The sequence below is a fragment of the Rhizobium sp. RHZ01 genome (genome assembly GCF_014851595.1).
Classification (GTDB): Bacteria; Pseudomonadota; Alphaproteobacteria; order Rhizobiales; family Rhizobiaceae; genus Rhizobium; species Rhizobium altiplani.
The window spans coordinates 280763-337903 of record NZ_JACUZZ010000002.1 but is presented as its reverse complement, the minus strand read 5'-3'; the positions used below and the strand labels follow the sequence as shown (position 1 = coordinate 337903).

Below are 57141 nucleotides of genomic sequence, written 5' to 3'. Positions count from 1 at the left end.
GTGTCGAGCGTATCTGTGTCCAGGTGCTCGGCGGCAAATCCGGCATCATGGCGGACGCGCTTGCCTGGAGCGGAACCTTTCACGGCATCGGGGCACGGCTGTTGCGCGATTACGCGGAACAGATCGGCATCGACCCCGCCTTTACGATCCATGACCGGGAAGACAGCGCCGATCTGATGAATCTCATCCGGCACGAGCTCGGCTTCTCGAAAATGGAGAGCCGATTTCCGACAAAGGGCACCTGCCTTGCGATCTATTCGCGCGTGGTCAATTCGGAAAGCGAACTCGGCCTCGTTCTGCGCGACGCGTTCCCCTGGTGCTCGGCCTGGGAAAACCAGTTGCGAGACCTCTTCGGCGCCTATGTCGAGGCCAAGCAGAGCCAGAACATTCTCGATTATGACGATCTGCTCCTCTACTGGGCGCAGATGGTCAGCGAACCGATCATCGCCGACGATATCGGCAGCCGCTTCGACCACGTGCTTGTCGACGAATACCAGGATACGAACCGGCTGCAGGCCTCGATCCTGCTCGCTTTGAAGCCTGGCGGACAAGGCTTGACCGTCGTCGGCGACGATGCGCAGTCGATCTATTCGTTTCGCGCGGCCACCGTGCGCAACATTCTCGACTTTCCCGCCGCGTTCAGCCCCTCGGCAAACATCATCACGCTCGATCGCAACTACCGTTCGACGCAGACGATCCTCGCGGCGGCGAACGCCGTCATCGACCTCGCCTCGGAGCGCTTCACCAAGAACCTCTGGACCGAGCGCCAATCGGCCCAACGTCCAAGGCTCGTCACCGTGCGCGACGAAGCCTACCAGGCGCGATACGTGGCGGACAAGGTGCTGGAGAACCGCGAAGAAGGCGTGAAGCTCAAGCAGCAGTCGGTGCTTTTCCGCGCCTCGCATCATAGCGGAGCGCTGGAGGTCGAGCTGACCCGGCGCAACATTCCGTTCGTGAAGTTCGGCGGGCTGAAGTTCCTCGACAGCGCGCACGTGAAGGACATGCTCGCGGCTCTCCGCTTTGCTCAGAACCCGCGCGACCGCGTCGCCGGCTTCCGGTTGATGCAGCTGCTCCCGGGTGTCGGGCCGTCGACGGCGCAGCGCGTCATCGACCAGATGGCCGCGGATGCCAGCCCGATGCAGGCCCTTGCCGACCTGCCGGCCCCTCCCCGCTCGGGCGAGGATTGGACGGCCTTCGTTGCGATGCTGCAGGAGGTGAAGACCGGCAAGGCCGGCTGGCCGGCAGAAATCGGCCTCGTCCGCGAATGGTATTCGCCGCATCTCGAGCGCCTGCACGAGGATGCATCGACGCGCCAAGCCGACCTTCTGCAACTCGAGCAGATCGCCAGCGGCTATCCTTCCCGTGAGCGTTTCCTGACGGAGTTGACGCTCGACCCGCCGGATGCGACCAGCGACCAGGCCGGTGTGCCGCTGCTCGACGAGGATTATCTGATCCTCTCCACGATCCATTCCGCCAAGGGGCAGGAATGGACGCGGGTGTTCATGCTGAACGTCGTCGACGGCTGCATCCCGTCCGACCTCGCCGTCGGCACCAGCGCCGAGATCGAGGAGGAACGGCGACTGCTCTACGTCGCGATGACCCGCGCCAAGGACAATCTCGACCTCGTCGTGCCGCAACGCTTCTTCACGCACGGCCAGAACGCGCAGGGCGACCGGCACGTCTATGCGTCGCGCACGCGCTTCATTCCGGCAACCTTGCTGCAGTTCTTCGAGGTGGTCGGCTGGCCGCAATCCAGAGCCGATGGCGGCGCGTCGCATCAGGCGCGACAGGTGCGCGTCGATGTCGGAGCACGCATGCGCGGGATGTGGCGCTAGAGCGCCAGCGGCGGCTCCGCGGGCTTGAAGAAGGCGTCGATGGCCGCCTGGTCGACCGCCTCTGGTGTCGCCGGCATCCACTGCGGATTGCGATCCTTGTCGATAATGGCGGCGCGGATGCCCTCGTAGAAATCCGGGCTTTTCAATATCTGCTGGCAGGCGCCGAGTTCGCGGTTCAGGCATTCGGCAAGGTTCCTGCTTTGCCGGCCCTGGCGCAGCAGACGAAGCGCAAGTTTCAGGCTGGTCGGGGAGCGGGTCCGGATGATCCGCAGAGTTTCGGCGGCAAAATCGCCGGGCTCCTTCCCAAGCGCATCGATGACTTCCTCGACGGTGCCGAAATGAAAGCAACGTTCGATCAGGTCGCGGTTGCTTTTGACGGCGCTCGTCCCCGGATCGCTGGAGAGATTCTTCAACACCACCTCGACGTCACGGGGCGTCGCGTTTCGCGGCAGTTCCGCCAGCGTATCGACGATGTCAGGCAGCCGGAAGGAAGCGATGTGGTGATCGGCCAGTCCGGCATAGACGATGTCGGCCGCGTCGACGGTCAGTCCCGTCAGCCCCATCCAGGTGCCGGCCTCGCCGGGCGCGCGCGGCAGCAGCCAGGTCGCCCCGACATCCGGAAAATAGCCGATCCCCGTTTCCGGCATGGCAAGCTTGGTTCGCTCCGTTACGACGCGGTGGCGGCCGTGCGATGACAGGCCGACGCCGCCGCCCATGGTGATGCCGTCCATCAGCGCCACATAGGGCTTTGGGTAGGTCGCGATCCGGTGATTCAGGCGGAATTCTTCGCGCCAGAAGGTCGTGGCTAGGTCGGTGCCGGCGCGGCCGCTCTCGTGCAGCGCGCGAATGTCGCCGCCGGCGCAGAAGCCGCGCTCCCCCTCGCCCGAAACGATCACCATGGCGATGCTGGCGTCTGCCGCGAAGTCGCCCATTGCGGCGGCAAAGGCGCGGACCATATCGAGTGTCAGGCTGTTCAGCGCACGCGGTCGATTGAGGCGGATGATGCCGGCCGAGCCGCGCCGTTCGACAATCACCTCACTCTGGTGAACCTCGTCTCGCATGCTGACCTCCTCGCTCGTTGCATCCTTCGCGTCGCAATCCGGCGTCAAGCGAACCGGTGCCATCAACCGTCATGCCACCTTAGCGCACTCGACGGCATAGTCGATGGCCGGGCTGGGATTGATTTCGTTTCTCAGAACGAGGCGGCGGCGAGCGCTCGATGGAGGCTCTGAAGATCGTCGACGTTGCGATCCATCAGGAACTGTTCCCAGTCGAGCGCGCTTTGGACGATTGTCTCCAATGAATCGTGTGTCGGCTTCCAATCCAGAACGCGTTGGGCAAGGCTTGAGTCCGCAACAACACTTGCGGCATCGCCCGGACGCCTCGGCGCCATGTGGATCTTGAAGGAGTGTCCGTGCAGGCGCGTGACCATGTTGAGCACGTCGAGCACCGAATAGCCGGCGCCGTAGCCGCAATTGGCAACCAGCGAGCCGCTCCCACGACGCAGATGCTGCAGCGCCTTCAGGTGAACCGCGGCGAGATCGCTGACATGGATGTAATCGCGCACGCCGGTACCGTCATGAGTCGGGTAATCGATGCCGTAGACATGAACGCCGGTGCGTTTGCCGAGTGCCGCCTCGCAGGCGACCTTGATCAGGTGGGTGGCGCCTGATGTCGATTGACCGCTGCGCCCCAACGGGTCGGCGCCGGCGACGTTGAAGTAGCGCAGCGCGACATAGTTGAAGTCGTAGGCTGCCGCCGCGTCCCGCAGCATGAATTCCGTCATCAGCTTGGACTGGCCGTAAGGATTCTCAGGATTGAGCGGCGCGGTCTCCCTGACCGGCTCGGACGTCTTCTGCGGCCCGTAGACGGCGGCGGTGGAGGAAAAGACGAAATGGCGGATGTTGGCATTGATCGCAGCGCTCAACAGCGCCCGCGTCTTGCCGGAATTGTTGTCGTAATAGGCAAGCGGATCGGCGACGGATGCAGGCACGATCGCGGAGCCGGCAAAATGGATAATGGCGTCGACGTCGTTCTCGATGAAGATCGTCTTCAGAAGCTGGGCATCGGCGACATCGCCGAGATAGAAGCGCGCACGCGGAGAGACCGCCCAGCGAAAGCCGGTCGAAAGATTGTCCAGGACAACGACGTCTTCGCCCGCATCCAGCAATGTCCAGACCATGTGGCTGCCGATGTAGCCCGCGCCACCCGTGACCAAAATTGCCATATCCCGCATCCCCGCTTCATTCACGCGGGGGCATCTGACGCTGCTTTCCTTTCAGAATTTCCTATCGAAAGCGCGCTGCGGGGCTTCCTCGCGGGTAAGTTTGATGGCGTGGTTAGAGGCCGATTTCGGGCTCCGCTACAATTTTATCGATGTACTATTTCGAGGGCTCTTTTCTGCGGCAGCTCACAGGTCCTGACTTTCAATGCCGCCGAAGGAATTTGGTAAGATCTTCCCACAGGATCACTATCCCAATGACGAACAGCCCGCCGGGCACCAGATAATACAGGGTCCTGACGGGATAAACGGTGAAATACAGCAGGTACAGGACGCCATAGATTCCGGAGATGACGAGCACCGTTCCCAATAAGAGAGAAATTATCTTCCTCACCACGGTCCCACTCTCCCCGCTAAACCTCTAAGGGAATTGCTACACCAAACATGCCCAAGCTGTATAGCTGGCATGCCAGTCGTAAAGACAACTGGACTGGCAGGAGCAACAATGCCAGCCCTACTGGACACGGAACCGACATAGGCTGAGAGCGAATATTTTCAATCCATTGTCGGAGTGACAAAGATAGGTTCGTCCTCGGGCATTCCCATGCTGCATTCAAAGGAGGATCATCATGCCCAACACGATACGTCTTCACCGCGTCCTGGCGGCCAGCCCTGAGAAAGTCTATCGCGCATTCCTGGAGGCGGATGCGCTAGCCAAATGGCTTCCGCCAAATGGGTTTACCTGCACAGTGCATCATCTGGAGCCAGCGGTCGGCGGAACACACAGGATGTCCTTCCGGAACTTTACGACTGGAAATAGCCACTCCTTTGGAGGCAGCTATCTGGAATTGGTTCCGAACGAGAAGCTCCGTTACACGGACAAGTTCGACGACCCGAACCTTCCCGGTGAAATGGAGGTCACGGTAACCTTGAAGAAGGTCTCTGTCGGCACCGAACTGAATGTTGTCCAGGCGGGCGTACCGGACCTTATTCCCCCGGAGGCATGCTATCTCGGTTGGCAGGAATCGCTGCGCAATCTGGCAAAGCAAGTCGAGCCCGAAATCAACGATTGAGGAGCTAGGCAATCCTAAGCGAAAGTGGAGCTTGGCGGTTGAAGCCGCCTCGCTCCTCCAGGCTATTGCCGTGAGGGAGCCGCAGGCGCACCTTCGTCTGTCAGCTTTTGATCCCATTAAAGCTTGAGGATGTTGTCGCAGCACCGTTGGGCAGCGAACTCGATCTGCGCCGGGTCGCGCACGAAGCGCCAATCGACTAGTGACAACGATAAATAGTTTCCTTCGAGCGCCAGTCTAACCCCTGCGGTTGCAATGCCTCTAACCATCGGGCCGCGAAGATGTTATAGTCCCCACGCTTTAGCATCCGTGGGCAGGCATCCGGAGGGGGATCCATGAGGATGACGAGGAAGCAGTCCGGCCTTGGAAAGAGCGCTGAGGAGTGGGGACGGGCGCGGGAGCAACGACCGAACCCTCCGCCGGAGAGGCGCAAGGCCTTGCGCACCAAACGACCAATCTGCCGACAACGCCGTTGGCCGCCCATCAGACAACCTATTTCTTCAAGAACGCCGCCTTCGAATTCGTCCTCCTGGCGAGCCTCGGTCGCGCCTACTACCAGGGCGCAAACATCGGCAAGGTCCTGTTCACCATCCGGCAGATCGAAGACGGCAACTTCGACAGCGCGTACCAGGCGATGATCGCCGCTTGCGATGAAGCCCGCCTCCTGGCCGAAAACTCGGCAGATGGCGGTCACACGGAAAGCGCGCGGCAGGCCTATCTCTGGACGCAGAGTTTCTATGACAGCGCCATCTACTTCGCGGACGGCACCGGTGATCCAATGCGGGTTGCGGCAGCCTGGCAGATGATGGACGATTGCTGGCTGAAGTAGATCGATCTATTCGATCCCCCAGTTGAACAGATCAGCATTCCTTATGAGGGCGTAGGCCTGCGTGGCTTCTATTTCCGGGGCAAGAGCGCCCGGGAAAAGCGCCCCCTGCTGATCCTCGTCAACGGCAGCGACGGCTCAGCGCTCGACATGTGGATGCTTGGCGCAGCCGGAGCAACGGCGCGAGGTTACGACTGCCTGACGTTCGACGGGCCCGGACAAGGTTACGCCCTGTGGAAGCAGCAACTCACCTTCAGGCCGGATTGGGAGCATGTTGTCACGCCGGTGGTCGACTTTGCCCTGGGCCGTCCCGGTGTCGATCCGAAGAGGATCGCGATCCAGGGCATCAGCCAGGCCGGATACTGGGTTCCGCGCGCGGTTGCGTTTGAGAAGCGGATCGCCGCCGCCATCGTTGATCCCGGTGTCTGCGATGTTTCCAAATCATGGACGGCCACGCTGCCGCCTCCGATGATCGAACTCCTGAAGGCAGGCCGCAAGGATGAGTTCGACGGCAATCTGAACAAGATGCTGGACCCGGCCACCAAGAAATCCGTGGCCTTCCGGATGAGACCTTATGGCGTGACGTCGTATTTCGACGCCTTCAAAGCGACGATGGCGTACAACCTCATGGACGTTGCCGGGAAGATCGAGTGCCCGATGCTGATTACCGAGCCGGCCAACGAAGCATTCTGGCCAGGGCAGTCGCGCCAGCTATACGACCTCTTGAGCTGTCCCAAGACGCTGATCCCCTTCTCGGCATCCGACGGCGCGGACCTGCACTGCGAGCCGGCGGCATATGGGCTGAGGGACCTGCGCGTGTTCAACTGGCTCGACGAGACGCTCGGAGCAATCTAGCTATGGTCTGGGAAGGATAATCGCCCGGGTCGAGCCGGCTCCACACTCCTAGAGCTTGAGGATGTAGTCGCACAGCCTGTCGGCCGCCATCTGGATCTGGGCCGGGTCGCGCAGGAAGCAGGCGCGCAGAAAGAGCTCGCCGCCAGCGCCGAACGCCGCGCCGGGTGCCAGCCCGACACCCGTCTTGTCGACGATGTCGATCGCTGCCTTGCGGCTGTCGGTCACGCCGTCGATCTTCAGGAATGCATAGAGGGCGCCGTCCGGCTTCAGCGTCTCGACGCGGTTCGTTGCAATCAGCGCGTCGCACAGGATGTCGCGGGAGCGTCTGGCCTTGTCGATGTTCGACTGCACGAAGCTGTCGCCCTCATTCAGGGCCGCGACCGCACCACGCTGCATGAACTGCGCCACGCCCGAGGTCGAATACTGGATGAGGTTCTCGATCACCTGGCCGGTTTGCGGCGGGGCAACGATCCAGCCGACACGCCAGCCGGTCATCGACCAGTTCTTGGAGAAGGAGTTGACGAACATCACCTTGTCGTCGGGCTCCATCACATCGAGGAAGGACGGCGCGCGACCGCGGGCAAAGTAATAGCGCGCGTAGATCTCGTCGGCCATGATCCAGAGATCGTGCTTGCGCGCGAGCGCCAGGATGGCTGCGAGATCATGCTTGGTTGCGGTCCAGCCGGTCGGATTGGACGGCGTGTTGATGAACAGCCCCCTGGTCTTCGGGGTGATGGCCGCCGCGATGCGGTCGAGATCGACCGCCCACTTGCCGCCCTCGAAGGTCAGCTGCACGCCGACCGATCGGGCGCCGGCAATTTCCAGGGCGGCGGCGATGTTCGGCCAGGCAGGCGTCAGGTAGACAAGCTCGTCGCCCGGCGAGGTCAGCGCCTGCACGGCGATCTGGATCGCCTGCATGCCGGAACCAGTGACATAGAAATGCTCGACCGGCAGAGAGACGTCGAAATGTCTGGCATAGTAGTCGGAAAGCGCCTGACGCAGTTCCGGGATGCCGCGCTGATAGGTATAGAAGGTCTCGCCGCCCGACAGCGCTTCGATCGCCGCCTTGTTGATGAAATCCGGCGTCGACAGATCTCCCTCGCCGACCCAAAGCGGTAGGAGGCCGTCACGGCCACGGGCATAGTTGACGACTTCGACGATCCCGCTTTCTGGCGCCAGGAGGGCGCGCGGGCTAAGACTGCTGACTATCGACATGCATTACTCCGGTTTGCGCCCATATAAAGCAAATAAGGCGGCAAATCCCATGACATTCGGTGATGCGATATCGATTTTCGTGATGGATGAGCCCCGCGCCCGTCGGCGAAGGCTCATAATCTCATCAGACGGCCGGACGCTTGGCCAGCAGGTCGCGAATTTCCGTCAGCAGCGCCACATCGGCCGGCGGCGCGGCGGCCTCGTCCTTGGCCTCCTTGATCTTCATCTGCTTGTCCACCTGCTTCTGGAGCGTATTCACGCCCTTGACCATCAGGAAGATAATCCATGCGAGAATCATGAAGTTGATCAAAACCGTGATGAAGCTGCCATAGGCCAGGACCGCGCCCTGCTGGCGGGCAGCAGTCAGTGTCGGCGCGTTCACGTTGGACGACAGGCCGATGAAATAGTTCGAAAAGTCGAAGCCGCCGAAAATGGCACCGACGATCGGCATGATGATATCGTCCACCAGCGACCTGACGATCCCCCCGAAAGCGCCGCCGATGATAACACCGACAGCAAGGTCCATGACATTGCCGCGGGCGATAAATGCTTTGAACTCATTGAGCATCCGATCCGTCTCCCTCTGATGCAGTCGCACTGACAGGTCATTGTTTTTATTAGCTACATGTTCAATGCAATTATTCAATTGCCAATTACAAATTATTGGGCCGGCGTGCGGTCTTTGACTTAAGACCTATACACCCCCTGATGTTCAAGGACGCCAAATTCCCGTAATCTCCAATAGTCCGGGAGAACCGGTGCATGGTGCATCGGTGGAGGTTCAATGCTGCCAGGCTGGGTCATACTTGCATCTGCTTTCGGCTATCTGCTGCTGCTCTTTGCGGTCGCGAGCCATGGCGACCGCAGGCGTCGGATGTTCGGAACGCCCGTGGGCGGCCGCCCGGCGGTCTATGCGCTCAGCCTCGCGATCTACTGCACCTCCTGGACGTATTTCGGTGGTGTCGGACTGGCATCGCAACGCGGGCTGGAATTCCTCGGCATCTATATCGGCCCAATCCTCGTCTTCACGCTCGGGATGCCGGTGCTGCGGCGGATCATCGAGCTCGCGAAGGCCGAGAAGCTGACATCCGTCGCCGATTTCATCTCCGCGCGCTACGGCAAGAATCCGGCGGTCGCGACAATCGTGGCATTGATCTCCCTCGTCGGCGCTATCCCCTATATCGCCCTGCAGCTCAAATCGGTGTCGAGCACCGTGACGGCTATGCTCAACCCGTCGGATTACGGCATCGGCAGCGGCAACCTCTATTTTCTCGACCTGCCACTGCTCGTAACGCTAGTGCTCGCCTGCTTCGCGATCATGTTCGGCACGCGCCACACGGATGCGACCGAGCACCAGGACGGGTTGATCCTTGCCGTCGCCATGGAGTCGGTGGTCAAGCTGTTTGCCTTCCTCACCGCCGGCGTCTGCGTGGTCTGGTTCCTTTTCGACGGTCCATCCGATCTCTGGCAGAAGGCCAGCGAAAACCAGCTCGTGCTCTCGGCCCTGAACTACCAGACACCGATCAGCCGCTGGATCACGCTGACGCTGTTGTCCGCGTTTGCGATCATCATGCTGCCGCGACAATTCCACGTCACCGTTGTCGAGAACAGGACCGCCCGGGAGCTTCGGCTGGCCGGCTTCCTCTTCCCTCTCTATCTCGTTGCCATCAATTTCTTCGTGCTGCCGGTGGCGATCGGTGGCCTGCTGACGTTTGGCGGCAGCGGCAATGCCGATCTCTACGTGCTTTCGCTACCGCTTACCGGGCAGATGCCCTTTGTCTCGCTGATTACCTTCATCGGCGGCTTTTCCGCCGCCACCGCCATGGTGATCGTCGCTTCGGTGGCGCTGTCGATCATGGTGTCGAACGACATCATCATGCCGATCTTCCTGCACCGGAAGCTCGTCGACCGCTCGGGTCAGCGCAGCGATTTCGCCAAGACGCTGCTCAACATAAGGCGCAGCGCGATCTTCGCCGTACTGCTGCTCGGCTACGCCTATTATCGTTCAACCGACAGCACGACGGGGCTGGCCTCGATCGGCCTCCTCTCCTTCGCCGCGATTGCGCAGATGGCCCCTTCCTTGTTCGGTGGCCTTGTCTGGCGGCGAGCCAATGCGCGCGGTGCCATTCTTGGGCTGACGTCGGGCTTCGTGATCTGGGTCTACCTGCTGTTCCTGCCTTCGCTTGGCGGACCGGACTATTCGGGTGTCGCAAGCGCAGTCCTCGGTTTCATCTTTCCCGGCACGACGATCTTTTCGGCACCCGATGCCGATCCGCTGGTCAATGCCACGGTCATGAGCCTGCTCGTCAACACCGCCTTCTTCGTCGTCGGATCGGTTACCCGCAATGCGCGGCCGCTCGAACGCATCCAGGCCGGCATCTTCGTCAAGCGGCAGTCCCGCTCGCAGTTTGCCACGCGCGGCTGGAAGACCCGCATCAGTATCGCCGATCTCAAGGCGACGGTCTCGCGTTATCTCGGCGAGGAGCGCATGGAGCGTTCGTTCCAGACCTACCAGCAGAATTCGGGCCGCAAGCTGGAGGACGACCAACCAGCCGACATGGCGCTCATTCATTTTACGGAACAGCTGCTCGGCAGCGCCATCGGCTCTTCCTCCGCTCGACTTGTGCTGTCGCTGATCCTTCAGAAAGTGGAGGACGCCTCGGCCGACACCGCCTGGCTGCTCGACCAGGCGAGCGAGGCCCTGCAATATAACCAGGACATGCTGCAGACGGCGCTGTCTCAGATGGACCAGGGCATCGCTGTCTTCGACAGCTCGAACAACCTGACGATCTGGAACCGCCGTTTCCGGCAGTTGCTGGACCTTCCGGAGAATACCGGACAGGTGGGCTTCCCGCTCGCCGACATCGTGGCGATCCTCAGCCAGCGCGGCGATGTGCCAGCCGGCGACGTCAACCAGACCGTCCGGCACTTCCTGACGCTGGACAAACCCTTCGCGCTGGTGCTCGGCGGCGGCGAACGCATCATCGAAGTGCGCTCCAACGCGATGCCGGACAAGGGCATCGTCGCAACCTTTACCGACATCACCCAACGCGTCGCCGCCGACCGAGCGCTCAAGCAGGCGAACGAAACGCTGGAACAGCGCGTTGCCGAGCGGACGGCGGAACTGACCCGTGTCAATCGCGAACTCGGCGAAGCGAGAGCCGCCGCCGACGAAGCCAATCTAGGAAAGACACGCTTCTTCGCCGCTGCCGGGCACGACATCCTGCAGCCGCTCAATGCGGCCCGGCTCTATTCCTCGGCGCTTGTCGAGCGCATGGGAAAGTCCGAAAGCAGTGCGATCGTTCGCAACATCGATTCCGCGCTGGAATCGGTCGAAACCATCCTTGGCGCGGTTCTCGATATTTCGCGGCTGGACACCGGGGCGATGCGGCCGCGCCTCGCCTCCGTGCCACTTTCCGACCTGCTGGAGCGGATCCAAACGGACTTCGAGCCGATCGCCCGTGAGAAAAACCTGAAGCTGGTGGTGATGCCAACCTCGCTTCGGGTCCGCTCCGATCCCAACCTGCTTCGCCGCCTCGTGCAGAATCTTGTTTCCAACGCGATCAAATACACGATCGACGGAAAGGTGCTGGTTGGTGCGCGTCGGCGCGGACATCAGGTCGTCATCCAGGTGATGGATTCCGGGATCGGCATTCCGCCTTCGAAGTTCCGGACGGTCTTCAAGGAATTCGCCCGTCTCGACGAAGGCGCCAGGACGGCTTCCGGACTGGGCCTCGGCCTCTCGATCGTCGATCGCATCGCGCGTGTCCTCAATCACCCGGTGGAACTCCACTCGACACACGGCAAGGGCACGGATTTCCGCATCGTCATGCCGCGCGACGCGTCGCGACTACTCGAGCGCTTGGGCGCAGCCCAGCCGGTGGAGCATTCGGCGCAGAGCCTGCAGGGATTGAAGGTCCTCTGCGTCGACAACGAGCCGCATATTCTGGAAGGCATGCAGCTGCTGATCAGCGGCTGGGGCTGCGAGGTGCGATGCCTGGGTTCGCTGGCCGATGTCGGCGCGCTCGATACACGCCAGCCGCCGCCGGATCTCGTGATCGCGGACTATCACCTCGGCGACGGCACCGGCGTTTCCGCCATCCTGACGCTCAGGGAGCGTTTCATGGCGTTCATTCCGGCGCTGATCGTCACGGCCGACCGCACGCCGGAGGTCCGCGCCGAAGTCGAGCGGCACGGCATTGGGCTCCAACACAAACCGGTGCGCCCGGCAGCGTTGAGGGCCTACATTACGCAGATTTCCGCTCAGAAGCGGGCGGCGGCGGAGTGACCGCCGCATCCTTCGCCATCACGCCGGACACGAGGCCGCGCACACGCTCGGCGGTTGGCTCGTCGCCGAAAAGTATGCGGTAGATGATCGGCGCAACGACCTGATCCATCACGCTATCGACCAGCGGAAAGCTCTCGCCGCGCGCGAGCGCCCGATCGCTCAGCAGCTCCACCTGCTCGCGGGTGAAGGCGCAGCACTTGGCGGCATTGGCATTGTCCTGCGCGGCCAGCACGTCGCGGATAATCTCGCGCCCAACGCCGGAGGACATCTCCTCGGCATACTGTTCCGCCCAGGCTTCAAGATCGCTTCGGCCGCTGCCGGTGTCGATCGGCTGCATGTCCGGGCGCAGGCGCTCGACGGCGACGTCGGCCAGCAATTCCTGCAGGTCGCCCCAGCGACGGTAGATGGTCGACGGGGTAACGCCGGCCTTTGTTGCAATCAGCGGGATTGTCACGTCTGCCCGGTCCATGTCGGCCAGCAGTTCGCGGACTGCCTGATGCACTGAAGCCTGCACCCTGGCGCTGCGGCCGCCCGGCCGGGGATTTTCTTTTGCTGCCATTTCTAACGTCCTGTTTCCTGCGCCGGCGCATGGTTCAACATCTTTGATCGAGCTGTTAACGCAAATTATTTGCTTTTAGTGGCAGGTCGACCTACATGGCTAACGCAACAAATTAGCTTTAAGAGGCTTATATATGTTCGGCGCCGCCAAATCCACACCGACCTCCCGTAATCCGATCCCCTTCCATGCAATTACGCTGGCAACCTTCTTCGGCGCTTCCGCAGCGCCGACGCCACTCTATCGAATCTATCAGGAAAGCTTTGCGGTCTCGCCGGTGCTGATCACCGTGATCTTCGCGGTTTATGCCTTCGCGCTCCTGACTGCACTGCTGATAGCGGGCTCGATCTCCGACCACCTCGGCCGCAAGCCGGTGATCTTCACCGCCCTGATGTTGGAGATCGTCGCCATGGCGTTGTTCGTCGTGGCAAGCGGCCCAGACTGGCTGATCGCGGCGCGGATCGTGCAAGGCCTGGCAACCGGAATTGCCGGCGCCTCGATTGGGGCAGCATTGGTCGACGTCGACCGGGCGAAGGGCCAGATCGTCAACTCCATCGCACCGCTGTCAGGCATGGCGGTCGGTGCAGTCGGCACGAGCGCCCTGATCCAGTATGGTCCCTTCCCGCTCCACCTCGTCTATGCCATCCTGCTCGCGGCTTTCGCCGGGCAAGCCGGCGCCATCTGGGCGACCCGGGAGACTGGCGGCCGTCGGCCGGGTTTCTGGAATTCGTTGAAGCCGACAATTTCGATTCCGCCGCAGGTCAAACGGCCGCTCGCCTTGGTGACGCCGATCAACATCGCCAATTGGACGCTTGGCGGCTTCTACCTCTCGCTGGTTCCGTCATTGGTCGCCAGCACGACGGGCAGCCGGGCGCCGCTCACGGGCGGGTTGATCGTGACGGCGCTGATGGTGTCGGGGGCGGTTGTGGTCTATCTCAGGCGCGCCAAGTCCGGCGCGGCCAATCTCGGCTTCGGCACGGCGGCGACCACGCTTGGAATTCTGACTGTTGTCGCCGGCGTCCACCTCGGCAACGTGCCGCTGCTGCTCGTCGGCACCTTCTTTACCGGCGCCGGATTCGGCACAAACTTCCTCGGGTCGATCGGCACGATCATGCCGCTCGCCAAGGCCGACGAGCGCGCCGGCCTGTTGTCGGCCTTCTATATCCAGAGCTATCTGGCGTTTAGCCTTCCGGCCATTCTCGCCGGCTTCCTCGCCAAGTCTCTCGGCTACCAGCTGACCACCGATCTCTACGCAACGGCGATCATTCTGGTAACCGGCGCCGGGCTTCTCGGCCTGCGCGCCGAGCGCAGCAGGGCTGCCAGGCTGCCTGCCTGAGACTAGAACCCTGAAAGGGCCTAGAGGTAACTCGTCACCGCCGGCTCATTCCACCAGTTGTCGTGGCGCCCATCCATGTAGCGGATGGGCAGCGCGGCGAGCTCCTCCGGCGTTATGTCGTCGAGGCAGGCGATATTGATCGAAACGTAGTCGCCGCCGATCTCGGGAATATGGCCATGCCCGTAGGCATGCAGGCCGCAGATCCGGCAGAAGCGGTGATGGCCGCTCATCGATGCGAACTGGTAGTCGCCCGCCGCTGTCTCCTCGCACAGCAGGCGGAAATCCTCAGGCTTGACGATCGCGCCCCAATAGCGCCGCTTGCCGCAGACCGAGCAATTGCAGCGACCGGTGCCGGCCTGGAGATCGGCATCGACCTCATAGCGGATTTTGCCGCAATGGCAGCTGCCCGTGTAGGTTCTCTTCATGGGGTTCCTCCTCCGCCCTTTGCAACGGCCGGAGTCGCCGAGTTCAGTCGATGGCCACCGCGTCCAGGCAAGACAAAATCAGGCTTCCTGCCACGCCTGCAGTCTATTGGAATTGATCGAGGCTGCATGCGCTTCAAGAATGGCGGCGGCGATAACTTTCTGAAGCTCGTATACCAGCGTACGCGACCGCTTGCGATCCAGATCTTGCGCCGCCTTCGCAAGATTCAATCCCTCGTTCAGGACAATATGATGAGCTCGCGTCAGCGCCCAACTCTCAATATCCAGACCTATCATTCGGAATCTCCGCCAAGTCATTCAGCATCAAAGATATTCACGAATCACGATACGCAGAGCACTTACGCAGCAAGAAGAATCATAGTTGCAATATTTTGCAAATAGCATTTGCCAAAGAAATACACGTCGAATGCGAAATTACTCCGCCTGAGCCACGATAAAATACAATCGTGCCATTCGCGGGTCGATCAACTGCATCAAGGCCTGTGCTCATAGGTATTCCGCGAAGCTTGCACGGACCTGCACGCCAAGCGCGCATACGTGCCGATCTCTCATGCGCGGCCTGGGAGATCGGGCGAACGTTTGGTCAGACCTTGGTGGCAGGACCCTTGTTGCGCGCCAGCAGGGCCTTCACCGTATCGTCGTTGATCTTCCCGCTCGGCTCCTGGCCGATCGATTTCTGGAAGTTCTTGATCGCCGCAACCGTCTTCGCGCCCATCTCGCCGTCCGGCTGGCCAGCGTCGAAGCCGTTGTTGTTGAGGATCGCCTGGATGTTGCGGATCGCCTTCTTCATATCGACGGTCGAGGTCTTGGTGGCATTGCCGACCCACTCGTCGGGAAGGTCCACGCCATTCGCCTTGCTGTCGAGCGGCACGGCCTTCCACTGGTCAACCTTGGCACGCGCCTTCTCAAGCTGGTCCGGCTTCATGGCTTTCGCAACTTCCTCGCGCTTCTGTGCCGCGTCCTTGTCACCGCCCTTGGCGGCAATCGCAAACCACTTGTAGGACTCGGTCAGATCCTGCGTGATCCCATTGCCGCGGGCACAGAGGATCGCCAGGTTGAACTGGCTGTCGGTGGTGCCGAGGTCAGCTGCCTTGACGAACCAGTCCGCGGCTGCCTTGTAATCCTGCTGGCCGAGCGCGCCGGAGGCATAGAGCACGGCGAGATTGTGCATCGCGCTGGCGTTGCCGCGGTTTGCCGCCTGCTCGTAATACTGCTTCGCCTTGGCGATGTCGCGGTCGACGCCTGTGCCCTTCTCGTAGATGTTTCCGAGGCGATACTCCGCCGGGCCGAAGCCCTTGTCGGCGGCGAGCTGATACCAGCTTATCGCTTCCTTCGGATCGGCGGCGACGCCGGCCCGGCCCTCGCTGTAGCGGGCGCCGATTTCAAACAGCGCCAGCGGATCGCCGCTCCTGGCGGCATCCGCGAGCGACTTCGGCTGTACCGTGTCGGGAATGGCAATGCCGGCTGTTTCCGCCACCGGAGCGGCAGGCGTCGTCGCCATGCCGGCAGCAGCCGGCGTCGTTTCCTTGGCAACGAAACCGGAGGCGTCCTGGGGAGCGCCGGAGGGCGCGAGCGGGGCAACCGCGTCGCCGGTCAGCGGTGCGGCGGCCGTCAGATGGTCGGGTGCTGCCGGCGCCGGTGCCGTATCGCTGCTCGCAAGCGGCGCGGCCAGTGCGTCCACGGCCGGGGCTTCAGTGGCCGGAACCTCCGGAGCGGCTACCACGGCCTGGTCGGGCGCCGTCTCGCTGTCCACCGGCAGGGCATTGCTGGATGAATCGGTCAGCACCGCCACTTCGGCGGACGGCGCCGACTGGCCGGTCGTCAGCGTGCGGGCAAGCGGGAACGCCATGATGGCCAGCAATACGGCACCGACGGCCAGCAGGATCGGACGGCGGAAGCGCGAGAAGGTGCTCCCCTTCACCGCATCCTTGTCCTTTGCCTTCCTGTCGGCCTTGGCTGGCTGTGGCTTGGCGCTCGGCTCTGTCTCCATCGCAGCAGCCTGCGCGGCGCGGCGGGCTGCGGCGATGTAGTCCGCGCGCTCGTTTTCCGTTGCCGGCTTCGCATTCACGCGGGCGGCGTTCTGGCTGGCGCGCACGCGCTCGAGGATCTTCTTGACGTCAGGCGCGCCGGAGCCGGGCTCCAGTGGCTCATTGGCAGCTTCCGGCGGCATCACATCGACCGGATCGATGGAAGGAACCGGGTCGATGAGCGTGCGTTCAGCGGTGGCGGCCTCAGCCTTGGCCTTCTTGCCGGGCAGCAGGCGCTTGCCGAGGCCAGCAAGCAGGCTACCCTTGGAGGGAGCTGCGGATGATACGGGCTTCATTGCCGCTTCGATCGCGACCACACTGGTGTCGGTCGTCGCCATGACCGGTAGGGCGGGCGCTTCGTCGGCGACCTCGGGCTGACTGCTTGCCGAGGCGCGGGTTCCGAAAACCACCGGCTTCTGTGCTTCCTCGGCGCCGGCCTGCATCATCGTAAAAGTATCGACGGCAAAATCGACATCGGCCGCCGGCATTCTCGCTGCCGGCCTTGCGACCGCGCGGTCTTCCATGGTGTCCAGTCGCTCGGCGATCTGGACCAGCGTTTCGTGCAGGGCCTGGAAGGTCTTGTGCGTGCGCTCTTCGCTGCTGCGGCTCAGGTCTTCGAGCTGACGCAAGTCTTCGGCAAGCGCATGGAGCGCCGACATATCAGCCGCAGCCGGCGCGCCACCTTGCAGGGCACCGTTTCTTGCATAGGCTTCGACCACCGCTTCCGCCGCCTGGCGGGCAGCCTCGATGATGTATTCGTCGCTGGTCGCCATGTAGTCTTCGATCGCGCCCATGCGGCGGTCGAATTCCGCCGGCAGTTCGGCAGCCGGCCGCGGCTCGCTCATAAGCGCCGAAAGGTTTGCGATCTGGTCCTCGAGGTTGCGTAGCGCATGCGTATCAGCCGCCGGTGCCGCGGTGCTTTCCTCCAGGCGTGCGACGATATCGCCGAGCCGCCCTTCGATGCGCCTGATAGCACTGTCGTCCACGGAAGCAACGACGGGCTGAAGCGGCTGGAAGTCCATCTCGTCGATGCGGCGCGCGAGATAGTCGAGGCGCTGCGCAAGCGCATCGTTGACCGAGCCGACTTCGAGTGCGTCGATCTTGCGCGAGATATCTGCGAGTGCGCCGGTCAGTTCCGGCTGTGGCGCAGCCTTGTGGCTCCGCTCGAGCAGGTAGGACAGATGCTCCAGGCGCTCGTCGAGGCGCGAGGTCGCCTCGGCGTTGGCGAGTTCCTCGACGCGCAACGTCAGGGTTTCCAACCGATCCGCCAGGGCATCGGTCGGGGCCGCGCGGCTCGCGACGCTATGACCCATTAGATCGATCTGCTCGCCCAGGGCGTTCAGGCGGCCTTCGAGACGATGCATCATGGCCGGATCGCCGCTGGCGGCAGCGCGGCCGGTTGCCGCGATAGCACGGCTGATTTCGTCGAGACGGCTATCCATTGCCGCAAACTGCTCGGCCATCGCCCGATCGTGCGGCTGGATCATGCTGCCGAACTGCTCCATCGCCGTGGCGATGGAAATAAGCTTGTCCTCCAGCGCGCGAACGGCCGGGCTTTCCCCCATGCCGCCGATATGGCGCTTGATATCGTCGAGCCGGTAGGCAAGCGCCACAAGCTCCTCCTGCAGGCCGGCGGTGTCGAGCGCATGCAGCTGGTTCTCGACGCCGTCCCAGCGGGTCTCCATGTGGCGAATGGAATCCTCGCGGGCGAGCCCGTCCATCAACGAGCGGAGCTCTTCGAACTCGCCACGCAGCCCTTGCGCCTCAGGCGCGCTGGAGCGGCTGGCAAGCTGATCGATGCTGCTTGCGAGGCGGGTCATATCGGCACGGATGTCATCGGCGAACCGGTTGTCTTCCGCGCCGACCTTGATGCTGCGGATCTCTTCTCGCAATGCGTTCATTTCGCGCGTCACGCCATCGGAGATGTCACGCTTCAGGTCCTGGCGAAGATTGACGAGCGCTTGCGCGATCTCGGTCATCGTGTCTTCCGCCGGACGATAGGCCGGCTGTGCCGAGGCCGGTTGCGGAGCGGCGGGACGCGGCGCGCGTTCGGCAACAGGGAGCGGCGCACGCGACGGAGCTGGCTGCTCGCGCGTGTAGGCGGCGGGTTCGCGCGCAGCAGGACGTTCCCGGCTTGCTTCCAGGATGCGCTGGCGCTGGCGAATTTCTGCGAAAGGATCCGGCCGCGCCTCGGCGGCATGGGGTGCGCGGGCGGCGTAAGGATCAGAGTAGACGTCGCGCTCCGGCGCCGGAGCGCGTTGGCGCTGGTCGCGAGCACCCGCACCCATCAGACCCTCGATCCTCGCCTCCAGGCCTTCGATGGTGCGGTTCAGCGCATCGAGCGAAGCCCTGTCGGAATGCCGTGGGGAATTTGATCGCGATCCGTTCATCTTCTTGCTCGCTTCATCTGTCCGAACCCTCGTCAGGGCCGATCATTGGCTTCCGTCACCGCCGCATCGGAATGCGGGCGTGAGCACCGTTCATGAAGGGATAATCAATTAGACTTTCCTCAACCTGTACGGCGTAGCGGCATTCCCATGAAACGCGAGACTGAAAAAAGGAATGCAAGTCGCCAATGCTCAAACAGCACCTTTCACGAAACGTGGTAAATAACCCGTTAACCGACGTGAGATTTTTTTAACTTTTCAGGATTTTCAGCACTTTGCGTGCTGAAATCGGCCAGTCCCCTGAAAGGCTCAAGACGGAGATCAGAACGATTCCGTCCATGGCCGAACCTCGATTTCCTGTGACCAGGCGCTTCGGTGCTGCAGTAAGACATCGATGTAGGTCTGCGCGATGGCATCCGGGTCGAGCGTCGCATCCGGCTTGGCCGGGTCTTCCCGGCGCACCTCCGATCGGATTCCGCCATCGATGATGAAATGGGCGACGTGAATTCCCTTCGGCCCCAATTCACGGGCAGCGCTCTGGGCAAGGCCGCGAAGGGCGAACTTGCCCATGGCAAACGCGGCCGACTGGGCATATCCCTTCACGCTCGCCGTCGCCCCGGTAAACAGGATCGCTCCGCGCCCTTGGGGGATCATGCGCCTTGCAGCCTGCTGGCAAACGAGAAAGCCGCCATAGGCGCTGACCGCAATTGCCTGTTCGACCGCTGCCGGATCGAGTTCGGTCAACGGTCCGCGCAGGCGCCCGCTGGCGTTATAGACTACAACCTCCGGATCCCCGATTTCCGCCGCGACCTCGTCGAAAAGGGCGGCGACGGACGCCGGCTGGGCGGCATCCGCCGCAAACATCAGCGCGCCGGTTTCGCCAGCGAGTTTGCTCAGCTTGTCGGTGTTGCGCGCCGCCAGCGCGACCCTGACGCCGCGCCCGGTCAGTTGACGCGCAAGCGACGCGCTGAGGCCCGGGCCTGCACCGACGATGAGAGCGGAACTGTAAGGAAACTCGGTCATAGCTGTCCTCCGGTCGTTGTCGACGAAACCTGCGGCGCAGGTGAGCATCAAGCTTGCCTGCGGATACTACACCCACCGCGCCTGGATGGTATTCATCTCAAAGCTGGTCTCGATCGTATCGACGCATTTCAGGCGGGCGATCTTTCCATGATAAACCGCCGCTCCTCGAGGCCGGCCTAGACCACTCCACCATTGTGCTAATGCCCCACGCGCATGGTTTTGGCCTCGCTCTCGTGATATCTTCTACCAGAAGTAAACGAACCGCTTGGAATGAAAGGGAGTTCGATTTTGGGCTAGTTGGAGGGAACCGTCATGAAACTGACGAGACTGATGTCACTGGCTTCCGCCGTAGCAACATTGGCTCTTGCTACAGGAGCGGCATATGCACAACAAGTCACCGGAACACTGGGTGCGCCGGGTGCTACGACAACCATCGATGGCAGGCAGCTGCCGGCGCCGGACCCGAGTTTCGGCGGTACCATCACCAACGATGCTCTCAGTTCGAAACCCTGGTGGGCGCCCCGTATCGTGCCGCCGAAAGGAGCGCCGAACATCCTGCTGGTCATCACGGATGACGCAGGCTTCGGTGTGCCGAGCACGTTCGGCGGCGTTATTCCGACACCAACCATGGATCGCGTCGCCGCCAATGGCCTTCGGTACAACAATGTCCACTCGACTGCCTTGTGCTCGCCGACCCGCGCGGCTCTCATCACCGGACGGAACCATCATTCGGTCGGGTTCGGCGTGATCTCCGAGCAGTCGACGGGTTTCCCCGGCTATAATAGTATCATCCCCGAGGACAAGGCCACCATCGGCCGGATCCTGCGCGACAATGGTTACGCCACCTCCTGGTTCGGCAAGGACCATAACACCCCGGCCTTCGCCGCCAGCTCGATCGGGCCGTTCGACAAATGGCCGACTGGCATGGGATTCGAATATTTCTACGGTTTCGTCGGCGGCGACGCGAACCAGTGGCAGCCGAACCTGTTCCGCAACACCACCCAGATCTATCCCTTCGAGGGCAAGCCAGGCTGGAACCTCGTGACCGGCATGGCCGATGACGCCATTGATTATCTCACTCGCCTCAACCAGACGGCGCCTGACAAGCCTTTCTTCATGAAATACGCGCCCGGCGCAACACACGCGCCTCATCACCCGACGAAGGAGTGGGTAGAGAAGATCAGCGCCATGCATCTCTTCGACCAAGGCTGGGACAAGCTGCGCGAGCAGATCTTCGAGAACCAGAAGACGCTGGGCGTGATCCCGCAGGACACGCAGCTGGAGCCCTGGCCCTCCAGTATCCTCAAGAACTGGGACGATCTGAAACCAGAGGACCAGAAACTCTTCATCAGGCAGGCGGAAATCTATGCCGCCTACGCCGCCTACAGCGACCACGAGATCGGGCGCGTCGTCCAGGCGATCGAGGACATGGGCAAGCTCGACAACACGCTCGTCATCTACATCAACGGCGACAACGGTACGAGCGCGGAAGGCGGCCCTCTCGGCACACCCAATGAGGTGGCGTTCTTCAACGGCATCAATGAAATGCCGACCGATGTACAGATGAAATGGTATGACGTCTGGGGTACCGAACAGACCTACAACCACATGTCGGCGGGCTGGTCCTGGGCCTTCGATACGCCCTTCTCCTGGTTCAAGCAGAACGCCTCGCGGCTCGGCGGCGTCGGGCAGAACATGGCAGTCTCCTGGCCGGCACGGATTACCGACAAGGGTGGCTTGCGCGAGCAATTCATGCACGTGATCGATGTCGTCCCGACGCTGCTTGAGGTAACAGGCATTCCGGCGCCGGACATGGTGGACGGCATCAAGCAGGCGCCGATCGAGGGAACGAGTTTCGCCTATACTTTCGACAACGTGAATGCCAAGGCGCCGACTCGCCACAAGACGCAGTATTTCGAGATGTTCGGCCAATGGGCCCTTTACAATGACGGCTGGCTGCTCAGCACCAAGGTAAACCGTGCGCCCTGGGAAGCCTTCGGCACCGCCAACCCGGACCCGCTAAACAACCAGGTCCTTCAGCTCTATGATCTGAGCAAGGATTTCAGCCAGTCGCAGGACGTCGCCGCTGAGAATCCCGACAAGGTCAAGGCGATGAAGGATCTCTTCCTCGCCGAGGCGAAGAAATACCAGGTCTTCCCGATGGACGCCTCGGTCGCCGCACGCATCGTCGCCCCGCGCCCGAACATCACGGCCGGCCGCACCGAGTTCACCTACACGCATCCGATGACGGGCCTGCCGCAGGGCGACTCGCCGTCCCTGCTCAACAGCTCCTACACGATCACCGCCGACATCGACGTGCCACAGGGGGACGCTGAAGGCATGATCCTGACTTCGGGAGGCCGCTTCGCCGGTTACGGCTTCTATCTTCTCAAGGGCAAGCCGGTGTTCCTCTGGAACCTGGTCGATCTGAAGCGGGTGAAATGGCAAGGCCCGGATGCGCTCACTGCCGGCAAGCATATGCTCGAATTCGACTTCCAGTATGATGGCCTCGGCGTCGGAACGCTCGCCTTCAACAACATGAGCGGCGTCGGCCGATCGGGCACCGGCACACTCATGGTGGACGGCAAGGTCGTGGATACCCAGAAGATGGAACACACCCTTCCCATGATCCTGCAGTGGGATGAGGCTTTCGACGTCGGTTCCGACACGCTAACGGGCGTCAACGATGCCGACTACTCGCCGCCCTTCGCGCTGACTGCCAAGCTCAACAAGCTGACGATCAAGGTGGATCGCCCGACCTTGAGCGAGGACGACATCAAGAAACTCGAGGATGCGCAGGCGGTGGCTGTGGACGGCAGCCCGATCCACCACATGCAGCCTGCGCCGCAATGATCGCGTTGAAGCACGTCGGCACTGCGGGCACCGATGTCAGCCATCCGCCCGCAACATGCGACGTCTAACGAAATAGATGCCCGGATCGTGACAAGTCGACTAGGGGCTGCGCGCGCTTCGCCCCTAGGGCGGCGTGCCCAAGCTTACGGATACTACACCCGCCGCGCCTTGATCGTATTCATCACGAAGCTGGTCTCGATCGTATCGACGCATTTCAGGCGGGCGATCTTTTCCTTGATGAACCGCTCGTAGTCGTCGAGGCCCGAACTCATCACCTTCAGCACGTAGTCGCGCGATCCGGTGACCAGATGGCACTCCAGTACCTCGTCCCACCCGCGAACCGCGCTCTCGAACATCTGGATTTCGTCCTCGTGCTGGCGGCTGAGCCGAACCGACGCCAGCGCCGTCATCGTCCAGCCGTCAATGGCGGGATCGACGAGCGTCGTGTAGCCCTGAATGATGTCAGCATCCTCCAGCCGGCGCAGGCGGCGCAGGCAGGCTGATGCGGAAAGGCCGACGCGCTCGGCAAGCTCGTTGTTGGGAAGGCGAGCGTCGCTCATCAGTTCCTTGAGGATTTTCCGATCCATATCGTCAGCAATTTTCTGCGTCACAATTCGCCATTCTCCGCACTAAGTTGCTTTAGAGAGCATTGCCGCGCGGCAAATAGCAAGAACAGTCCTCGTGTTCTGATATAATTTGCGAGCATCACGCCGCATCTCTCGAGGAGACGACAATGACCGCACCGCATCCTTCCAAGACTCATATCGGCAACCACGCCCTGCATCCCGAAACGCAGATGCTGAACTATGGCTACGATCCGGAATTGTCGGAAGGGGCGGTAAAGCCACCGGTGTTCCTGACGTCGACCTTCGTCTTCAAGTCCGCCGAGGACGGCCGCGACTTCTTCGACTACGTCTCCGGCCGCAAGGAGCCGCCCGCCGGCAAAGGTGCAGGGCTCGTCTATTCGCGCTTCAATCATCCCAACAGCGAGATCGTCGAGGACCGGCTTGCCGTTTACGAGCGAACAGAAAGCTGCGCCCTATTTTCGTCAGGTATGTCGGCGATCGCCACGACGCTCTTGGCCTTCGTTCGTCCCGGCGACGCCGTGCTCCACTCCCAGCCGCTCTACGGTGGAACGGAAACCCTGCTGGCCAAGACCTTCCTCAATCTCGGCGTTGCGGCGGTGGGCTTTGCCGATGGCGTCAGCGAGGCATCGGTGCAAGCGGCCGCGGAACAAGCCATGGCCAAGGGCCGGGTGTCTGTCATCCTTGTCGAGACGCCAGCCAATCCGACAAACAGCCTCGTCGACGTCGCAATGATCCGCCGTGTCGCAGAAAGGATCGGCAGGAAACAGGGACACACGCCTGTTATTGCTTGCGACAACACGCTGCTTGGCCCCGTCTTCCAGCGGCCGATCGAGCACGGCGCCGATATCTCGCTCTACTCGCTGACCAAGTATGTCGGCGGCCACTCGGACCTGATCGCCGGCGCCGCACTTGGCTCGAAGGCCGTCATGAAGCAGGTTAAGGCGCTGCGCGGCGCCATCGGCACCCAGCTCGACCCGCATTCCTGCTGGATGCTCGGCCGCTCGCTGGAGACCCTGCAGATCCGCATGGAGCGGGCCAACAACAACGCCCGCGTCGTTGCCGACTTCCTGCGCGAGCATCCAAAGGTCGAGGGGATCCACTACCTGCCCTATCACGACGCCAGTTCGCCCGTCGGGCGCACCTTCGCGGCGCAGTGCAGCGGTGCGGGATCAACCTTCTCGTTCGATATCGTTGGCGGCCAGCCGGCCTCGTTCAAGTTCCTGAACGCCCTGCAGATCTTCAAGCTCGCGGTCAGCCTCGGCGGCACGGAATCGCTAGCCAGCCATCCGGCGACGATGACGCATTCGGGTGTGCCGGCCGACGTTCGCCAGCGGATCGGCGTCCTGGAATCGACCATACGCCTGTCGATCGGCATCGAGCATCCGGACGATCTCGTCGCCGACCTGCAACAGGCATTGGACGCCGCGTGAACTTAGAGCCTAGCGGCGGCTCAGGCCGCCGCCGTTTCCCTCACATCGTCGAGCAGGAAGTGCACGACGACATACTTCGTCGTGTAGTGGCGGCCGCTGTCGGAAACATTGTCGACGCTGCCGCCATCGGCGGGGTGCCACCGATGATAGTGCGGATTGGTGGTGATCAAGGTGATCGCCTTGCCGGCCATCTTGCCGTCGAGACGGTAGCGCATTTCGGCCAGCGGCCAGATGCGCTCGTAGTCCTCCATGGACATGCGGACCTTCAGGGCTTTGCGGCTCACCGCCTCGCTGCGTGAGCCGTCTTCGTGCTCCACCGCCGGCAGGTCCAGCGTGACTTCCTCGGCTCCATCAAGAATGGAATTGAACTCCTCCGGCCACATGCGTCTCATAAAATCGCTCCTCCAAAGCTCTTCCATCAGTCTGCCTTGTGAAATCTAGCCTGTCTTCCCCCGGAAGCAAACAGTTCCGGCAAAGCTTAGACGAAAGCCTCACGCACGGCATTGGAAACATGATCGTTTCCAGTGTCGCAGTGTGGGCGTTGTCCACATTTAGGACGCCGCTGTGCACTTGCCCTCAGGCGCCATCGCATCATTTTATGCGCCGACGCATTGATGACGGAGAAACAGCCGCGCTGATGGCCAACGAGACCTTTGGGGCGCTCTATCTCGACATGGATGGCTTCAAGGGCATCAATGACATGCTTGGCGATCACGCCGGCGATGAGGCTCTGCGAGAGGCCGCAAACCGCATCCGCACGGTGATCCGATCCGGCGATATCGCCGTGCGCATGGGCGGCGACGAATTGGCCGCCTTTGTTCCCAATCCCCCGAACGCGATCGCATTATCATCGGTTGCCGAACGGCTGGTATCGGCTTTCCGCGAACCCTTAAAGATCGAGGACATCGACGTACGCGCCTGTATCAGCGGCGACGGCGCCGTTGCACCGCATGCCGGGACGACGCGGATCGATATTCTTCGTAACGTCGACAGCGCGCTCTATCAGGCCAAGGCCGCCGGTCTCGACGGCTTCGTGGTGCGGGAAGGCCAGAGTTGCGGGCGTTTTTCAACGCCCGGACACGACCCAAAAGATTGCCGTTCCCGCACCGCCACGACCGAAAACTGCCATCAAGAGCTACCGGTAGGCTGCTTCAAGCTTCGCGATATCGAGCTTGACCATGCCGAGCAAGACTTCGGTGACGCGCTTGGCGCGCTCCCGGTCGGGATCGGCAATCATCTCACTCAGCACGCGGGGAACGATCTGCCAACACAGGCCCCAGCGGTCCCGCAGCCAGCCGCACTGCTCCTCCACGCCGCCGTTCTCCAGGAAGGTGCTCCAGATCCGGTCGATCTCCTGCTGCGTCTCGCATTGTACCGAGACCGAGAAGGCATGGTTGAACGCATCAAGCGGACCGGCTTGCATAGCCACGAAATCCTGATGCCCGAGCTTGAACTCGATGATGACGACACTGCCGGGCGGGCCGCTCGGCGTCTCGGCCGGAAGCACGGTCGTGCGCCCCATGGACGAATTCGGGATCGTTGCCACATAGAATTCGACGGCCTGCTGGACGTCCTTCTCAAACCAGAGATTCGAACTGACCTTGAGCATGGATTGTCTCCTCCTTGATGCTCTGATGAAAGGTTCGACACCCCAAGGACGTTCCCGGTCGGCCCTTCCAGACACCGCACCACACAATCGCATCACAAATTCGAGCAAGCGCGAAATTTGACGTTTACGCAAACGTCAATATTTTGTAAGAGACTCTCAAATGCCGGCTTCGTCCGGCGTGCCGAATTGGAGGAATTCGAACGATGCCAGTCTATAAGGCCCCGGTAAACGACACGCTTTTCGTGCTGAACGACGTGCTCGGCCTGGAACGCTACAACAATCTTCCGGGGTTTGCCGACGCGACGCCTGACATGATCGAGGCGATTCTCGGAGAATCGGCAAAGCTTGCCGAGGAAGTGCTCTTCCCGCTGAACTATTCCGGCGATCAGCAAGGCTGCGTGCGCCATGAAGACGGCTCGGTCTCGGTGCCCGATGGTTTCAAGGGCGGCTATGACGCCTATTGCCAGGGCGGCTGGACTGGCCTTGCGGTTCCCGAGGAATTCGGCGGCCAGGGCCTTCCCTACGCACTGCATGCTGCCGTCGGCGAATACACCTCCTCCGCCAACATGTCGCTGATGATGTACCCGGGGCTCACCCAGGGCGCGATCGCGGCGATCTTCGTGCATGGCTCGGACGAGCAGAAGCAGACCTATCTGCCGAAGATGGTTTCCGGCGAATGGTCCGGCACCATGAACCTCACCGAACCGCATTGCGGCACCGACCTCGGCCTGCTGCGCACCAAGGCGGTGCCGCAGGCAGACGGCAGCTACAAGCTGTCCGGCCAGAAGATCTTCATCTCGGCCGGCGAGCACGACATGACCGACAACATCGTGCATCTGGTGCTGGCGCGCATCGAGGGCGCACCTGAAGGCACGAAGGGCATTTCGCTGTTCATCGTGCCGAAGTACCTGGTCAAGGCGGACGGCACGGTCGGTGCGCGCAACCAGGTTTCCTGCGGTGCGATCGAGCACAAGATGGGCATTCATGGCAACGCCACCTGCGTCATGAACTATGACGGGGCAACCGGCTTCCTCATCGGCGCCGAGAACAAGGGTCTCAGCGCCATGTTCGTGATGATGAACGAGGCACGCCTCAGCGTCGGCCTGCAGGGGCTGGCGATCTCCGAAGTCGCCTATCAGAACGCGGTCAACTATGCCCGTGAGCGCATCCAGGGCCGCTCGCTGTCAGGCCCGAAGGCGCCGGAGAAAAAGGCCGATCCGATCATCGTGCATCCCGACATCCGCCGCTCGCTGATGACGATCCGTGCCTTCAACGAGGCCGGCCGCGCCTTCCTGCTCTGGACGGCGCTGAAATCCGACATCGCCCACCGTTCGGCGGACGAGAAGGAGCGCCAGACGGCCGACGACATCCTCGGCCTCGTCACCCCGATCCTCAAGGGCGTGCTGACCGACAAGGGCTTCGACCACGCCGTCATGGCCCAGCAGGTCTTCGGTGGCCACGGCTACATCGAAGAGCACGGCATGAGCCAGTATGTGCGCGACGCGCGCATCGCCATGATCTACGAAGGCGCCAACGGCATTCAGGCGCTCGACCTCGTCGGCCGCAAGCTCGGCCAGAACGGCGGCCGCGCCGTCATGGCGCTGTTCAAGGAAATCGGCGATTTCTGCGAGGAGAACCGCAACGAAGAACAGATGGCCTTCTTCACCAAGAACCTGAAGAAGGGGTTGAACGACGTGCAGGCAGCGACCATGTGGTTCATGCAGCACGCCATGGCCAAGCCCGACAATGCCGGCGCCGGCTCCACCGACTACATGCATCTCTTCGGTCTTGTCGTGCTCGGCTACATGTGGGCAAAGATGGCCAAGGCTGCCAATGATGGCCTTGCCGCTGGAGAAACCGAACGCGAAACATTCCTGCGCAACAAGCTGATCACCGCCCGTTTCTTCATGGAGCGGATCATGCCGGAAACGGCACTGCGCAAGGCCCGCATCGAGACCGGCGCGGAAACGATGATGACCTTGGCCGCCGAGGCCTTTTGAGTTCAACGGCGCTTGCCGCCGATAGGGAGATAGAGGAATGACCGAGGTTTTCATTTACGACCACGTGCGCACGCCACGCGGCCGCGGCAAGAAAGACGGCTCGCTGCACGAGGTGCCGTCGGTGCGGCTTGCCGCCAAGACGCTGGAAGCGATCCGCGATCGCAACGGGCTTGCTACGGCAACGGTCGACGACATCGTCATGGGCTGCGTCGATCCCGTCATGGAAGCAGGCGCGGTGATCCCGCGCGGTGCCGCCTTCGAGGCGGGCTATTCCACCAAGGCGCCCGGCATGCAGATTTCCCGCTTCTGCGCCTCCGGTCTCGACGCCGTCAATTTCGGCGCGGCGAAGATCGCCCAGGGCGCCGATGACATCGTCATCGCAGGCGGCGTCGAAAGCATGTCGCGCGTCGGTCTCGGCATGTCCGGCGGCGCCTGGTTCATGGATCCGTCGGTGAACTTCCCGGCATATTTCATGCCGCAGGGCGTCTCCGCCGATCTGATTGCCACCAAGTACGGCTTCTCGCGCGACGACGTCGATGCCTATGCGGTCGAGAGCCAGAAGCGCGCGGCGAATGCCTGGGAGAAGGGCTACTTCAAGAACTCCGTCATCCCAATCAAGGACCAGAACGGCCTTGTTATCCTTGCCCATGACGAGCACATGCGCCCGGGCACCGATATGCAGGCGCTGGCAGCCCTGAACCCCTCCTTCCAGATGCCGGGCGAGATGGGCGGCTTCGAAGCCGTCGCGATCCAGGCCCATCCGGAAATCGAGCGCCTCAACTATGTCCACCACGCCGGCAACTCCTCCGGTATCGTCGATGGCGCGGCTGCCGTGCTGCTCGGCTCGAAAGCAGGCGGCGAGAGCATGGGCATCAAGCCACGGGGCCGCATCAAGGCCTTCGCCAATATCGGCTCCGACCCGGCGCTGATGCTGACCGGCCCGGTCGATGTCACCGAAAAGCTTCTGAAGCGCACGGGCATGACGCTTGCGGATATCGATCTCTTCGAACTCAACGAAGCCTTTGCCGCTGTCGTGCTGCGCTACATGCAGGCCTTCGAGATCCCGCACGACAAGATCAACGTCAACGGCGGCGCCATCGCCATGGGCCATCCGCTCGGCGCCACCGGCGCGATGATCCTGGGCACGGTGCTCGACGAACTGGAGCGGCGCGACCTCAACACCGCGCTCGTCACGCTCTGCATCGGCGCCGGCATGGGCACGGCAACGGTAATCGAACGCGTCTAAGGGAGAGAGACGATGACCTACAAGAACTTCACCGTCGAAACCGACGCGGATGGCATCGCCCTTGTGACCTGGGACATGCCCGGCAAATCCATGAACGTCTTCACCGAGGAGGTGATGGACGAGCTCAACGCCATCGTCGATGCCGTCGTTGCCGACGGCGCCGTCAAGGGCGCGGTCATCACCTCGGGCAAGTCGAGCTTCTCGGGCGGCGCGGACCTTTCGATGATCAAGTCGATGTTCTCGCTCTATCAGCATGAGAAGGCCGCCAACACCGATGGCGCTGCGCAGAAGCTGTTCGATCTCGTCGGCCGCATGACCGGCCTCTTCCGCAAAGTCGAAACCTCAGGCAAACCCTGGGTTTCGGCGATCAACGGCACCTGCATGGGCGGCGCCTTCGAAATGTCGCTCGCCTGCCATGGCCGCGTCGCCTCGAATGCCAAGTCGGTGAAGATCGCGCTGCCCGAGGTCAAGGTCGGCATCTTCCCCGGTGCCGGCGGCACGCAGCGCGTCTCGCGCCTGGCGGACGCCCAGTCGGCCCTGCAGATGATGACGACAGGCCAGTCGCTGACAGCAGCACGCGCCAAGGCGATGAACCTCGTGCATCAGGTGGTCGAACCGGATCAGCTGATCCCATCAGCCAAGCAGATGATCAAGGACGGCCTCAAGCCAGTCGCGCCCTGGGACGAAAAGGGTTTCAAGGCGCCCGGCGGCGGCATCTGGACGCCTGCGGCGGCCCAGCTCTGGCCGGCAGCCCCCGCGATCCTGCGCCGCGAAACCTCCGGCAACTATCCGGCAGCGCTCGCCATCCTCAAATGCGTCTATGAAGGCCTGCAGGTGCCTTTCGACACCGGCCTCAAGATCGAACAGCGCTATTTCACCGAGATCCTGCAGACCAACGAAGCCTTCTCGATGATCCGTTCGCTCTTCATCTCCGTGCAGGAGCTCGGCAAAGGGGCCCGCCGCCCCGCCGGAATCCCGAAAACGGAGTTGAAGAAAGTGGGTGTCGTCGGCGCCGGTTTCATGGGAGCCTCGATCGCCTATGTGACCGCCGCCGCGGGCATCCCCGTCACCCTCATCGACCGCGACATCGAAGCGGCGGCCAAGGGCAAGGGCGTCGGTGAAGGCCTGGTGAAGGACTCGATCGGTAAGGGACGCCTTACGCAGGATGAGGGTGCGGCGCTGCTTTCGCGCATCGTCCCGTCCGCGGACTATGCCGACCTCAAGGATGCTGATCTCGTCATTGAAGCCGTGTTCGAAGACCGTGAGGTCAAGAAGGCCGTGATCGCGGCGGTTGAAGCCGTGCTGCCGGAAGGCGCCATCTTCGCTTCCAACACCTCGACCCTGCCGATTTCAGGCCTTGCCAAGAACTCCAAGCGCCCTGCCGATTTCATCGGCGTGCATTTCTTCTCGCCGGTCGAGAAGATGATGCTGACCGAGGTCATTCTTGGCAAGGAGACCGGCGACAAGGCACTCGCCGTCGCGCTCGACTACGTCGCCGCAATCAAGAAGACGCCAGTTGTCGTCAACGACACCCGCGGCTTCTTCGTCAACCGCTGCGTCTTCCGCTATATCCACGAAGCCTATGACATGCTGATCGAGGGCGTCCCGCCTGCGATGATCGAGAATGCCGCCAAGATGGCCGGCATGCCTGTTGGGCCGCTATCGCTGAACGACGAGGTGGCGATCGACCTCAGCCAGAAGATCCTGAAGGCCACCGTCGCCGATCTCGGCGAGGCCGCCGTCGATCCTGAACATATGGCGCTGATCAACAAGATGGTCGACGAACTCGACCGCCGCGGCCGCAAGAACGGCAAGGGCTTCTACGACTATCCGGCGAAACCGGCCAAGAAGTCGCTTTGGCCGGAGCTGAAGGCTCTATACCCGCAGAAGAAGGCGGAAGAGATCGACGTCGAGGTGCTGAAGCAGCGCTTCCTCGTCACCATCGCACTCGAAGCGGCGCGCACCATCGAAGAAGGCATCATCACCGATCCTCGCGAGGCCGACGTCGGCTCCATCCTCGGCTTCGGCTTCGCGCCATACACCGGCGGCGTGCTGTCCTACATCGACGGCATGGGCGTGAAGACCTTCGTGGGGCTCTGCGAGAAACTGGCGGCAACCTACGGTGCACACTTCAAGCCGACGGCGCTGCTTGAGGACATGGCGGCCAAGGGCGAGACCTTCTACGGCCGCTTCGACCCTTACGCAAAGGAGAAGGAGGCGGCGTAAGCCGCCTCTGGCACCTGTCATCAAAGCCAGCGGTGCTTTCGGCTGGCTTTCGATCTCGCGGCTACTTGGTCACGGTAAGGCTGGCCTGCATGCCCGCCTCGTAATGCCCCTTGATATTGCACAGAAGCAGGTAGGCGCCGGGCGCGAGCTTCGTTTTCAACTGCCCGTCCGCTCCCGGCTTTAGGTCCGAGACTTCGCCGATGCTCTTGAGCTGCTTTTCATCGACCCTATGCCTGGATGCAATCAACGGAACCTTCTGGTCCGGGGACTTCAGCTTGACGAGCACCATCTCGTGCTCCTCGGTCATCGCGTCGTTGTGAACCGCGAAGATCGTTTCCCCTGCCTTGATCGTGGCCTGGTCGAGCGTCAGGGTCATCGGCCCGCCGCCCTCGCCGCCTTCGGTCACTTTCACAGTCGTAGCCGCCCATGACGGCGAAGCGGTTGCGATCGCGGCAGATGCGGCGAGAGCGTACCATGCGTACCTGTTCATCAAATCAGCCTTTCCGTTGCAGCCCGCGCTTCATGTAGGCAGCACGTCTGACGCCAGCCTGAACGGCTGGTCCAACCGTCGCAGGCTCGGCAACACAAAGCCGGTCCCGGGCGATGGACGACACATCATTGGCCGGCGATGGAGGCCGCGATCTTCTCGGCCTCAAGTCCGATTTCCCGGAGAAGGCCGGTTGGAACGGCGGTGAAGCCGCAAAAGTAGAGGCCATCATTCGCCGGCTGGAGATCTCCGCGCGCGGGACCGTCGGCGCCGCCAAATCGTTGTTTGAAGTCGGCCAGCAGCGCCTCGAGCCCCGGCCGATAGCCGGTCGCAAGGACGATCGCGTCAAAAATGCCGGAGCGGCCATCCGCGAATTGCACCTGGCGATCGTCGGAACTCGTGACGGCAGGGAACACCTTGATATCCCCCGACCTGATCCGCTCGATCGTGCCGATGTTGATCATCGGCGTGCGGCCCCTTTCGATAATGCCGGCCAGCGGCCCGCCTTTTGCCCTTTCCACTCCGAACGCCCCGAGGTCCCCGAAACGCAGGCTGAGGATCGGCGCGTTCACCGCGTCGACTAGGCGATAGGGAAGGAACCGCTGGGCGATGGCAATGCTGGCGGTCGTCACGCCGAACAGCTCGAGCGGCACGACGTTGACCGGACCACGCACGGACATGGCGACATGAAGGCCGGCCTCGGCGCATTCGAGAGCGATCTCGCCGGCGGAGTTGCCGAAGCCGACGACGAGGACCCGCTCGGCTGCAAGCTCCGCGGCATTCCGGAACTCCGAGGAGTGCAGAAGCTTGCCCGAAAACAGCTCCTGCCCCTCCCAGGACGGCCTTATCGGCGCGTTCGAAAGCCCGGTCGCGAGGATGACATTGCTCGCCTCGAATGCCCCCTCGAAGCTCTCGACAATCCACGCCTTGTCCTTGCGGATCGTCGTCGCGCGCACGCCGAACCTGACCTCGATGTCGTTCGAGGAGCTATAGGTTTCGAGATACTCGATCACCTGCTGCCGCGAGGGATACTTCGGAAACCGCCGTGGCATTGGCATTCCCGGCAGAGCCGAGTGCATCTTGTGGGTATGCAGCCGAAGGCGGTCGTAGTGGCGATGCCAGGAGGCAGCCAGCGTGTCGCCTTTCTCAAGCACCAGAAACGGGCGTCCACGCGCCTGCAGCGCCACGGCGCAGGCCAATCCTGCCGGTCCCGCACCGATGATGATCGTTTCTGTATCCGTCATGGGAGCTCTTGGCTCACGATGCCAGTCATAAATGGGCCCTCGTGCTGACACCTAGGGCGCGGCGACCCTGACGACATCCGACAACACCCACTTCTTGTCAAAAAACTCCTTCGTCGGGCCGTAGGCGCGGAACATCAGTTCGAACTGCCGCTTCGGATCGGTCGGCACCCAATTGGTGTCCTTGCCCTTGGGGGCCTTGGGACCGAAATAGAGATCGACGGATCCGTCTCCGTTCTTCACCAGTTCCGGAATCTGCGACGAACGGCTGGCACGCGCAACATTCTTGATCAGCGCGTGCGTCTGCCGGTCATAGGCCGTCACCGACCAATATTGCTGGACGGGAACATTGCCAGGCACATGGAGACGATAGGTCTTGCCGCCGTCGAAGGCATTGCCATCCTTGTCGCGGATCGAGATCGCATAGAACTGACCGGCCCCGAGCCTCTTGATGCCGATATAGGCATAGCTGTAGGCAACGCCGCGATGATCGACCGGATAGGCGTCCTGTTCGGCGAAATCAGATTGCATGGCCTTGATGAGATCGGGATAGGCCGGGAAGGTCCAGCGGCTCTTCTCGCTGAAGAAGGGCGGCAGACCGGCATCGTATTTCGCCTCCAGTAGGGTCTCGGCCTCCTTGATGCCCTTGGTCAGCAGGGATTTGGTGTGGCGATCGGGCTCAAACGGCTTGTCTTTCTCTATGCCGATCGATTTCAGCTGGTCGATCATCACGCGGTCGCGGGAGATCCACGGCTCTTCCTGTACGACACGGTTCAGATTGTCGAAGAAGCTCGCGTCCCATCTGATCGTGGAATCGAACAGAACATCCTTCACGTCGGAGAAAACGGTCTCCGGCGGATTGGCGGCGGCCGACAGCGGATAGATTTTCAGCTTCTTGCCGTAGTCGATGGAGGCCTGGACATCGGCATCACCATGGCTCGCAAGGTTCGAACGAAACAGCATGTAGCCGCCGTAGACCTCGGACCGCAGCGGAATGAACCCGTCCGGCAGCTTGTCCGTGTAACCCGGCGGCAGGACCACGAACTTGCCGCCTTTGCCCTTGTCGTATCCGAGCAGACCGGCATCCTCGAGCGGCAATTGCCATGCGGTGACGATATTGCCGTTGAAGGAGGCCTTTTCCTCCGCCGGCGGCAGATCGAGAACGACGGGGCCGTCCTTCGTGCTGAAGAAAACCATGAAGTAGAGAGCGTCCGGATTGGGCGTCAGCGTCTGGTTCATCCAGTCCAGCGGGCGACCCCAATAGATGACCTGTCCGACCTTGCCGGGCGTCTTCTCAAGCATCTCCTGCCGCATCAGATCGTAGTTGACGACGGGTATGCCCCAAACTGCCGCCTGGACTGCATTCCGCTCGATCTCCTGGTCGAACACCTGCCGTGCGGTCCTATCTGCCGAAAGTGCCGGACCGGCGAGCAGCAGCATGCATAGTAGCGCGATAGACCTCATGGCAGGCCTCCTCCGATCTTGATGCGTCATCCGGAGTGAATGCTTGCGGGGCTCAATACGGAAGTACGTTACGGTAAATGTGACCAGTATCCCATCTGCAGACTAGAGGCGGGTCCGACCATGCGAAATCGGGATATGCTGATGCAATATCCGATCGAGTGCATGGTGCCTCAGCGGAGCAAAACAGCGCCGAGTTAAGCCATATCAATCACTTATCCGATCTCTCATCCTCGCTCCCCGGCCCCGTGCCTAAAATCCTCCCGCTTCCGTCGCCGGGGTGTTTCGCGAGACTTTCGCGGGCAGGCGGGAGCCGGCGCCCTGCCGGAGGCTGTAACGTGTAGTCGAAGGCAGGGAGGCGAAAGCCGGGCATCGGCATTAGACCGCTGCCATCACAAGTCTCCCCCGGACGTTCCAGCATCCGGTTTGGTTCAGCCATGCAAGTTCGGGCCGATCTGCTCGGACGCAGCGAGACGAGGCGATCGCCTGAAGGGGTAGGGATATCCCGAAGAACGCCGAAGGCCACGCAAATGCGGAGCCACAATAAATCTAACCAGTGAGGTTCCGCATTTGCGTGGGCTCTCCGGATCGATGGTCGAAAACATGGCGGCGGAGCTGCCGTGGAGGAGACGCATGCGAAGCAGCCTGTTCCTGAAAAGACTTCTCGCCCTGCCCGTTGTCGACGTGCTCGCCGTCGTCGAGGCCATGAATTTCGAGGATGGCGGACTGGTCGATGGCGAGGAAAAGGCGCGATCCGGCGGATGCGTCATCACACGGCTGGCCGCCAGCGAGTGCGGCTTCTGGAAAGATTGCTCCATCGCCACCTGCCGTCGTGCCCGGGCCTGCAGGGGCAGGCTGACGGCGGCACAGATGCACCACGATGCCGGCTATCACCCTTACTTCCCGCCTTGAACGCGCGCCAATGAGGACCGGCGCCAGACCATCCTTCGAATGATGGGAACGATGCAACAGACGACTGCTGACGACACGGAGGAGTTCCGCGATCTGGAACGTCGCCTGGCTGAGGCGGCGCTGCGGCAACCGGAACTCCGGCCGCGGCTCGCCGCCTTCCCCGGTCGCTACGGCCTGCCCGGCAGCGCCAAATTGCCGATCGTAACGGCGACCTTTGAAGGACCCCGGCGAGGCCCGTGCAGTGGCCGTCACGATAGCGGCTCGCATCGAACCTGCAGGTCGACCGGCGCCCCGCTACCCTCAGCCCCGCAGGCCAGGTGCCTCGTAACCGGTGCGCTCGACGTATTCCGTGTAGCCGCCGCCATATTGGTGGATGCCGTCAGGCGTCAGTTCCAGCACGCGGTTGGAAAGCGCCGCGAGGAAATGCCGGTCGTGCGAGACAAACAGCATCGTGCCCTCGTATTGCGACAGCGCCTTGATCAGCATTTCCTTGGTGTCGAGGTCCAGGTGGTTGGTCGGCTCATCGAGCACCAGCAGGTTCGGCGGATCGAAGAGCATCTTGGCCATGACAAGCCGCGCCTTTTCGCCACCCGACAGCACGCGGCACTTCTTTTCGACGTCGTCGCCGGAGAAGCCGAAGCAGCCGGCCAGCGCTCTCAGCGGCGCCTGCCCTGCCTGCGGGAAGGAATCCTCCAGCCATTCCAGCACTGTCCGCTCGCCATCGAGGATATCCATGGCGTGCTGGGCGAAATAGCCCATCTTGACGCTGGCGCCGAGGGCAACGCTGCCCTGGTCCGGCTCGGCGGAACCAGCAACCAGCTTCAGCAGGGTCGACTTGCCGGCACCGTTGATGCCCATGATGCACCAACGCTCCTTGCGGCGGACCATGAAGTCCAGGCCTTCGTAGATGGTTCGGCCGCCGTACTTCTTGTGGACGTTCTTGAGGTTGATCACGTCTTCGCCGGAGCGCGGGGCCGGCAGGAAGTCGAAGGCGACCGTCTGGCGGCGCTTCGGTGGCTCGACCCGGTCGATCTTCTCCAGCTTCTTGACGCGGCTCTGCACCTGCGAGGCGTGCGATGCGCGCGCCTTGAAACGCTCGATGAACTTGATTTCCTTGGCAAGCATCGCCTGCTGGCGCTCGAACTGCGCCTGCTGCTGTTTCTCGTTCTGCGCCCGCTGCTGTTCGTAGAACCCGTAATCGCCGGAGTAGCTGTTCAACGAGCCGGCGTCGATCTCGATGATCTTGCCAACGATGCGGTTCATGAACTCGCGGTCGTGCGAGGTCATCAGAAGCGCCCCGTCATAGGTCTTCAGGAATTCTTCCAGCCAGATCAGGCTTTCCAGGTCCAGGTGGTTGCTCGGCTCGTCGAGCAGCATGACATCCGGACGCATCAGAAGAATGCGGGCGAGCGCCACGCGCATTTTCCAACCGCCCGACAGTCCGCCGACATCACCGTCCATCATTTCCTGGGTGAAGCTCAGGCCTGCCAGCACTTCGCGCGCACGCCCTTCCAGAGCGTAGCCGTCCAGTTCCTCGTACCGTGCCTGGACTTCGCCATAGCGCTCGATGATCCGGTCCATTTCGTCGAGCTTGTCGGGATCGACCATTTCCACTTCGAGTTCACGCAACTCGGCCGCGACGACGCTGACAGGCCCAGCACCTTCCATGACCTCGGCCACGGCGCTACGGCCGGCCATCTCGCCGACATCCTGATTGAAATAGCCGATCGTCACGCCCTTTTCGGCCGCGACCTGGCCTTCATCGGGCTGCTCCTGCCCGGTGATCATGCGAAAGAGCGTCGTCTTGCCGGCGCCATTCGGGCCGACGAGGCCGATCTTCTCGCCTCGGTTGAGGGCTGCGGAGGCTTCGATGAAGAGGATGCGGTGGCTGTTCTGCTTGCTGATATTCTCGATGCGAATCATGTCTGCGTGGAGTCCGAAAGCGTTGCTGCGCCCCTCGATCATGCCGGCCGGGGCTTTTTGCGGCTCTCGCTAGCACGTTCGCGGCGCAATGGCCAATCCCAGGCCATGCAAAGAACTCTACGTCAGGAAAATGAAGGTCGTTTGTCGACCGGGCGGAACTGCAACGGGCGACAGAACTTTTCCACAATAGGTCCTCGCCCCTTGATCAGCCGATCAGCGATCATTTATGCGTTATCGGCGCGCCGGCGGGCGTTTCGCATATGTCAGGGATTATCAGATTATGGAAATTTTCACCTCGGCCGGCTTGCTGGCGCTCTTGCAGGTCATTCTCATCGACCTCGTGCTTGCCGGCGACAACGCCGTCGTCATCGGTCTTGCCGCCGCCGGATTGCCGGCCGACCAACGCAAGAAGGCGATCCTCGTCGGTATTCTTGCTGCCACCGTGCTGCGTATCGCGCTCGCCAGCGTTACCGTCCAGCTTCTCGAGATCATCGGCCTGCTGCTGGCCGGCGGTATTCTCCTGCTCTGGGTCTGCTGGAAGATGTGGCGCGATCTGCGCAACGGCAGCGGCGAAGTGGAGGGTGCCGAAGGCGACGCGGCGGCGCCGAAGAAGACCTTCTTCCAGGCAGCCAGCCAGATCGTCATTGCCGACGTGTCGATGTCGCTCGACAACGTGCTCGCCGTTGCGGGGGCTGCCCGCGAACATCCGACGATCCTCGTCATCGGCCTCATCCTGTCGATTGCGATGATGGGTATTGCGGCGAACTTCATCGCGCGCCTGCTCAACCGCTACCACTGGATCGCCTATCTCGGCCTTGCCATCATCGTCTACGTGGCGCTGAGCATGATCTATCGCGGCGCCCTCGAGGTCTGGCCGCACCTCGCGCCGGTGGCCGCTGCCGCTTTGGGCTGAACCGCCATAGGTTCGAACGGCCCTCAGGGGCCGTTCACGAGCTGCAGGACGAGGCGGCGAATATTGCCGCCCTCGCTCATCTCCGCCTTGTCGAAATCGCGGCCCTGCTGTCGCTGTCGCGCCGAGAGTTCGCCGAGCCGCTTGGTGAGTTCGACCCGGATCTTGCGGCAATCCGGGTCATTGTCGGCGGAAAAGCCGACGCTCATCGCCTCGATGTCCCGGACCATCTGCTCGATATAGTCCCCGTGCACCCGCTCATGCGTTTCGATGCCGGCAATGAAGGTCGCCCAGCTTGCCTGGGTGGCAGCGGGAAGCTTGCCGGTCGGCTTCGGCAGCGTGTAGGTGATGATCAGCTTCGGCCGCGCCACGGCAAGCACGCAGGCATCGCCCCGGCGCTCGTATTTTCTGGTCCAGGTCAGCTTGAAAGTCGTGTGCGCCACCACCCGACCGCCGGCAAGCTCGGGACCGTGCTCGCCGATGGAATCGTACAAGGCTGCGCCGGAACTGCCCGTCACCGCGTAGGTCCGCACCTCTTCGATCGGCTGCCATTCCGCCTTCGCCGCAACCGGCTGAAGGACGCAAGCCATCAGCAACCAACGAACCAATCCTGCCTTCACGCGAATCCCCCGGACAATCCTGCTCCGACCCTAGTCGGCAGGCGTCTCGCATTCAACCGGCGATCCGGATGCGGCACTAGGCACGCTTTGTCGGGATCGACCCCTAAAGGTCTGTCATAAAACCCAAAAAAAGCCTGAATATTCGAGAGTGATCACGCTATCGAGTGGATCGCGTGTCGCTAATCGAAATCCTCTGGCAACGATTTCACCGTATGATGCACCATTCGAACAAGATGTAAGACGCCTGCCTGTGGGGGCAGTTCATAGATTGGGGTCTGCTGTGACAATCTATCTGCCTATCGCAGAATTGTCGGTGAACATCTTCATCATTCTCGGCATGGGAGCAGCCGTCGGCTTTCTCTCCGGAATGTTCGGTGTCGGCGGCGGCTTCCTGATCACGCCGCTCCTGATCTTCTACAACATCCCGCCGGTCGTTGCCGTCGCCACCGGCGCCAATCAGGTCGTGGCCTCCTCCATATCCGGCGCCATCACGCATTTTCGGCGTGGATCGCTCGACCTGAAGCTCGGAACCGTACTGCTGATTGGGGGTCTCACCGGTGCGACAATCGGCATCTGGATCTTCTCGCTGCTCAGGCGGATCGGTCAGCTCGATCTCATCATCTCCTTGCTTTACGTCGTCTTTCTCGGCACGGTCGGTGGACTGATGCTGGTCGAGAGCGTCAGTGCCATGCGCCGTGCGGCGAAGAACGTGCCGCCGACACCGCGGCGCCCCGGTCATCACCATTGGGTGCACAAGCTGCCGCTGAAGATGCGGTTCAAGAAGTCGAAGATCTTCCTCAGTGTGATCCCGGTCGTCGCGCTCGGCTTCGGCATCGGCATCCTGACATCGGTCATGGGCGTCGGCGGCGGCTTCATCATGGTGCCGGCGATGATCTATCTCCTGCGCATTCCGACCAACGTGGTCGTCGGCACGTCGCTGTTCCAGATCATCTTCGTGACCGCCTACACGACGGTCGTGCAGGCGGCGACGAACTTCTCGGTCGACATCGTGCTCGCCTTTTTCCTAATGATTGCCGGCGTGATCGGCGCGCAGTATGGCGTGCGTGTCGGACAGAAGCTGCGCGGTGAGCAGCTTCGCGCGCTTCTCGGACTGCTGGTGCTTGCCGTCGGCCTTCGTCTTGCCGTTGCGCTCGTCGTAACCCCAGCGGACGTCTACTCCGTCGTCATGGGAGCGAATTGATGCGCCGCTTCCTCGCTGCTCTTCTATCTATCGTTCTCTTGCTGCCCACCGCAGCAATGGCGCAGATGCTGCTCCCGGGCCAGGCCGCGCAGAGCAAGACCGAAGGGCTGGAGATCGGCACCTCCACCAGCGAAATCGCCATCACTTCGGATTTTCGGGGCGCGGACCTGACGATCTTTGGAGCCGTGACCAACACTGACAGTCTTCTGTTGGCAATCGGCCAATATGACGTGGTCGTCGTTCTCGAGGGGCCGCGAGAAAACGCGACCGTGCGCCGGAAGGAGCGCGTGTTCGGCGTCTGGATGAATACGCGATCGATGACCTTCGAGGCGGTGCCGCACTCCTATTCGATGTCGAGTTCGCGCATGCTTGACGACATCACCACGCCGCTCGACCTCACCGATAGGGGGATCGGCATCGACCACATCCCGCTGACGCCGGTCGGCTTCGTCGGCAACGCCAGCAATCTCGGCGAATTCCGGCAGGCCTTTCGCCGACTGCAGGAAAACGGCGGCCTCTACGATCGCGACCCGAGCGGCGTGCGTTTCGTCAGTTCCAGCCTTTTCAAAGCCAGCCTGCGGTTGCCGGCAAACATTCCGAACGGCGTGCATACCGTGCGAGCCTATCTCTTCAAGAGCGGCAATTTCATCACTGAGAAGTCGGTGCCGTTGCGTGTCATCAAGACGGGCATCGAGCAGATGATTACCGACGCGGCGCACTCGCAGCCGATTGCCTACGGCCTGGTTTCTGTCTTCCTGGCGCTCATTACCGGCTGGGGTGCCAGCGTGGTGTTCCGCAAGGATTGATCAGGCGGATTTCGTCTTGCGGGCGACGACGCCGAGATAGGCTTCGGTGAGGCGCGCGAGGACGGACGGCGTTCCGGCAGGCAGCTTCTTGCCGAGATGCTTGGCGCGTAGCTCGTCCATGAATTCCTCCCAGAGTTCGGTGCCCCCCTCCTCCAGAAGCTCCGCCCGAATGGAGAGTTCCTCGGTAACCGGAAGATGCCTGCGACCCCACGCACCCATGTGCGCGAAGATGGGCACGAGTTGGATCGCCATTTCGGTCAGGCTATAGATTGCCTTCTGCTTGTGCGTCGGATCATCCTCACGCGTCAGCAATCCCCTGTCGACTAGGCGGCGGAGGCGGTCGGCAAGAATGTTCGAGGCAATTTTCTCCTGCGAATTCTGCAGCAGTTCGCGAAAATGGCGCCGATTGCCGAACATGATGTCGCGGATGACGATGAGGCTCCAGCGATCGCCGAGGACCTCGAGCGTCAGATTGATCGGGCAGCCGGAGCGATGAGCGTCGTCCATTAGCACCTCCAAAGACTGCTTGCATTTTGCCATCAGTCAACCAAGCGTTCAACCAGTTACGAGTCGCAACCAGTTTCGAGGAGGACGAAGGGATGAGAAAGCTTATCGTTTGGAATCTGATGACGCTTGACGGCTATTTCGAAGGGACGAAGCCGTGGGATATCGATTTTCACACTCTTGTCTGGGGTCCCGAACTGCAACAGTACTCCGAGCGTCTTGGCGAAGAGGGCGACCTGCTCGTCTTCGCCGCAAGACATATGAGGGCATGGCCGCCTATTGGCCGACCGCCACGGACGAGGAAGGCGAGAAGATCAAGACCTATATGAACGGCATTGCCAAGATAGCCGTATCGAGGTCGATGCCGACGGCCGACTGGAACAACCCGCGTCGTGAGTGAACCCGTCTCGGAACTCAAGAAGCTGAAGGCCGAAACCGGCAAGTCGATCTTCATTTTCGGCAGCGCCGAACTGGCGGATTCGCTCCTGAAGGAAGGCCTGGTGGATGAGATCCGCATGTGCCTTGTGCCCGTCATCCTCGGCGGCGACAACCCACATTTCAAACCGGGAGACTGGCAGCTTCCGCTGAGGCTACTGGACAGCACGACGACGAAGAACGGCGCAGTGATCCTTCGCTACGAGCCGGTCCAAGCATGAGCGTCAATGGCTGCGGCCCTGCCGCAGCCACAGCGGGATTGGATCAAGCATTCGGCAGCCCGCCCCGTCGCTCAAGCGCAGTCTTGCGGATGGTCTCTGCGATCTCGGGGCTGCTGCTCGACAGCATCTGGAACTCCACCGCATAGAGCGACAGCAGCGACACCTCAGTTGCGGCACTGACAGTTGCTGATCGCGGCTCGCCCGTGATCAGCGCCATCTCGCCGAAAAAGCTTCCGCTGCCAAGTTCCACCGGATGATCGGGGGTTGCCACGCTGACCCGCCCCTCGACGATGAAGAACATCTGATCGCCAATATCACCCTTGCGACAGATCACGCTACCGGCAGGGACGACGCGCGGTCGCAGCGCCCGCACGATCTCGACGAGTGCGGCAGCGCCGAGCTTCTGGAATAGAGGTACGGCGGCGACCAGTTGCCAGTTGCGAACAAAGTCCTGACGGCGAACCTCTTCGTAGAAACCGGTGGCGAGGATACCGGCCCAAAGCGCAAAAATGCCGATACCGCTCATCATCACCAGGCCAGCCAGTATCCGCCCTCCGAGGCTCTGCGGGATCTCGTCGCCGTAGCCGGTCGTCGACAACGTCACGACGGCCCACCACATCGCCTGCGGGATGCTGCCGAATTTGTCTGGCTGGACGTCGCGCTCGATGACATAACCGGCCAGCGCGGCACCAAAGAGAACGATGCCGAAGACCGACGTGACGCCAAGCAGATTGCGCGATTCGTTCGCAACCACCTTTGCCATCAGCCTGAAGAAGCTCGAGTCCCGCAGCGGCTTGAGAAGCCAAATGGCGCAATACAGGCTCCGATCGCGGGATCCAACGAACAGGAATGCAACGACCGGAACCAGAACGGCAAGCAAATCGATCACAAGGGCCGTCACCCCGCTCGACGGGCGTTGTCGACGTGAGAGCAACGTCCCAACCAATTGGAGCACATAGACCACCCAAATTGCCGCAAGCAGCAACTCAAAGGCCAATTGCTCTTCCGCGGCGAGATTGGGCGTCGTCAGCGCAGCAACGATCAGGAGACCAATTGCGGCGAACAGCGCGTTGATCGGCGTCGAAATCTTCGAGAAAGGCACTGCCGACATCAGACACTCCCAACCGCGCCCGGCATTCTTCGACAATAAATGCCTTTGGGCCACGCGCAAAGTACACTTGAACCAACGCTCGTGCGGCCTCCCAGGGCCAGGCAGTTTGGCAAGGGAAGCGGGCCTGACGGCCAAACTGTTCTTCGAGCGGCGAGGTTTCGTCGTTTTAACGCAGCAAAGCGTCGAAAAGCGCAGGCGGGCGCTGACAAAATTCCGGATTGGAAAAGCTGCTCTCCTAAGCGGCACTGCCGCCATTTGCAGGTGGCAACTCGCATTCCGCTAAAAACCGCTCGTTAATATTTACGAGTTAGTAATCTCTCGGAAACGAGAGGTTCTTGTAATGCGTATCCGTGCCCTCCCCGCTCTCGTGCTTCTGGCACTTGTTGCCGGCTGTGCGACCGCTCCCAAACAGACCCGAAACATCTGCGCCGTCTTCGAGCAGCGCGACGGGATGTTCACGAGCTGGCAGCGCGCGGCGGAAAAGACGGAGCGCAAGTATGGCGTTCCGGTTCCGATCCTGATGGCGACCATGTATACCGAGTCCGGCTTCCAGCCCTATGCGCGACCACCGCGCACCAAGCTGTTCGGCTTCATTCCGTGGACGCGACCTTCGACGGCTTACGGCTATTCGCAAGCGCTCGACGGCACCTGGGATCACTACCAATCCGCCACCGGCAGCTGGGCCGCGCGCCGCACCAACTTCGCCGATGCGATCGACTTCATCGGCTGGTACCACGCGCAAAACAGCCAGGTGACCGGCATTCCCCTGAACGATGCCTACAACCTCTATCTCGCCTACTATTCCGGCCCGAAGGGTTACGTGCGCGGCGACTGGCGCTCGAATGCACAGCTGCAGAAGACGGCGCAGCGGTTCAACAACATGGCAGTGACCTATCAACGGCAATTGCAGGAGTGCAATTAAGGCCTTCACTGGGAACGTCCAATAGAAACACTATACAACACGAACCAAACAAAATTGGGTCGATCTTCGTACATCTACAGTATTGTTTGACAATACATTCGGGACCATGGGATTCTTTCCGAAATAGAATCAGGAGAATAGATGGCCGAGCGCTACTTATACGATTACAACTCGCACCGGGCGGTCATGTATGAGGTTGGCGACTATCTGTATGCGCTTTCTGGCAACAAAGCGGAACACTGGATCTCCGGCGACTACATCTTCAACACGAAGACACAGGCGATTGCCTTCTGGATTCTGGGAAACGATGTGTACGGCCATCTCGGCCGTGGTGAGCTCACTCGCCAGCCGCTCTACTATTTCGGCGACTAGCGCGACGGCGGTTTGCACGCCTGTCGCCTATCGCGCGCTTAACCCACCAGGTTGCCAAACCTGACTGAGTAGATCCGGTCACGCCCAAGGAGGTGGGCGATGAGCGCAGTGTGATCGAACAGGCCCTTCATCGCCTTGTGGCGAAGGTCGAGGCCGCCGGTCAAGACGCCGAAGGCCGGCATCAGCAGGCGGGCGCCGTCGGTGGCAAAGCACGGCCGGCGGACGGATTTTTCGCGGCGGCGGACGGTTGCGGCCGGATGCAGGTGCCCGGCGATCTCGCCCTGCTGCAGCCCGCCTCTCGGCTCGTGGCGGAAGGTCAGACCGCCGTAATGCATCTCATCGACGGAAGCACCCGGCAGATCGACAGTGCCGTCAGGATCATGATTGCCGTTGATCCAGATCCATTCGCGGCCGCGCGCCATTTCCGCAATCAGGCTGCGGAACGACTCGGGCAGATGCGCCGAGCCGACGCGGTCGTGGAAATTGTCGCCGAGCGAGACCACCAGCTTCGGGTCGTAGCGGGTGATGACGGCCGAAAGCACAGTCAGCGTCGCCAGCGTATCGTAGGGCGGCAGCATCATGCCGCGACGGGCGAAGGCCGCACCCTTTTCGAGATGCAGGTCGGACACGACGAGAATGCCGGCATCGGGCATGTAGAGCGCGCCGAGCGGATCGCAGACGGCGGCAACGCCGTGGACCGAAGTCTCGACGCCCGGTCGCGCGGCCAGTCCGTTCAGTTCACGCGCAAGCGCCAGGCGGTTCATCACTCGGGTCAGTCCTTGGTCTCGGAAGCTCCTTTTCGGGTCGCTCCCTATCTCCGTATCGGGCATTCCGGATGGTAAGCCGGCGCAAACCTATCCGGGACTTATTCTAAGCCAGCGCCTCGGCGATCAGGTCGTCGGCGGCTTCCGCCAGCACGGCATCATGCGCCTCGCCATGCACTGGCTCCTTGCCGATCTCCAGCATGACGGGGACCGCCAGCGGCGAGATGTGGTCGAGCGCGCGATGCGTGATATGGCCCTTGATTCGCCTCAGCATATCGCCAAGCCGGGAAATATCCAAAAGCCCGCTTGCCGCATCCTGCCGCGTCGCCTGCAGCAGAATGTGATCCGGCTCGTGGGTTCTCAGCACATCATAGATCAGATCGGCCGAGACCGTGACCTGGCGCCCGGTCTTTTCCTTGCCCGGGTGACGGCGCTCGATCAAACCTGCAACCACGGCACAATTGCGGAAGGTTCGCTTCAAAAGGAAAGATTCGTCGAGCCAGCTTTCGAGATCGTCGCCCAGCATGTCCTCGTCGAAGAGATCGGCAAGGCTGAGCCGGCCGTTGCGGATCATCAGCCCCATGTCCTCGAAGCCCCAGATGCCGAGCGAATAATCCGTCGCGACGAAGCCGAGAGGCTTGGCGCCGGCTCGCTCGAGGCGCCGGGTCAGCAGCATGCCGAGCGTCTGGTGCGCCAGTCGTCCCTCGAAGGGGTAGATCACCATGTAGCAGCGGCTTCCGCGCGGAAAGGTCTCGATCAAGAGCTCGTCGCGCTTCGGCAGCATCGACTTTTCCTGCTGGATCGCCAGCCAGTCGCGCACCTGGTCCGGCAGGCGGCGCCAGCGGTCGGGATCTGCTATCATCGAGCGCACCTGGTCCGCCAGATAGGTGGAAAGAGGAAACTTGCCGCCGGCATAGGATGGGATCTTCGGATCCATCGAGAAGGCCTGCGAGGCAACCGCCTCGTTCTCGCGGATGCCCTCGAAACGTAGCACCTTGCCGGCGAAGATGAAGGTGTCGCCGGGCGAAAGCTGCTCGAGGAAGTATTCCTCGACCTTGCCCAGCGTCGCACCGCCGCGGCCGATCCTGCCGCCTTCGCCGCGCTTGACCATGCGCAGGTTGAGCATCGGGCTTTCAACGATGGTGCCGAGGTTCAGCCGGTATTGCTGGGCGACCTGGGGATTTGAGACGCGCCAGCGTCCTTCCTTGGTCTTGCGGATCCGGGCATAGCGCTCATAGGTGCGCAGCGCATAGCCGCCCGTCGCGACGAAATCAACGACGCGCTCGAAGGTCTCCCACGAGAGATCGGCGTATGGCGAGGCGCTCAATATCTCGTCGAAGAGTTCCAGCATATCGAAAGGTTCGGCGCAGGCCATGCCGAGCACATGCTGCGCCAGAGCATCAAGCGCGCCCTTCCCGACCGGCGGCGTGTCCTGCGCGCCGATATAGTTCGCGTCGAGTGCTGCCTGGCATTCCATCACCTCGAAGCGGTTGGCGGGCACGAGGATCGCCTTCGACGGCTCGTCCATGCGGTGGTTGGCGCGGCCGATGCGCTGGGCAAGCCGCGAGGCTCCCTTTGGCGCGCCGACATGAACGACAAGATCGACATCGCCCCAGTCGATGCCGAGGTCGAGCGTCGAGGTGGCGACAACCGCCCGCAGCCGGTTTGCCGCCATCGCGGCCTCCACCTTGCGGCGCTGGCCGACATCGAGCGAGCCGTGATGCAGCGCGATCGGCAGGTTTTCCTCGTTCACCGTCCAGAGTTCCTGGAACAGCATCTCGGCCTGCGACCTGGTATTGACGAAGAGCAGCGTCGTGCGGTGGTCGAGGAGCTGCTTGTAGACGTCGGGGATCGCGTATTTCGCCGAATGGCCCGACCAGGGAATGTGCTCCTCGGTCGACAGGATCGAAATGTCGGGCTTGGCGCCGCCTTCGACGATGACCAATCCGGCGTGGTGATCCTCGCCTTCCCGCTGCGCGACTAGCCATTTCTGCAGGTCCATCGGGTCGGAGACGGTAGCCGAAAGGCCGATCGTCTGCAGGGCGGGTGCCAGCCGGCGCAGGCGGGCAAGGCCGAGCGAAAGCATGTGGCCCCGCTTCGAGGTGACGAGCGAATGCAGTTCGTCGAAAACGACGTATTTGAGGTCCTTGAAAAAGCGCTCTGCCTCGCGGCTGGCGAGCAGCAAGGCCACTTGCTCGGGGGTGGTCAGCAGAATGTCGGGCGGGCTCAATCTCTGGCGCTGGCGCTTGGCAACGGGCGTGTCGCCGGTGCGGTTTTCGACCGTCACCGGCAGGACCATTTCCTCCACTGGCTTCATCAGGTTTCTCTCGATGTCGACGGCAAGCGCCTTCAGTGGCGAGATGTAAAGCGTGTGGATACCGGTGAAGGCGGAGCCCGGGAGGATCTTGCCGCGACGCGTCAGGTCGGTCAGCGATGGCAGAAAGCCGGCGAGCGTCTTGCCGGCGCCGGTTGGCGCGATCAGCAGCGTGCTGTCACCAGCCTCGGCGCGGGCCAGCAATTCCAGCTGATGGGCGCGTGGACGCCATCCCTTGTCCGCGAACCAGCGGGTGAAAGGCTGAGGCAGGACAACGCGGGCTTCGGAATCGATCTGGTCCACGGCCCTAAAGGTAGTGCAGCGGCTGCAGAAATAGAATGGCAGACCTTGTAACTACAGGAAGCGATGCGGGTGGAAGGGCTTCGGATCGGCAAACGTGTCGTTGCCGGCCATCTGCTCGGCCAGCAGCCGGCCACTTGCCGGGCCGAGCGTCAGGCCGTGATGGGCGTGGCCGAAATTGAACCAAACGCCGCCATGGCGCGGCGCCGGTCCGATCACCGGGCGCATGTCGGGCAGGCAGGGACGCAGGCCGAGCCAGGGCGTGGCCTCCACTGGCTCACCGAGCGGGAAGAGCGCGCGGGCCTGAGCCTCGTCGCGGCGGAGCTGGATGGTATTCGGCGGCGCATCGGGCGCAGCAAATTCGATGCCCGTCGTCAACCGGATACCGCGCGCCATCGGCGCCAGCACGTAGCCGGCTTCCTCGTCGACGACGGAGTGGCCGAGCGGCTGGCCTTCGCGCTGCGCATAATGCCGGTGGTAGCCGCGCTTGACCGCCAGCGGCAAGGAATAGCCGAGCTTGCGGAAGATCAGGCCGGATTGCGGGCCGAGGGCAACGACGACCTCGCCGGCTTCGATGATCTCGCCTTCGGCTGTCGTGATCGACCAGCCGTTCTTCTCCTCGCGAAGAGCGGAGGCGTCAGCTCGGACGACCGTGCCGCCGGCTGCCGTGAAGAGGTTGGCATAGGCTGCCGTCAGCGCCTGTGGATCGGTTACGGTCTTCGGGTCGAGCCAGTGGACGGCGCCGGCGATGCTTCCACCGCGCGCGGCGAAGGCAGGCTCCATCGCCAGAAACTCGCTGGCATCGAGAATACGGATCGCCAGACCATGGGCGGACAGGCCCTCGGCTTCCGCACGGGCAGCCTCGAAACGGCGCGGGTTCTTGTAGAACGACATCCAGCCGCGCTCGCGGATGAGGTCGGAGGCGCCGGCGCGGCCAATCAGCTTGTCGTGTTCGGTGACACTGGCTTCGATCAATGGCAGCAGCGCCCGTGTCGCCTTTTCCAGATTGGTCGGCGAGGAATGCCACCAGTAGCGCGCCAGCCATTTCGCGATGCGCGGCAGGTAGGCCGGATCGTAACGGACATCCGATGAATTGTTCAGCGCATACTTGGCAATCGCGCCGAGCTGTCGCGGGAAGGCGTAGGGAACGACGGAGGAACGCTCGATCAGTCCGGCATTGCCGTAGCTGGTGCCGCCGCCCGGTTCGCCGCGGTCGGCAAGCACGACGGAGCGGCCGCGATCCTGCAAATGAATGGCCGCACTGACGCCGACAATGCCGGCACCGAGGACGAGGATATCTGTTTTCATAGGATGGACTTGATCAGAGGGCGCGGAGGCTTTTGGCCTCCGCGCGATTGGATCGGCAAGCGATCAGTAGATGTCGAAGGGGAAGTACTTCTTGGTGATTTCCTTGTACTTCCCGTTCGCAACGAGCGCGTCGATCGCCTTGTTGAAGCGTTCCTTCAGCTCGGTCTCGCCCTGGCGGATGCCGATGCCGGCCTGCGTTTCCGTACCGGGGACGTCGCCGAGCAACTTGCAGCAATCCTTGCCTGCCTTGTTCAGCCAGTCGACCACCACGAACTTGTCGGAGATCAGGGCGTCCATACGACCGTTCTGCAAGTCGGCGACGGCTTCATCCTGCGTCGGATACATCTTCGCTTCGGCGCCGCCCTTGGCGTAGACGTCGTTCAGGTAGTCGGCCTGCGTGGTCGAAGCCTGGGCGCCAACGGTCTTGCCCTTCATGTCATCGACCGAAACGCCCTTGAGCGGGCTGTCCTTCGGCACGGCAACCGCAAGCGGCGTCGTGTAGTATTTGTTCGTGAAGTCGATCTGCTTCTTGCGTTCCTCGGTGATGCTCATCGACGCGATGATGGCGTCATATTTCTTGGCCAGGAGCCCGGGGATGATGCCATCCCAATCCTGCGCTACGATCGTGCACTTGGCCTTCATCTCGTCGCAGAGCGCATTGGCCATGTCGACGTCGAGGCCCTTCAGGCTGCCGTCGGATTCGACATAGTTGAATGGAGGATAGGCACCTTCCGTTGCGATGCGGATCGTGTCCTCGGCGGATGCGAGGTGCGTCGCCGCAAGCAAGGCAGCGGCCGCCAGGAAAATCGTCTTTCTCATTGCTGTTCCCTTATTGGAATTGTTTTTGCCCAACGGGGCCGACTTTAGCGAATCCGTCCCGCTTCACAACCCCGGACGACCAAAATGCGCACGTCTATCCGATCCTTCGCATATCGCCGCTTGACAGGTGCAATAATCATAGATATTTTTTATCCACGAATTGAGGATGGTCTGATGAAACTGGGTGATGGAGTCGAGCAGGCGATACACAGCGTTTCCATGCTGGCCGGCCTTTCCGAAGGCGGGGTGCTCTCGGCCGCGGCACTCGCAGAGTTCCATGGCGTTTCGACGAGCTATCTTCTGAAGCATCTGCAGGCGCTTTCCGGCGCAGGTATCGTGAGCACGGTTCCGGGGCCGAAGGGCGGATACAAGTTGGCGAAGCCGACAGAGGAGATCAGCCTTCTCGACATCGTCCTTGCTGTCGAAGGGCCGGAGCCGGCTTTCCGCTGCGGCGAGATCCGCCAGCGCGGGCCGAACCAGCTTCCAGGGCGCTATTTCACCAAACCGTGCCAGATCAGCGCGGCGATGCTGAGGGCCGAGCGCGTCTACCGCGCCGAACTCGCCAAGACCAGCATCGCCGACATCCTGGTGCAGCTCGCTGCTGATGACGACGGCGGGATCGCCGCCCGCGGCTGCGCCTTCCTTGAGATCAATGAACGCAGAGCGGCTCGCTGAGCCGCAGAACCCTAAAAGGAGAATGAACCATGCAAGCACGTTTCAACTTCGCCAAGGCCGCGCCGGACGCTTACAAGGCGGTCGCCGCCCTCGAGCAGTATGTTCAGGAATCGGGCCTTGAACGCCGCTTCATCCATCTGATCAAGCTGCGCGCCTCGCAGATCAACGGCTGCGCCTATTGCGTCGACATGCACGTGAAGGAATCCCGGCATGACGGGCTTAGCGAACAGTGGATCAACCTGATGTGCGTCTGGCGGGAATCGCCGATCTATGACGCCAAGGAACGCGCCCTTCTCGGCTGGGTCGATGCCGTGACCCGTATCGCCGAAACCGGCGCACCGGACGCCGATTTCGAAGCCCTGAAGGCCCACTTCACGGAAGAAGAGATCACCAAGATCACGGTCGCGATCGGCACGATCAATGTCTGGAACCGGCTGGCAGTCGGCTTCCGCTCGCAGCACCCGATCGACAAGCCGGCACGGGCTGCCTAAAGCGCGATGTAGCGATCGGCGCGGTGGTTGACGGCCACGAAGAGGTTCAGCACCACCGCGCCTAGAACGGAATAGAAAACCACCGGTGGCGTGGTGACAAAGAAGGCTGCGGCCAGCACACAAAGGTCGATCGCCATCTGCACGAGGCCGGCGCGGATGCCGAAACGCTCCTGCATATAGACGCCCAGGATGCCGACCCCACCGAGGCTGGCGCGGTGGCGATAGAGCGCCAGAAGGCCGAAACCCAGCAGCAGACCGCCGAGCAGGGCCGCCCAGGCCGGATGGATGGCGGAAATGTCCATGACCTTCGGCTGCAGGCTGGTCATGAGCGATGTCAGGCCGATCGCGATAAATGTCTTGACCGTGAAGGCCATGCCGAGCCGCGTCCACGAAAGATAAAAGAACGGCAGGTTGAGCAGGAAGAAGGCGAGACCGAAGTTCACGCCGAAGGCGTAGTGGAGCAGAAACGCGACGCCGGCGGTGCTGCCGGTCAGAAGGCCGGCGCTGGCCAGAACATAAAGCCCGAGCGCCGCAATAAGGCTGCCGGAGAAAATCCCCTGGACGTCTTCGACCGGTGTATGGCGAGTGGCGCTGGTATTCCAGAAACCGAGGGCATTGAAGAGCTGTGCCATTGTCGTTGATCCCCAAACGGCAGACATGTTCATATGCGCCAGGGCGAGACCCGAGCGTGACGAAATGTAGGTGATGAATGGTCCCGGGTGCCTCGAAATCCTGAAAGAACCCTACTGAATTAGCCAGGATTATCAGGCGTTTTCGCAGTGCAATCAAGCGAAATACGTAAGCAATGCTGACCTATTATTCACTTCGCAAGAATCGTTCCGCTATCCCGCCTTGCGCGTAAGGAACAGGATACCTGAAATGATGTTTGAGCCATCTTTGCGAATGGGCGTCTTGCTGACGGCGATGACCTCGAGACCGTGGCGGGCGCAGAGCGCGCGTATATAGCTTTCGGAATGGGCGTAGCGCAGCGACGGCGCGAGATGAAAGCCATCGCCCTCACCCGCGTCCTCGACCGAAAATGCGAAATCGGCGCCCGGCAAGACAAGCGCTGAAACCGCCTCGAACACACTCTCGAGATTGCCGAGATACATCAACACATCCGCGGCAGTGACGAGGTCGGCACGATGCGTCGCTCCCTCGACAAAGAGGCCCGTCGCTTCCGGAGCCAGCGACAGATCGGCTTGCGCCAAGTGATCGTAGATATGCTTCTCGGCAGCCTTGGCGAGCATGTTCTGCGACAGATCGAATCCCTCGAGGCGCGCAACGCGATCACGGATCTCCGGTCCGAGCAAGCCGGTGCCGCAGCCGAGGTCCACGGCCAACGCATAGTTCCTGCCGGTCGTCGCGACGAGCGCCGCAAGCTTGGCGGGAACGCTGTAATCGAGCTTCTCCACCAGTGACGTCTCGAAGCGATCGGCATAGTCGTCGAACAATCGCTCGACATAGCTGGTCGGCGGCTGGTCCGGCATCTCGACGTCGCCAAGCAAAGCGAGCTTGAGCTCGGCTCCGAAAATATCGTCCGGACTGACCTCCAAAGTGCGCCGGTAGGCGTCGATCGCGCCTGACTTATCGCCGGCCTTTTCGCGGTAGCCGGCCAGCCGATACCAGCCGGCCGCCCAGCCCGGCACGAGTTCCAATGCCTGCTCCATCAATTCGGCGGCGGCGTCCGGTTCGCCGCTTTCGTCGAGCATCTTGGCGTAGTCGGCGCGGCGATCGGCGATCACGTCGCCTGAAGTGAGTTGGTTGGGCTGCATGGTGAAGACCTATTGGGATTGGCCCGCATTTGGCTGCGGTCACAAAAAAACTCAAGTCCTATTTCAGAGGCGGAGACGCCAGACCTGAAAAAGGCTTGCGAGCGGCGTTCCGCGCCCGTATTTCAGGGACAAACAGGAGATGGCGCATGTCCGATCAGGTGAACAAGTTTCTCGGCGATTCCCTCGGCCGCACATTGGTCAAGCTTTTGGTCGTATCGCTGATCGTCGGCTTCATCATGGCCGTGTTCGGCTGGGCGCCGCTGGATTTCGTCTACGGCTTCCGCAATTTCGTTCTGGAAGTCTGGCATCGCGGCTTTGCCGCTTTGGGACGCGTCGGCGATTATTTGTTGCTTGGTGCGACCGTCGTGATCCCGGTCTTCGTCCTCATCCGTCTCTTCAGCTATCGGCGCTAATATGTCCTCTCTCATCCTCTCGCGGCGTGGGCTACTACACATATCCGGCCTCGTGCTGGTCGCCGGTGTTGCAAGCTGCACGACCGCGCCCAAGTTCGCTTCCACGCCTTCTGATGGCGAAGACGAAACGGCGGACGCTCTACCGCTAGTCAATCAGTTGCGCGCCAAGAACGGATTGCCGCCGCTTTCGGCGGATCCTGCTGCCAAGGATGCCGCGATGTTCCAGGCCAAGCGCATGGCATCGGCAGGCAAGATGAAGCACGTGATGGGGATCGGCGACGGCTTCGGCCCGCGCGTCAAGGCAAGCGGCGTACAGATGCCGGCCGCCGAAAACATCGCGGCCGGCCAACAGTCGGTGCCGGCCGTTGTGACCGCCTGGATCAACTCTCCGCACCATCTGGAGAACATGCTCGGTCGTTACAATGGTCTCGGCGTTGCGGTAGCACGCAATTCTGCTTCCAAAAGCGTGCCCTATTGGGCAATGGTGCTTTCCGGCTGAGGCGATTCTGCCTCCTTCCTCAGAGGCAGACATGGATACGCACGGTCACGAGAACAGGCTGGCATTCGACGTGACGCACCGACTGGTGCTGTCGATTGCAATTCCGATGACGCTCGGCTTCATGACGACGCCGCTCCTTGGCCTCGTCGACACCGGCGTCGTCGGCCACATGGGTCAGCCGGATGCGCTGGCAGGGCTTGCGATCGGCGCCATGCTCTTCGACCTTATCCTCGGCAGCTTCAACTTCCTGCGCGCCTCCACGACCGGACTGACGGCGCAGGCCTTCGGACGGCACGACCGGCACGCCCAGCAGGGCGTCTTCTGGCGAGCGCTGATCTCCGCGCTCGGCTGCGGCATAGCGCTTCTCTGTCTTTCGCCACTGCTACTCGCAGCCGGGCTGAAGCTGATGGGACCGGAGAGCGCCGTTGCGGCCGCCACCAGCACCTATTTCTCCATCCGCATCCTTGCCGGCCCGGCAGCGCTTGCCAATTACGCGATCCTCGGCTTCGTGCTCGGCCGCGGCCAGGGCACCGTTGGCCTGTTGCTGCAGACGATCATCAACGGCATCAACATCATACTGGCGATCTATCTCGGCCTCTGGCTTGACTGGGGCGTGGCGGGCGTCGCCTGGGGTACGATGGTCGGCGAGACAGCCGGTGCTGTCGTCGGCTTGCTGATTGTCCTTCGCGGCTTCGATCGCGCGCATCGGCCGACACGCACGGAGATCTTCTCCCGGCATCGCCTCGCCGAGCTTTTCGCGCTGAACCGCGACATCCTGATCCGCACCTTCGTGCTGCTCGCCGCTTTCACTCTGATGACGCGGATCGGCACGAGCTTCGGAGCGGTCACGCTGGCCGCCAACGCCGTGCTGATGAACTTCTTCCTGCTCTCCGGATATTATCTCGACGGACTGGCCAACGCGGCAGAGCAGATCACCGGACGGGCGATCGGCGCGCGATACCGGCCGGCCTTCGAGCGTGGCCTGAAGCTGACGGCGCTCTGGTCCTTCGGGCTTGCCGGCCTCATTTCCGTGTTCTTCCTGCTGGCCGGTCCATGGTTGATTTCGGTGCTAACCACCTCGCCGGAGGTGCAGCAGGCGGCCGAAACCTACCTGCCCTGGGCCGCCGTCACCGGACTTACGGGGGCGCTGGCCTTCCTGATGGACGGTGTCTTCATCGGCGCCACCTGGTCGACCGACATGCGCAACCGGATGCTCATGTCGTTTGCCGGCTATCTCATAGCGCTGGCCGTTTTCGTGCCGCTGTTCGGCAATCATGGCCTATGGCTGGCGATGAACGGCTTCCTGCTGTTTCGCGGTGTCTTCCTGGCGATGCTCGTGCGGCCGCGGGCGGATCAGACGTTCCGTCCTGCCCAGTAGTCCGTTCTCGTATCCCTGAGGTCGCGGATGGATCTGACCTGCTCGCGATCGAGCAGCTTCGACAGGCCGCGAACGATCGTGCCCGGGAGGCCCGGCCCCTCATAAACCATGCAGGAATAGAGCTGCACGAGATCGGCACCGGCCTTGATCTTCTCGAGCGCGGTTTCGGCGGACGAGACGCCGCCGACGCCGATGATCGGCAGGCCTGGGCCGACGCGTTTGCGCATTTTGGCGAGAACGGCGGTCGATTTGTCGAACAGCGGCTTGCCGGAAAGCCCGCCGGCCTCCTTCGCCTGACGCTGGTCCCTGAGGCCCTCGCGGGAAAGCGTGGTGTTCGAAACGATCAGGCCGTCCAGGGCATGCGACAGCGCTTCGGCGGCGATATCGTCCAGCCCCTCTTCCGTCAGATCAGGCGCGATCTTCAGGAAGACTGGGATCTTTCTGCCTGCCTTTTCGGCTTCGGCATCGCGGGCAGCAAGCACTGCCGACAAGAGCGCGGCGAGGCTTTCGCGCGCCTGCAAATCGCGCAGGCCCGGCGTGTTCGGTGATGAGATATTGGCGGTGAAATAGCGAGCGACCGAATAGAACCGGCGGATGCCGAGGACATAGTCGACAATGCGGTCCTCGCTGTCCTTGTTGGCGCCGATGTTGACGCCGATCATGCCGTTGCCGCGAATGACCGACAGGCGTGCGAAGGCGGCATCGTGGCCTTCGTTGTTGAAGCCGAGGCGATTGATGACGCCTTCATCCTCGACCAGCCGGAAGATGCGTGGGCGCGGGTTGCCGGGCTGCGGCTTCGGCGTCACGGTGCCGATCTCGGTGAAACCGAAGCCGATCTTCAGCAACGCTTCCGGAACCTCGGCGTTCTTGTCGTAGCCGGCCGCCATGCCAATCGGATTGACGAAATCGAGCCCGGCAACGCTCTGCCGCAGGCGCGGATCGGGGGCGATCCGGCAGGCCGGCACGGCGCCTGCCTTCAGTGCGGCAATCGACATGCCATGAGCGGTTTCGGGGTCGAAGAGGAAGAGACCCTTGCGGGCGGCGTGCTTGAAAAGCTCGATCATGGCGCAAGATCCGGAAAGACGTGCTGGCCGGCGACATCGAGCGGCAGCGGCGCCTCCCATAACACGGCCGACATCGGCAATTCCGCATAGAGGTGTGGAAAGAGAGCGCCGCCGCGCGAGGGTTCGAAGACGAGTTCGTCGCCGAACTTGCTGCTATCGACGGCAACGAGCAGAAGCCCCGC

At 62.1% G+C, this 57141-nt stretch carries 49 protein-coding genes and 2 pseudogenes (2 of these 51 only partly in view); 24 read left to right on the top strand and 27 right to left on the bottom strand.

Annotation, left to right across the window (positions count from 1 at the left end; genetic code table 11):
- On the top strand, positions 1 to 1835 hold the 3' portion of the coding sequence (locus IB248_RS04420) for an ATP-dependent helicase (RefSeq protein ID WP_018858562.1). Its footprint begins 226 nt before the window's first position; 1835 of the gene's 2061 nt are visible here — the last part of the coding sequence; its start codon lies off the left edge, out of view; its stop codon occupies positions 1833 to 1835.
- Here IB248_RS04420 and IB248_RS04415 read toward each other — a convergent pair.
- Entirely contained in the window at positions 1832 to 2896 is a 1065-nt protein-coding gene (locus tag IB248_RS04415) for an enoyl-CoA hydratase/isomerase family protein (protein ID WP_026371968.1), read from the bottom strand. The genes IB248_RS04420 and IB248_RS04415 overlap by 4 nt on opposite strands.
- Before the next feature lie 131 nt (positions 2897 to 3027).
- Complete coding sequence (galE, locus tag IB248_RS04410) at positions 3028 to 4062, bottom strand: UDP-glucose 4-epimerase GalE (protein WP_169683782.1); 1035 nt, start codon at positions 4060 to 4062, stop codon at positions 3028 to 3030.
- Positions 4063 to 4685: 623 nt separating this feature from the next.
- Here galE and IB248_RS04405 point away from each other — a divergent pair.
- The 3 genes from IB248_RS04405 (at position 4686) to IB248_RS04395 (ending at position 6807) form a co-directional block, all read left to right on the top strand.
- Positions 4686 to 5129: an SRPBCC family protein gene (locus IB248_RS04405; RefSeq protein ID WP_192240387.1), complete on the top strand. Its 444-nt coding sequence runs from the start codon at positions 4686 to 4688 to the stop codon at positions 5127 to 5129.
- A 379-nt stretch (positions 5130 to 5508) separates the two neighbouring features.
- Complete coding sequence (locus tag IB248_RS04400) at positions 5509 to 5955, top strand: hypothetical protein (protein WP_192240386.1); 447 nt, start codon at positions 5509 to 5511, stop codon at positions 5953 to 5955.
- A 153-nt stretch (positions 5956 to 6108) separates the two neighbouring features.
- Complete coding sequence (locus IB248_RS04395) at positions 6109 to 6807, top strand: hypothetical protein (RefSeq protein ID WP_192240385.1); 699 nt, start codon at positions 6109 to 6111, stop codon at positions 6805 to 6807.
- Between the two features lie 48 nt (positions 6808 to 6855).
- Here the strand turns inward: IB248_RS04395 and IB248_RS04390 are convergent, their stop codons facing one another.
- Complete coding sequence (locus IB248_RS04390) at positions 6856 to 8022, bottom strand: pyridoxal phosphate-dependent aminotransferase (RefSeq protein ID WP_192240384.1); 1167 nt, start codon at positions 8020 to 8022, stop codon at positions 6856 to 6858.
- A gap of 124 nt (positions 8023 to 8146) precedes the next feature.
- A complete protein-coding gene (gene mscL / locus IB248_RS04385) occupies positions 8147 to 8590 on the bottom strand; it encodes a large conductance mechanosensitive channel protein MscL (RefSeq protein ID WP_018858571.1) in 444 nt (147 codons plus the stop codon).
- A gap of 216 nt (positions 8591 to 8806) precedes the next feature.
- Here mscL and IB248_RS04380 point away from each other — a divergent pair, with 216 nt between their 5' ends.
- Complete coding sequence (locus IB248_RS04380) at positions 8807 to 12310, top strand: PAS domain-containing hybrid sensor histidine kinase/response regulator (RefSeq protein ID WP_192240383.1); 3504 nt, start codon at positions 8807 to 8809, stop codon at positions 12308 to 12310.
- Here the strand turns inward: IB248_RS04380 and IB248_RS04375 are convergent.
- Positions 12270 to 12869, bottom strand: coding sequence for a TetR/AcrR family transcriptional regulator (locus IB248_RS04375; RefSeq protein WP_018858573.1), 600 nt, complete (start codon positions 12867 to 12869; stop codon positions 12270 to 12272). The genes IB248_RS04380 and IB248_RS04375 overlap by 41 nt on opposite strands.
- A 133-nt stretch (positions 12870 to 13002) precedes the next feature.
- Between IB248_RS04375 and IB248_RS04370 the strand changes: the two genes are divergently transcribed.
- Entirely contained in the window at positions 13003 to 14202 is a 1200-nt protein-coding gene (locus IB248_RS04370) for an MFS transporter (RefSeq protein ID WP_192240382.1), read from the top strand.
- Positions 14203 to 14222: 20 nt separating this feature from the next.
- On the opposite strand, the gene IB248_RS04365 is transcribed toward IB248_RS04370, so the two are convergent.
- The 4 genes from IB248_RS04365 to IB248_RS04350 form a co-directional block, all read right to left on the bottom strand.
- Complete coding sequence (locus IB248_RS04365) at positions 14223 to 14627, bottom strand: GFA family protein (RefSeq protein WP_018116993.1); 405 nt, start codon at positions 14625 to 14627, stop codon at positions 14223 to 14225.
- Positions 14628 to 14705: 78 nt separating this feature from the next.
- A complete protein-coding gene (locus IB248_RS04360; RefSeq protein WP_246779204.1) occupies positions 14706 to 14921 on the bottom strand; it encodes a hypothetical protein in 216 nt (71 codons plus the stop codon).
- 307 nt (positions 14922 to 15228) lie between these two features.
- Positions 15229 to 19062: a peptidoglycan-binding protein gene (locus IB248_RS04355; protein ID WP_192240380.1), complete on the bottom strand. Its 3834-nt coding sequence runs from the start codon at positions 19060 to 19062 to the stop codon at positions 15229 to 15231.
- 318 nt (positions 19063 to 19380) lie between these two features.
- Positions 19381 to 20082 carry an SDR family NAD(P)-dependent oxidoreductase gene (locus IB248_RS04350; RefSeq protein ID WP_018858576.1) on the bottom strand — a complete coding sequence of 234 codons (702 nt, stop codon included), beginning with the start codon at positions 20080 to 20082 and terminating at the stop codon, positions 19381 to 19383.
- A 312-nt stretch (positions 20083 to 20394) separates the two neighbouring features.
- Here IB248_RS04350 and IB248_RS04345 point away from each other — a divergent pair, with 312 nt between their 5' ends.
- Complete coding sequence (locus tag IB248_RS04345) at positions 20395 to 22935, top strand: arylsulfatase (protein WP_192240379.1); 2541 nt, start codon at positions 20395 to 20397, stop codon at positions 22933 to 22935.
- 152 nt (positions 22936 to 23087) lie between these two features.
- Here the strand turns inward: IB248_RS04345 and IB248_RS04340 are convergent, their stop codons facing one another.
- Positions 23088 to 23546, bottom strand: a complete 459-nt coding sequence (locus tag IB248_RS04340; RefSeq protein WP_192240378.1) for an Lrp/AsnC family transcriptional regulator — start codon at positions 23544 to 23546, stop codon at positions 23088 to 23090.
- A 122-nt stretch (positions 23547 to 23668) separates the two neighbouring features.
- On the opposite strand from IB248_RS04340, the gene IB248_RS04335 reads away from it, so the two are divergent.
- Entirely contained in the window at positions 23669 to 24952 is a 1284-nt protein-coding gene (locus tag IB248_RS04335) for a cystathionine gamma-synthase family protein (protein WP_112647075.1), read from the top strand.
- Between the two features lie 20 nt (positions 24953 to 24972).
- On the opposite strand, the gene IB248_RS04330 is transcribed toward IB248_RS04335, so the two are convergent.
- The gene (locus IB248_RS04330) at positions 24973 to 25344 is read right to left on the bottom strand and encodes a hypothetical protein (protein ID WP_037216756.1); all 372 of its coding nucleotides are present in this window, start codon (positions 25342 to 25344) and stop codon (positions 24973 to 24975) included.
- A 206-nt stretch (positions 25345 to 25550) separates the two neighbouring features.
- Here IB248_RS04330 and IB248_RS04325 point away from each other — a divergent pair.
- Positions 25551 to 25991 (top strand): annotated as a pseudogene (locus IB248_RS04325) (GGDEF domain-containing protein); the annotation flags it as partial.
- A gap of 96 nt (positions 25992 to 26087) precedes the next feature.
- Here the strand turns inward: IB248_RS04325 and IB248_RS04320 are convergent.
- Positions 26088 to 26561: a VOC family protein gene (locus IB248_RS04320; protein WP_192240377.1), complete on the bottom strand. Its 474-nt coding sequence runs from the start codon at positions 26559 to 26561 to the stop codon at positions 26088 to 26090.
- 203 nt (positions 26562 to 26764) lie between these two features.
- Here IB248_RS04320 and IB248_RS04315 point away from each other — a divergent pair, with 203 nt between their 5' ends.
- Genes IB248_RS04315 through IB248_RS04305 form a run of 3 tightly spaced genes read left to right on the top strand, consistent with a single transcriptional unit; the run spans position 26765 to position 32033 of the window.
- Positions 26765 to 28561: an acyl-CoA dehydrogenase C-terminal domain-containing protein gene (locus tag IB248_RS04315; protein WP_025660355.1), complete on the top strand. Its 1797-nt coding sequence runs from the start codon at positions 26765 to 26767 to the stop codon at positions 28559 to 28561.
- Between the two features lie 37 nt (positions 28562 to 28598).
- The gene (locus tag IB248_RS04310) at positions 28599 to 29807 is read left to right on the top strand and encodes an acetyl-CoA C-acetyltransferase (RefSeq protein WP_192240376.1); all 1209 of its coding nucleotides are present in this window, start codon (positions 28599 to 28601) and stop codon (positions 29805 to 29807) included.
- Positions 29808 to 29819: 12 nt separating this feature from the next.
- Positions 29820 to 32033 (top strand): 3-hydroxyacyl-CoA dehydrogenase NAD-binding domain-containing protein, encoded by a 2214-nt coding sequence (locus IB248_RS04305; RefSeq protein ID WP_192240375.1) that lies wholly within the window; start codon positions 29820 to 29822, stop codon positions 32031 to 32033.
- Between the two features lie 61 nt (positions 32034 to 32094).
- Here the strand turns inward: IB248_RS04305 and IB248_RS04300 are convergent, their stop codons facing one another.
- The 3 genes from IB248_RS04300 to IB248_RS04290 form a co-directional block, all read right to left on the bottom strand.
- Positions 32095 to 32523 (bottom strand): plastocyanin/azurin family copper-binding protein, encoded by a 429-nt coding sequence (locus tag IB248_RS04300; RefSeq protein WP_018858582.1) that lies wholly within the window; start codon positions 32521 to 32523, stop codon positions 32095 to 32097.
- A gap of 125 nt (positions 32524 to 32648) precedes the next feature.
- Positions 32649 to 33764, bottom strand: coding sequence for an NAD(P)/FAD-dependent oxidoreductase (locus IB248_RS04295; RefSeq protein ID WP_113471927.1), 1116 nt, complete (start codon positions 33762 to 33764; stop codon positions 32649 to 32651).
- 51 nt (positions 33765 to 33815) lie between these two features.
- On the bottom strand, positions 33816 to 35225 hold the full coding sequence (locus IB248_RS04290) for a DUF1254 domain-containing protein (RefSeq protein WP_192240374.1): 1410 nt from the start codon (positions 35223 to 35225) through the stop codon (positions 33816 to 33818).
- 630 nt (positions 35226 to 35855) lie between these two features.
- Between IB248_RS04290 and IB248_RS04285 the strand changes: the two genes are divergently transcribed.
- Positions 35856 to 36134 (top strand): hypothetical protein, encoded by a 279-nt coding sequence (locus IB248_RS04285; RefSeq protein ID WP_156828782.1) that lies wholly within the window; start codon positions 35856 to 35858, stop codon positions 36132 to 36134.
- A gap of 300 nt (positions 36135 to 36434) precedes the next feature.
- Here IB248_RS04285 and IB248_RS04280 read toward each other — a convergent pair whose 3' ends face one another.
- Positions 36435 to 38057 carry an ABC-F family ATP-binding cassette domain-containing protein gene (locus IB248_RS04280; RefSeq protein WP_192240373.1) on the bottom strand — a complete coding sequence of 541 codons (1623 nt, stop codon included), beginning with the start codon at positions 38055 to 38057 and terminating at the stop codon, positions 36435 to 36437.
- Positions 38058 to 38337: 280 nt separating this feature from the next.
- Between IB248_RS04280 and IB248_RS04275 the strand changes: the two genes are divergently transcribed.
- A complete protein-coding gene (locus tag IB248_RS04275) occupies positions 38338 to 38970 on the top strand; it encodes a TerC family protein (RefSeq protein ID WP_062373483.1) in 633 nt (210 codons plus the stop codon).
- Between the two features lie 23 nt (positions 38971 to 38993).
- On the opposite strand, the gene IB248_RS04270 is transcribed toward IB248_RS04275, so the two are convergent.
- Positions 38994 to 39557 carry a DUF922 domain-containing protein gene (locus IB248_RS04270; RefSeq protein ID WP_113471936.1) on the bottom strand — a complete coding sequence of 188 codons (564 nt, stop codon included), beginning with the start codon at positions 39555 to 39557 and terminating at the stop codon, positions 38994 to 38996.
- 310 nt (positions 39558 to 39867) lie between these two features.
- On the opposite strand from IB248_RS04270, the gene IB248_RS04265 reads away from it, so the two are divergent.
- Entirely contained in the window at positions 39868 to 40788 is a 921-nt protein-coding gene (locus IB248_RS04265; protein ID WP_018858589.1) for a sulfite exporter TauE/SafE family protein, read from the top strand.
- On the top strand, positions 40788 to 41594 hold the full coding sequence (locus IB248_RS04260) for a TIGR02186 family protein (RefSeq protein ID WP_018858590.1): 807 nt from the start codon (positions 40788 to 40790) through the stop codon (positions 41592 to 41594). The genes IB248_RS04265 and IB248_RS04260 overlap by 1 nt, the downstream gene beginning before the upstream one ends.
- Here IB248_RS04260 and IB248_RS04255 read toward each other — a convergent pair whose 3' ends face one another.
- Positions 41595 to 42101 carry a helix-turn-helix domain-containing protein gene (locus tag IB248_RS04255; protein ID WP_169683767.1) on the bottom strand — a complete coding sequence of 169 codons (507 nt, stop codon included), beginning with the start codon at positions 42099 to 42101 and terminating at the stop codon, positions 41595 to 41597.
- 92 nt (positions 42102 to 42193) lie between these two features.
- Here IB248_RS04255 and IB248_RS04250 point away from each other — a divergent pair.
- Positions 42194 to 42754 (top strand): annotated as a pseudogene (locus tag IB248_RS04250) (dihydrofolate reductase family protein).
- 43 nt (positions 42755 to 42797) lie between these two features.
- Here the strand turns inward: IB248_RS04250 and IB248_RS04245 are convergent.
- The gene (locus IB248_RS04245; RefSeq protein WP_169683766.1) at positions 42798 to 43865 is read right to left on the bottom strand and encodes a cyclic nucleotide-gated ion channel; all 1068 of its coding nucleotides are present in this window, start codon (positions 43863 to 43865) and stop codon (positions 42798 to 42800) included.
- 340 nt (positions 43866 to 44205) lie between these two features.
- Between IB248_RS04245 and IB248_RS04240 the strand changes: the two genes are divergently transcribed.
- Both IB248_RS04240 and IB248_RS04235 read left to right on the top strand, forming a co-directional pair.
- Positions 44206 to 44787, top strand: coding sequence for a transglycosylase SLT domain-containing protein (locus IB248_RS04240; RefSeq protein WP_018858594.1), 582 nt, complete (start codon positions 44206 to 44208; stop codon positions 44785 to 44787).
- A gap of 141 nt (positions 44788 to 44928) precedes the next feature.
- Positions 44929 to 45159: a hypothetical protein gene (locus IB248_RS04235; RefSeq protein WP_025660367.1), complete on the top strand. Its 231-nt coding sequence runs from the start codon at positions 44929 to 44931 to the stop codon at positions 45157 to 45159.
- Between the two features lie 38 nt (positions 45160 to 45197).
- On the opposite strand, the gene pdeM is transcribed toward IB248_RS04235, so the two are convergent.
- The 4 genes from pdeM to IB248_RS04215 form a co-directional block, all read right to left on the bottom strand.
- Positions 45198 to 45923: a ligase-associated DNA damage response endonuclease PdeM gene (gene pdeM, locus IB248_RS04230; protein WP_018858596.1), complete on the bottom strand. Its 726-nt coding sequence runs from the start codon at positions 45921 to 45923 to the stop codon at positions 45198 to 45200.
- Between the two features lie 106 nt (positions 45924 to 46029).
- Positions 46030 to 48540 carry a ligase-associated DNA damage response DEXH box helicase gene (locus IB248_RS04225; RefSeq protein WP_018858597.1) on the bottom strand — a complete coding sequence of 837 codons (2511 nt, stop codon included), beginning with the start codon at positions 48538 to 48540 and terminating at the stop codon, positions 46030 to 46032.
- 51 nt (positions 48541 to 48591) lie between these two features.
- Entirely contained in the window at positions 48592 to 49845 is a 1254-nt protein-coding gene (locus IB248_RS04220) for an FAD-binding oxidoreductase (RefSeq protein WP_192240372.1), read from the bottom strand.
- 63 nt (positions 49846 to 49908) lie between these two features.
- Entirely contained in the window at positions 49909 to 50664 is a 756-nt protein-coding gene (locus IB248_RS04215) for an ABC transporter substrate-binding protein (RefSeq protein ID WP_018858599.1), read from the bottom strand.
- Between the two features lie 174 nt (positions 50665 to 50838).
- Between IB248_RS04215 and IB248_RS04210 the strand changes: the two genes are divergently transcribed.
- A complete protein-coding gene (locus IB248_RS04210; RefSeq protein WP_018858600.1) occupies positions 50839 to 51339 on the top strand; it encodes an Rrf2 family transcriptional regulator in 501 nt (166 codons plus the stop codon).
- Positions 51340 to 51368: 29 nt separating this feature from the next.
- Entirely contained in the window at positions 51369 to 51830 is a 462-nt protein-coding gene (locus IB248_RS04205) for a carboxymuconolactone decarboxylase family protein (RefSeq protein ID WP_018858601.1), read from the top strand.
- On the opposite strand, the gene IB248_RS04200 is transcribed toward IB248_RS04205, so the two are convergent.
- Complete coding sequence (locus tag IB248_RS04200; protein ID WP_018858602.1) at positions 51827 to 52462, bottom strand: YitT family protein; 636 nt, start codon at positions 52460 to 52462, stop codon at positions 51827 to 51829. The genes IB248_RS04205 and IB248_RS04200 overlap by 4 nt on opposite strands.
- A gap of 210 nt (positions 52463 to 52672) precedes the next feature.
- Positions 52673 to 53605 carry a methyltransferase domain-containing protein gene (locus IB248_RS04195; protein ID WP_169683764.1) on the bottom strand — a complete coding sequence of 311 codons (933 nt, stop codon included), beginning with the start codon at positions 53603 to 53605 and terminating at the stop codon, positions 52673 to 52675.
- Positions 53606 to 53751: 146 nt separating this feature from the next.
- Here IB248_RS04195 and IB248_RS04190 point away from each other — a divergent pair, with 146 nt between their 5' ends.
- From IB248_RS04190 to IB248_RS04180, 3 genes are read left to right on the top strand one after another with little or no spacing between them, the layout of a single operon-like run.
- Positions 53752 to 54018, top strand: a complete 267-nt coding sequence (locus IB248_RS04190) for a DUF6460 domain-containing protein (RefSeq protein ID WP_018858604.1) — start codon at positions 53752 to 53754, stop codon at positions 54016 to 54018.
- Between the two features lies 1 nt (position 54019).
- Entirely contained in the window at positions 54020 to 54517 is a 498-nt protein-coding gene (locus IB248_RS04185; RefSeq protein WP_169683763.1) for a CAP domain-containing protein, read from the top strand.
- Positions 54518 to 54548: 31 nt separating this feature from the next.
- Positions 54549 to 55895: an MATE family efflux transporter gene (locus tag IB248_RS04180; RefSeq protein ID WP_025660372.1), complete on the top strand. Its 1347-nt coding sequence runs from the start codon at positions 54549 to 54551 to the stop codon at positions 55893 to 55895.
- Here IB248_RS04180 and IB248_RS04175 read toward each other — a convergent pair.
- Both IB248_RS04175 and IB248_RS04170 read right to left on the bottom strand, forming a co-directional pair.
- Positions 55871 to 56959, bottom strand: a complete 1089-nt coding sequence (locus IB248_RS04175; protein ID WP_192240371.1) for a quinone-dependent dihydroorotate dehydrogenase — start codon at positions 56957 to 56959, stop codon at positions 55871 to 55873. The genes IB248_RS04180 and IB248_RS04175 overlap by 25 nt on opposite strands.
- A protein-coding gene (locus IB248_RS04170; protein WP_192240370.1) for a DUF952 domain-containing protein crosses the window boundary here: on the bottom strand, positions 56956 to 57141 show its 3' portion. 168 nt of this gene lie beyond the right edge of the window; only the last 186 of its 354 coding nucleotides appear in the window; the start codon falls outside the window, past its right edge; its stop codon occupies positions 56956 to 56958. The genes IB248_RS04175 and IB248_RS04170 overlap by 4 nt, the downstream gene beginning before the upstream one ends.

Bases quoted from the DNA above. Each gene is read 5' to 3' on its own strand.
- IB248_RS04415 (WP_026371968.1), bottom strand. From the start codon at position 2,896: ATGCGAGACGAGGTTCACCAGAGTGAGGTGATTGTCGAACGGCGCGGC.
- galE (WP_169683782.1), bottom strand. From the start codon at position 4,062: ATGGCAATTTTGGTCACGGGTGGCGCGGGCTACATCGGCAGCCACATG.
- IB248_RS04405 (WP_192240387.1), top strand. From the start codon at position 4,686: ATGCCCAACACGATACGTCTTCACCGCGTCCTGGCGGCCAGCCCTGAG.
- IB248_RS04395 (WP_192240385.1), top strand. From the start codon at position 6,109: ATGCTTGGCGCAGCCGGAGCAACGGCGCGAGGTTACGACTGCCTGACG.
- IB248_RS04390 (WP_192240384.1), bottom strand. From the start codon at position 8,022: ATGTCGATAGTCAGCAGTCTTAGCCCGCGCGCCCTCCTGGCGCCAGAA.
- mscL (WP_018858571.1), bottom strand. From the start codon at position 8,590: ATGCTCAATGAGTTCAAAGCATTTATCGCCCGCGGCAATGTCATGGAC.
- IB248_RS04380 (WP_192240383.1), top strand. From the start codon at position 8,807: ATGCTGCCAGGCTGGGTCATACTTGCATCTGCTTTCGGCTATCTGCTG.
- IB248_RS04375 (WP_018858573.1), bottom strand. From the start codon at position 12,869: ATGGCAGCAAAAGAAAATCCCCGGCCGGGCGGCCGCAGCGCCAGGGTG.
- IB248_RS04370 (WP_192240382.1), top strand. From the start codon at position 13,003: ATGTTCGGCGCCGCCAAATCCACACCGACCTCCCGTAATCCGATCCCC.
- IB248_RS04365 (WP_018116993.1), bottom strand. From the start codon at position 14,627: ATGAAGAGAACCTACACGGGCAGCTGCCATTGCGGCAAAATCCGCTAT.
- IB248_RS04360 (WP_246779204.1), bottom strand. From the start codon at position 14,921: ATGATAGGTCTGGATATTGAGAGTTGGGCGCTGACGCGAGCTCATCAT.
- IB248_RS04355 (WP_192240380.1), bottom strand. From the start codon at position 19,062: ATGAACGGATCGCGATCAAATTCCCCACGGCATTCCGACAGGGCTTCG.
- IB248_RS04350 (WP_018858576.1), bottom strand. From the start codon at position 20,082: ATGACCGAGTTTCCTTACAGTTCCGCTCTCATCGTCGGTGCAGGCCCG.
- IB248_RS04345 (WP_192240379.1), top strand. From the start codon at position 20,395: ATGAAACTGACGAGACTGATGTCACTGGCTTCCGCCGTAGCAACATTG.
- IB248_RS04335 (WP_112647075.1), top strand. From the start codon at position 23,669: ATGACCGCACCGCATCCTTCCAAGACTCATATCGGCAACCACGCCCTG.
- IB248_RS04330 (WP_037216756.1), bottom strand. From the start codon at position 25,344: ATGAGACGCATGTGGCCGGAGGAGTTCAATTCCATTCTTGATGGAGCC.
- IB248_RS04320 (WP_192240377.1), bottom strand. From the start codon at position 26,561: ATGCTCAAGGTCAGTTCGAATCTCTGGTTTGAGAAGGACGTCCAGCAG.
- IB248_RS04315 (WP_025660355.1), top strand. From the start codon at position 26,765: ATGCCAGTCTATAAGGCCCCGGTAAACGACACGCTTTTCGTGCTGAAC.
- IB248_RS04310 (WP_192240376.1), top strand. From the start codon at position 28,599: ATGACCGAGGTTTTCATTTACGACCACGTGCGCACGCCACGCGGCCGC.
- IB248_RS04305 (WP_192240375.1), top strand. From the start codon at position 29,820: ATGACCTACAAGAACTTCACCGTCGAAACCGACGCGGATGGCATCGCC.
- IB248_RS04300 (WP_018858582.1), bottom strand. From the start codon at position 32,523: ATGAACAGGTACGCATGGTACGCTCTCGCCGCATCTGCCGCGATCGCA.
- IB248_RS04295 (WP_113471927.1), bottom strand. From the start codon at position 33,764: ATGACGGATACAGAAACGATCATCATCGGTGCGGGACCGGCAGGATTG.
- IB248_RS04290 (WP_192240374.1), bottom strand. From the start codon at position 35,225: ATGAGGTCTATCGCGCTACTATGCATGCTGCTGCTCGCCGGTCCGGCA.
- IB248_RS04285 (WP_156828782.1), top strand. From the start codon at position 35,856: ATGCGAAGCAGCCTGTTCCTGAAAAGACTTCTCGCCCTGCCCGTTGTC.
- IB248_RS04280 (WP_192240373.1), bottom strand. From the start codon at position 38,057: ATGATTCGCATCGAGAATATCAGCAAGCAGAACAGCCACCGCATCCTC.
- IB248_RS04275 (WP_062373483.1), top strand. From the start codon at position 38,338: ATGGAAATTTTCACCTCGGCCGGCTTGCTGGCGCTCTTGCAGGTCATT.
- IB248_RS04270 (WP_113471936.1), bottom strand. From the start codon at position 39,557: ATGGCTTGCGTCCTTCAGCCGGTTGCGGCGAAGGCGGAATGGCAGCCG.
- IB248_RS04260 (WP_018858590.1), top strand. From the start codon at position 40,788: ATGCGCCGCTTCCTCGCTGCTCTTCTATCTATCGTTCTCTTGCTGCCC.
- IB248_RS04255 (WP_169683767.1), bottom strand. From the start codon at position 42,101: ATGGACGACGCTCATCGCTCCGGCTGCCCGATCAATCTGACGCTCGAG.
- IB248_RS04245 (WP_169683766.1), bottom strand. From the start codon at position 43,865: ATGTCGGCAGTGCCTTTCTCGAAGATTTCGACGCCGATCAACGCGCTG.
- IB248_RS04240 (WP_018858594.1), top strand. From the start codon at position 44,206: ATGCGTATCCGTGCCCTCCCCGCTCTCGTGCTTCTGGCACTTGTTGCC.
- IB248_RS04235 (WP_025660367.1), top strand. From the start codon at position 44,929: ATGGCCGAGCGCTACTTATACGATTACAACTCGCACCGGGCGGTCATG.
- pdeM (WP_018858596.1), bottom strand. From the start codon at position 45,923: ATGAACCGCCTGGCGCTTGCGCGTGAACTGAACGGACTGGCCGCGCGA.
- IB248_RS04220 (WP_192240372.1), bottom strand. From the start codon at position 49,845: ATGAAAACAGATATCCTCGTCCTCGGTGCCGGCATTGTCGGCGTCAGT.
- IB248_RS04215 (WP_018858599.1), bottom strand. From the start codon at position 50,664: ATGAGAAAGACGATTTTCCTGGCGGCCGCTGCCTTGCTTGCGGCGACG.
- IB248_RS04210 (WP_018858600.1), top strand. From the start codon at position 50,839: ATGAAACTGGGTGATGGAGTCGAGCAGGCGATACACAGCGTTTCCATG.
- IB248_RS04205 (WP_018858601.1), top strand. From the start codon at position 51,369: ATGCAAGCACGTTTCAACTTCGCCAAGGCCGCGCCGGACGCTTACAAG.
- IB248_RS04200 (WP_018858602.1), bottom strand. From the start codon at position 52,462: ATGGCACAGCTCTTCAATGCCCTCGGTTTCTGGAATACCAGCGCCACT.
- IB248_RS04195 (WP_169683764.1), bottom strand. From the start codon at position 53,605: ATGCAGCCCAACCAACTCACTTCAGGCGACGTGATCGCCGATCGCCGC.
- IB248_RS04190 (WP_018858604.1), top strand. From the start codon at position 53,752: ATGTCCGATCAGGTGAACAAGTTTCTCGGCGATTCCCTCGGCCGCACA.
- IB248_RS04185 (WP_169683763.1), top strand. From the start codon at position 54,020: ATGTCCTCTCTCATCCTCTCGCGGCGTGGGCTACTACACATATCCGGC.
- IB248_RS04180 (WP_025660372.1), top strand. From the start codon at position 54,549: ATGGATACGCACGGTCACGAGAACAGGCTGGCATTCGACGTGACGCAC.
- IB248_RS04175 (WP_192240371.1), bottom strand. From the start codon at position 56,959: ATGATCGAGCTTTTCAAGCACGCCGCCCGCAAGGGTCTCTTCCTCTTC.